This window comes from Streptomyces sp. NPDC048106, from assembly GCF_040706415.1.
GTDB lineage: Bacteria > Actinomycetota > Actinomycetes > Streptomycetales > Streptomycetaceae > Streptomyces.
Genome location: NZ_JBEZND010000005.1, coordinates 57266 through 114936, shown reverse-complemented (window position 1 = coordinate 114936; position 57671 = coordinate 57266). Strand labels below are relative to the sequence as shown.

At 72.2% G+C, this 57671-nt stretch carries 49 protein-coding genes (2 of these 49 running past the window's edge); 9 read left to right on the top strand and 40 right to left on the bottom strand.

The genetic code is table 11. The annotated features are described in order from the left end of the window. Positions 1-551, bottom strand: the beginning of a protein-coding gene (locus tag AB0927_RS06720; RefSeq protein ID WP_366666456.1) for a glycoside hydrolase family 3 N-terminal domain-containing protein. The gene continues 2467 nt to the left of window position 1, outside the view; 551 of the gene's 3018 nt are visible here — the first part of the coding sequence; it begins with the start codon at positions 549-551; the stop codon falls past the left edge of the window. A gap of 147 nt (positions 552-698) precedes the next feature. Here AB0927_RS06720 and AB0927_RS06715 point away from each other — a divergent pair, with 147 nt between their 5' ends. From AB0927_RS06715 to AB0927_RS06705, 3 genes are all read left to right on the top strand, one after another. Then, positions 699-2564, top strand: a complete 1866-nt coding sequence (locus AB0927_RS06715; RefSeq protein WP_366666455.1) for a ricin-type beta-trefoil lectin domain protein — start codon at positions 699-701, stop codon at positions 2562-2564. A gap of 83 nt (positions 2565-2647) precedes the next feature. Continuing rightward, positions 2648-2956: a muconolactone Delta-isomerase family protein gene (locus AB0927_RS06710; RefSeq protein WP_366666454.1), complete on the top strand. Its 309-nt coding sequence runs from the start codon at positions 2648-2650 to the stop codon at positions 2954-2956. Between the two features lie 23 nt (positions 2957-2979). Next, positions 2980-3582, top strand: coding sequence for a GPP34 family phosphoprotein (locus AB0927_RS06705; RefSeq protein WP_366666453.1), 603 nt, complete (start codon positions 2980-2982; stop codon positions 3580-3582). A 37-nt stretch (positions 3583-3619) separates the two neighbouring features. Here AB0927_RS06705 and cimA read toward each other — a convergent pair whose 3' ends face one another. The 12 genes from cimA to AB0927_RS06645 form a co-directional block, all read right to left on the bottom strand. After that, on the bottom strand, positions 3620-5230 hold the full coding sequence (cimA, locus tag AB0927_RS06700; RefSeq protein WP_366666452.1) for a citramalate synthase: 1611 nt from the start codon (positions 5228-5230) through the stop codon (positions 3620-3622). Between the two features lie 285 nt (positions 5231-5515). Further along, positions 5516-6826: an MFS transporter gene (locus AB0927_RS06695; protein WP_366666451.1), complete on the bottom strand. Its 1311-nt coding sequence runs from the start codon at positions 6824-6826 to the stop codon at positions 5516-5518. A gap of 38 nt (positions 6827-6864) precedes the next feature. Continuing rightward, positions 6865-7473: a TetR/AcrR family transcriptional regulator gene (locus AB0927_RS06690; protein ID WP_366666450.1), complete on the bottom strand. Its 609-nt coding sequence runs from the start codon at positions 7471-7473 to the stop codon at positions 6865-6867. Beyond that, the gene (locus tag AB0927_RS06685) at positions 7470-7964 is read right to left on the bottom strand and encodes a hypothetical protein (protein WP_366666449.1); all 495 of its coding nucleotides are present in this window, start codon (positions 7962-7964) and stop codon (positions 7470-7472) included. The genes AB0927_RS06690 and AB0927_RS06685 overlap by 4 nt, the downstream gene beginning before the upstream one ends. Before the next feature lie 9 nt (positions 7965-7973). Further along, a complete protein-coding gene (locus AB0927_RS06680; RefSeq protein ID WP_366666448.1) occupies positions 7974-8432 on the bottom strand; it encodes a nuclear transport factor 2 family protein in 459 nt (152 codons plus the stop codon). 33 nt (positions 8433-8465) lie between these two features. Beyond that, positions 8466-9515, bottom strand: a complete 1050-nt coding sequence (locus AB0927_RS06675; RefSeq protein WP_366666447.1) for an agmatine deiminase family protein — start codon at positions 9513-9515, stop codon at positions 8466-8468. A gap of 20 nt (positions 9516-9535) precedes the next feature. Next, complete coding sequence (locus AB0927_RS06670) at positions 9536-11260, bottom strand: urease subunit alpha (protein WP_366666446.1); 1725 nt, start codon at positions 11258-11260, stop codon at positions 9536-9538. Then, positions 11257-11961, bottom strand: a complete 705-nt coding sequence (ureA, locus tag AB0927_RS06665) for an urease subunit gamma (RefSeq protein ID WP_366666445.1) — start codon at positions 11959-11961, stop codon at positions 11257-11259. Before ureA ends, AB0927_RS06670 begins: the two co-directional genes overlap by 4 nt. Positions 11962-12159: 198 nt before the next feature. Then, a complete protein-coding gene (locus AB0927_RS06660; RefSeq protein WP_366666444.1) occupies positions 12160-13248 on the bottom strand; it encodes a branched-chain amino acid aminotransferase in 1089 nt (362 codons plus the stop codon). 264 nt (positions 13249-13512) lie between these two features. After that, entirely contained in the window at positions 13513-14556 is a 1044-nt protein-coding gene (locus AB0927_RS06655; protein ID WP_366666443.1) for a 3-isopropylmalate dehydrogenase, read from the bottom strand. An 87-nt stretch (positions 14557-14643) separates the two neighbouring features. After that, entirely contained in the window at positions 14644-14775 is a 132-nt protein-coding gene (locus AB0927_RS06650; protein ID WP_285560097.1) for a hypothetical protein, read from the bottom strand. Positions 14776-15021: 246 nt separating this feature from the next. Further along, on the bottom strand, positions 15022-15927 hold the full coding sequence (locus AB0927_RS06645; protein ID WP_366666442.1) for a LysR family transcriptional regulator: 906 nt from the start codon (positions 15925-15927) through the stop codon (positions 15022-15024). Positions 15928-16007: 80 nt separating this feature from the next. Between AB0927_RS06645 and AB0927_RS06640 the strand changes: the two genes are divergently transcribed. Next, complete coding sequence (locus tag AB0927_RS06640; protein ID WP_366666441.1) at positions 16008-17003, top strand: NADP-dependent oxidoreductase; 996 nt, start codon at positions 16008-16010, stop codon at positions 17001-17003. Positions 17004-17090: 87 nt separating this feature from the next. Here the strand turns inward: AB0927_RS06640 and pruA are convergent, their stop codons facing one another. Both pruA and AB0927_RS06630 read right to left on the bottom strand, forming a co-directional pair. Next, complete coding sequence (gene pruA / locus AB0927_RS06635) at positions 17091-18722, bottom strand: L-glutamate gamma-semialdehyde dehydrogenase (RefSeq protein ID WP_366666440.1); 1632 nt, start codon at positions 18720-18722, stop codon at positions 17091-17093. Positions 18723-18760: 38 nt separating this feature from the next. After that, positions 18761-19687, bottom strand: coding sequence for a proline dehydrogenase family protein (locus tag AB0927_RS06630; RefSeq protein ID WP_366666439.1), 927 nt, complete (start codon positions 19685-19687; stop codon positions 18761-18763). A gap of 165 nt (positions 19688-19852) precedes the next feature. On the opposite strand from AB0927_RS06630, the gene AB0927_RS06625 reads away from it, so the two are divergent. Beyond that, positions 19853-21091 (top strand): helix-turn-helix domain-containing protein, encoded by a 1239-nt coding sequence (locus tag AB0927_RS06625; RefSeq protein ID WP_366666438.1) that lies wholly within the window; start codon positions 19853-19855, stop codon positions 21089-21091. Position 21092: 1 nt separating this feature from the next. Here the strand turns inward: AB0927_RS06625 and AB0927_RS06620 are convergent, their stop codons facing one another. Together AB0927_RS06620 and AB0927_RS06615 are read right to left on the bottom strand one after the other, a co-directional pair. Continuing rightward, positions 21093-21299 (bottom strand): DUF397 domain-containing protein, encoded by a 207-nt coding sequence (locus AB0927_RS06620; RefSeq protein WP_366666437.1) that lies wholly within the window; start codon positions 21297-21299, stop codon positions 21093-21095. 3 nt (positions 21300-21302) lie between these two features. Continuing rightward, positions 21303-22184, bottom strand: coding sequence for a DUF5753 domain-containing protein (locus tag AB0927_RS06615; RefSeq protein WP_366666436.1), 882 nt, complete (start codon positions 22182-22184; stop codon positions 21303-21305). A gap of 162 nt (positions 22185-22346) precedes the next feature. Here AB0927_RS06615 and AB0927_RS06610 point away from each other — a divergent pair, with 162 nt between their 5' ends. After that, positions 22347-22760, top strand: coding sequence for an ATP-binding protein (locus AB0927_RS06610; protein ID WP_366666435.1), 414 nt, complete (start codon positions 22347-22349; stop codon positions 22758-22760). Between the two features lie 145 nt (positions 22761-22905). On the opposite strand, the gene AB0927_RS06605 is transcribed toward AB0927_RS06610, so the two are convergent. Continuing rightward, positions 22906-23658, bottom strand: a complete 753-nt coding sequence (locus tag AB0927_RS06605; protein WP_366666434.1) for a hypothetical protein — start codon at positions 23656-23658, stop codon at positions 22906-22908. A gap of 672 nt (positions 23659-24330) precedes the next feature. After that, positions 24331-24903, bottom strand: a complete 573-nt coding sequence (locus AB0927_RS06600) for a TetR/AcrR family transcriptional regulator (RefSeq protein ID WP_366666433.1) — start codon at positions 24901-24903, stop codon at positions 24331-24333. A gap of 99 nt (positions 24904-25002) precedes the next feature. On the opposite strand from AB0927_RS06600, the gene AB0927_RS06595 reads away from it, so the two are divergent. Beyond that, on the top strand, positions 25003-26466 hold the full coding sequence (locus AB0927_RS06595) for an MFS transporter (protein WP_366666432.1): 1464 nt from the start codon (positions 25003-25005) through the stop codon (positions 26464-26466). 73 nt (positions 26467-26539) lie between these two features. Here AB0927_RS06595 and serA read toward each other — a convergent pair whose 3' ends face one another. From serA to AB0927_RS06565, 6 genes are all read right to left on the bottom strand, one after another. Continuing rightward, a complete protein-coding gene (serA, locus tag AB0927_RS06590) occupies positions 26540-28129 on the bottom strand; it encodes a phosphoglycerate dehydrogenase (RefSeq protein WP_366666431.1) in 1590 nt (529 codons plus the stop codon). A gap of 249 nt (positions 28130-28378) precedes the next feature. Next, positions 28379-29377 carry a ketol-acid reductoisomerase gene (ilvC, locus tag AB0927_RS06585; protein ID WP_366666430.1) on the bottom strand — a complete coding sequence of 333 codons (999 nt, stop codon included), beginning with the start codon at positions 29375-29377 and terminating at the stop codon, positions 28379-28381. A 131-nt stretch (positions 29378-29508) separates the two neighbouring features. Next, on the bottom strand, positions 29509-30033 hold the full coding sequence (gene ilvN, locus AB0927_RS06580; RefSeq protein WP_366666429.1) for an acetolactate synthase small subunit: 525 nt from the start codon (positions 30031-30033) through the stop codon (positions 29509-29511). 22 nt (positions 30034-30055) lie between these two features. Beyond that, entirely contained in the window at positions 30056-31906 is a 1851-nt protein-coding gene (locus tag AB0927_RS06575) for an acetolactate synthase large subunit (protein ID WP_366666428.1), read from the bottom strand. A 243-nt stretch (positions 31907-32149) separates the two neighbouring features. Then, complete coding sequence (locus tag AB0927_RS06570; RefSeq protein ID WP_366666427.1) at positions 32150-35503, bottom strand: EAL domain-containing protein; 3354 nt, start codon at positions 35501-35503, stop codon at positions 32150-32152. Positions 35504-35886: 383 nt separating this feature from the next. After that, on the bottom strand, positions 35887-36927 hold the full coding sequence (locus AB0927_RS06565) for a 2-hydroxyacid dehydrogenase (protein WP_366666426.1): 1041 nt from the start codon (positions 36925-36927) through the stop codon (positions 35887-35889). Positions 36928-37003: 76 nt separating this feature from the next. Between AB0927_RS06565 and AB0927_RS06560 the strand changes: the two genes are divergently transcribed. Together AB0927_RS06560 and AB0927_RS06555 are read left to right on the top strand one after the other, a co-directional pair. Further along, positions 37004-38002 carry an aldo/keto reductase gene (locus AB0927_RS06560; protein ID WP_366666425.1) on the top strand — a complete coding sequence of 333 codons (999 nt, stop codon included), beginning with the start codon at positions 37004-37006 and terminating at the stop codon, positions 38000-38002. A gap of 58 nt (positions 38003-38060) precedes the next feature. After that, positions 38061-39230: a PQQ-dependent sugar dehydrogenase gene (locus tag AB0927_RS06555; RefSeq protein WP_366666424.1), complete on the top strand. Its 1170-nt coding sequence runs from the start codon at positions 38061-38063 to the stop codon at positions 39228-39230. Between the two features lie 58 nt (positions 39231-39288). On the opposite strand, the gene AB0927_RS06550 is transcribed toward AB0927_RS06555, so the two are convergent. The 15 genes from AB0927_RS06550 to AB0927_RS06480 form a co-directional block, all read right to left on the bottom strand. Then, on the bottom strand, positions 39289-39537 hold the full coding sequence (locus AB0927_RS06550; RefSeq protein ID WP_366666423.1) for a DUF6191 domain-containing protein: 249 nt from the start codon (positions 39535-39537) through the stop codon (positions 39289-39291). Between the two features lie 33 nt (positions 39538-39570). Beyond that, positions 39571-42612, bottom strand: coding sequence for an AAA family ATPase (locus AB0927_RS06545; protein WP_366666619.1), 3042 nt, complete (start codon positions 42610-42612; stop codon positions 39571-39573). A 154-nt stretch (positions 42613-42766) separates the two neighbouring features. Next, positions 42767-42967: a hypothetical protein gene (locus AB0927_RS06540; RefSeq protein WP_366666422.1), complete on the bottom strand. Its 201-nt coding sequence runs from the start codon at positions 42965-42967 to the stop codon at positions 42767-42769. A 254-nt stretch (positions 42968-43221) separates the two neighbouring features. Continuing rightward, on the bottom strand, positions 43222-43884 hold the full coding sequence (locus tag AB0927_RS06535; protein WP_366666421.1) for a hypothetical protein: 663 nt from the start codon (positions 43882-43884) through the stop codon (positions 43222-43224). A 45-nt stretch (positions 43885-43929) separates the two neighbouring features. Next, positions 43930-44505 (bottom strand): GNAT family protein, encoded by a 576-nt coding sequence (locus AB0927_RS06530; RefSeq protein ID WP_366666420.1) that lies wholly within the window; start codon positions 44503-44505, stop codon positions 43930-43932. After that, positions 44483-46738, bottom strand: coding sequence for an MMPL family transporter (locus AB0927_RS06525; RefSeq protein ID WP_366666419.1), 2256 nt, complete (start codon positions 46736-46738; stop codon positions 44483-44485). Before AB0927_RS06525 ends, AB0927_RS06530 begins: the two co-directional genes overlap by 23 nt. A gap of 238 nt (positions 46739-46976) precedes the next feature. Beyond that, the gene (gene gatB, locus AB0927_RS06520) at positions 46977-48491 is read right to left on the bottom strand and encodes an Asp-tRNA(Asn)/Glu-tRNA(Gln) amidotransferase subunit GatB (protein WP_366666418.1); all 1515 of its coding nucleotides are present in this window, start codon (positions 48489-48491) and stop codon (positions 46977-46979) included. A 16-nt stretch (positions 48492-48507) separates the two neighbouring features. Continuing rightward, positions 48508-48747, bottom strand: a complete 240-nt coding sequence (locus AB0927_RS06515; protein WP_053662973.1) for a hypothetical protein — start codon at positions 48745-48747, stop codon at positions 48508-48510. Continuing rightward, the gene (gene gatA / locus AB0927_RS06510; protein WP_366666417.1) at positions 48744-50240 is read right to left on the bottom strand and encodes an Asp-tRNA(Asn)/Glu-tRNA(Gln) amidotransferase subunit GatA; all 1497 of its coding nucleotides are present in this window, start codon (positions 50238-50240) and stop codon (positions 48744-48746) included. The genes AB0927_RS06515 and gatA overlap by 4 nt, the downstream gene beginning before the upstream one ends. 5 nt (positions 50241-50245) lie before the next feature. After that, positions 50246-50542, bottom strand: a complete 297-nt coding sequence (gene gatC / locus AB0927_RS06505; protein WP_006130840.1) for an Asp-tRNA(Asn)/Glu-tRNA(Gln) amidotransferase subunit GatC — start codon at positions 50540-50542, stop codon at positions 50246-50248. Between the two features lie 95 nt (positions 50543-50637). Then, positions 50638-51132 (bottom strand): cupin domain-containing protein, encoded by a 495-nt coding sequence (locus AB0927_RS06500; RefSeq protein ID WP_366666416.1) that lies wholly within the window; start codon positions 51130-51132, stop codon positions 50638-50640. A gap of 72 nt (positions 51133-51204) precedes the next feature. Beyond that, positions 51205-53571, bottom strand: a complete 2367-nt coding sequence (locus AB0927_RS06495; RefSeq protein ID WP_366666415.1) for a bifunctional diguanylate cyclase/phosphodiesterase — start codon at positions 53569-53571, stop codon at positions 51205-51207. A 260-nt stretch (positions 53572-53831) separates the two neighbouring features. Continuing rightward, the gene (ligA, locus tag AB0927_RS06490; RefSeq protein WP_366666414.1) at positions 53832-56030 is read right to left on the bottom strand and encodes an NAD-dependent DNA ligase LigA; all 2199 of its coding nucleotides are present in this window, start codon (positions 56028-56030) and stop codon (positions 53832-53834) included. A 15-nt stretch (positions 56031-56045) separates the two neighbouring features. Further along, a complete protein-coding gene (locus AB0927_RS06485) occupies positions 56046-57053 on the bottom strand; it encodes a methionine synthase (RefSeq protein ID WP_366666413.1) in 1008 nt (335 codons plus the stop codon). A gap of 200 nt (positions 57054-57253) precedes the next feature. Then, positions 57254-57671, bottom strand: the 3' portion of a protein-coding gene (locus tag AB0927_RS06480) for an SDR family oxidoreductase (protein ID WP_366666412.1). Its footprint extends 272 nt past the window's final position; only the last 418 of its 690 coding nucleotides appear in the window; the start codon falls outside the window, past its right edge; it ends in the stop codon at positions 57254-57256.

The following is a 57671-nucleotide window of genomic DNA, read 5'->3' as shown; positions in this document are numbered from 1 at the left end:
ATCTGCGTGAGGCCGAGGACGTGGTCGATGCCGCCGACGGGCTGGTAGTCGGTGCGATACGCGAAGTCGCTGAAGGGGAGCTGGATCTGCTTCCAGCCGGTGAAGTCGTCGGTGAAGGAGGTCGTCCACAGCTCGGACGCCTCGCCGTTCGCGCCGCCGTCCTTGATCTCGAAGGGGATCTTCTTGCCGTTGTCGTGCCCCTCCCACCAGAAGCGGATGCCCTGGTGGGCGGACCAGTCGTGGGCGGGCTGGTCCGCGGCGAAGTCATGGGTGAAGCCGCCATAGCCGCTGATGTCGTAGGTGCCGGTGAGCACCTTGGCGCCCTCGGGGGCGTCGGCGCGGTCGGCGAGGCTCAGCGTGGGCGGGTCGTCGGTGTCGCCGCCCCAGGTGAAGATGCCGTCGGCGGGCTGGGACGCGAAGGGCACCTCGCCCTCGAAGCGGTCGACGGGCACCGGCGGCGGATCGTCGGCGGCGTGCGCCGCGGCGGACAGGGGCAGCAGGGCGGCGAGCAGGGCCCCGGGGACGAGCAAGGCGGTTCTTGGCCTTCGCATGGACCTTCCCTCGGCTCTCATGTTTCACTCATGGCTTAGCTCACGCCGTGAGTTAACTGACGCCTCACCAACTCGTCAAGACCACGGGCCGGTTGCGCCGGTCCCCGTCAGCCCGCTCTGTCGACCCGAGAGGAAGGGCGACGCACCATGAGGAGATCCCCCCGCGCACTCCGGCTGCTGCTGGCCGGGCTGCTCTCCGCCGCCGGCTTCACCGCGGCCGTACCCCCCGCGCACGCCGCCGGTGAGCAGGTCACCGCCTGGCTCACCACCACCGACGACTCCGCCGGACGCCATGTCGTGCGCGGCCTCGAAGCACAGGCGCCGTTCGCCTTCCAGTCCGGCACGGGCGGTGGCGGCACCGACATCACCGTGGACGAGAACACCCGCTACCAGACCTTCACCGGTGGCGGCGCCTCGTTCACCGACACCGCGGCCTGGCTGCTGAACAGCGGCGGCGCCCTGTCCCAGGCGACCCGGGACGCGACGATGCGCAAGCTGTTCTCGCCGACGGACGGCATCGGCCTGTCCTTCCTGCGCAACCCGATGGGCGCCTCGGACCTGGCCCGTTACGGCTACACGTACGACGACGTCCCCTCCGGGCAGACCGACCCGGACCTCAGCGCCTTCTCGATCGCGCACGACCTCGCGGACGTGGTGCCGCTCACCCGGCAGGCGCTCCAGCTCAACCCCTCGCTGACCGTGATGGCCTCGCCCTGGACCGCCCCGGCCTGGATGAAGGACAGCGGCTCGCTCAACGGCGGCTGGCTGAAGGCGGAGGACTACGCCGCCTACGCGTCCTACTTCGTCAAGTACCTCCAGGCGTACCGGGACCAGGGCGTCGACGTCTCGTACGTGACCCCGCAGAACGAGCCGACCTGCTGCTCCGGCTACCCCTCGATGAGCTGGAACGCGAGCGGGCTGGCCTACTTCCTCAAGAACGACCTGCTGCCCCGGCTCCAGTCGGCGGGCCTGAGCACCAAGGTCCTCGCGCACGACTGGAACTGGGACACCTACGACTCCTACGCCGCCCAGTCCGTGGACGACCCGGCGATCCGCGACCACCCCAACTTCGGCGGCATCGCCTGGCACGGCTACGGCGGCGACGTCTCCGAACAGACGGCCGTCCACGACACGTACCCCTCGCTGGACGCCTTCGGCACCGAGCACTCCGGTGGCACGTGGATCGCCGACCAGCAGCACGAGGACATGGCGAACATCATCGACTACACCCGCAACTGGGCGAAGTCGGTGACCAAGTGGTCGCTGGCCGTGGACCAGGACATGGGCCCGCACAACGGCGGCTGCGGCACCTGCACCGGCCTGGTCACCGTGCACGACGGGGACGCGAGGAGCGGGAGCGTGGACTACACCGTCGAGTACTACGACATGGGCCAGCTGACCAAGTTCGTACGGCCCGGCGCCCAGCGGATCGCCTCCACCGCCTCCACCACCGTGCCCAACGTGGCCTGGCGCAACCCGGACGGCAGCAAGGCGCTGATCGCCTACAACGGCTCCTCCGCCGCGCAGACGGTGACCATCGACTGGGGCTCCCAGCACGCCACTTACTCGCTGCCCGGCAAGACCTCCGCCACCTTCACCTGGTCCGGCACCCAGTCCGGCGGCGGCGCCACCAGCGGCGCCTTCGTGGGCCTCGCCGGCAAGTGCCTGGACGTGGCCGGCGCGTCGAGCGCCAACGGTACGGCCGTACAGCTCTACGACTGCAACGGCACCGCCGCCCAGCAGTGGACCGTCCGGCCCGACGGCTCCGTACAGGCGCTCGGCAAGTGCCTGGACGTCACCTCGGGCTCGACGGCCGACGGGGCCAAGGTGCAGCTCTACGACTGCAACGGCACCGGCGCCCAGCGGTGGTCGTACGACGCCGCCACCCATGACGTGGTGAACCTCGCCGCGGACAAGTGCCTGGACGTCACGGACAACTCCTCGGCCAACGGCGCCCGCGCCCAGATCTGGTCCTGCACCGGGGCGGCCAACCAGAAGTGGCAACTGCGGTGACGAGCGGCCCCGGGGCGGCTGGGGGACGATGAGGGAGTCCGGCGTCCCCCAGCCGGTTCGTCGCTCGCCGAGGGAGCGGGATCATGCGCGAGTTCCTGGTCGACATCACCACCTCGGTGCCCGAGGGCACCACCGAGGAGCAGGTGGCCGAGCGGCGGGCCGCCGAGGCCGTCCGGGCCGGGGAACTGGCGGCCGCCGGTCATCTGTCGCGGCTGTGGCGCCCGGCCGGCGAGCGGCCCGGCCCCGGCAGCTGGCGCAGCCTCGGCGTGTGGCGCGCCGCGGACGAGGCCGAACTGCGTGAGAAGGTGCTCGGTACGCTGCCGTTGCGGCCCTGGATGAGTCTCACCGTCACCCCGCTGGAGTCCCATCCGAGCGACCCGGGCCGCGCCTGACGCCCCGGCGATCTGGAGACCCCATGACCACACCGCAGGACCTGTTCCTCGTCAGCGTGGACGTCCCCGGCGAGCGCCCCGTCGAGCAGGGCGACCTGTCGCTGGCCCTCGCGGGGGCCGAGCTGATCGACCTGCTCGGCACGCGGGCGCTCACCCTGGACGGCGAGCGCGTGGTGCCGGGGCCGGTGCTGACCACCGGTGACCGGATGCTGGACGAGGCGGACGCGGCGCTGGTGCGGGAGGAGCCGTACGAGACGGTCGAGGACTGGCTGTGGCGCCGGGGGCGCGGGCTCGCCGCCGCCTACCACGACACCCTGGACCGCGCGGGTCAGCTCACCGGTGAGCGGCGGCGCTGGCTGCCCCGGCGCGGCGGGGACGAGGCGCGGGCCGACACGCCCGCCCGGCGGCACGCGGCCGACCGCTGGTGGTCCCACGAGCCCGTCCTGGCGGGCCTCGCCGCCCCGCTGGGCATCGGCGAGGACCGCACGGACCGCGCCGAGTACACCGACGACGCGGTCCTCACCGTGCTGGCCGCCGTCGGCGACGCGGTCACCGAACTGACGGCCGTCCGCGAACGCCGCCGGATCGAACACGCCGCCTTCGACAACATCTGGCGGGCCCCCTGACCTCTCCGGACCCCGCTTCGGGGTGGGCCGGTGGGTGCTACGCCGCCGGTTCCACGCCGGCCCGCAGCAGACCGTAGGTGTAGGCGTCCTCCAGTGCCTGCCAGGACGCGGCGATGACGTTCTCCGCGACGCCCACCGTCGACCACTCGCCGGTGCCGTCGGAGGTGGAGATGAGGACCCGGGTGGTGGAGGACGTGCCGTGGCGGCCCTCCAGGATGCGGACGCGGTAGTCGACCAGTTCCAGGCCGGCGAGCTGGGGGTAGATCTTCTCCAGGGCGACGCGCAGGGCGCGGTCGAGGGCGTTGACCGGGCCGTTGCCCTCCGCGGTGGCGACGATGCGCTCGCTCTTGGCCCACAGCTTGACCGTGGCCTCGTTGGCGTGGCTGCCGTCGGGGCGGTCCTCGGCGATCGCCCGCCAGGACTCGACGTCGAAGTACTTCAGCGCCCTGCCCTCGGCCTCGCCGCGCAGCAGCAGCTCGAAGGAGGCGTCGGCGGCCTCGTAGGTGTAGCCCTTGAGCTCGCGCTCCTTGACGCGGGCGACGACCCGGCCGATCAGCTCGCGGTCGCCGCCGAGGTCGACGCCGAGTTCCTTGCCCTTCAGCTCGACGGAGGCGCGGCCCGCCATGTCGGAGACCAGCATCCGCATGGTGTTGCCGACCTGCGCGGGGTCGATGTGCTGGTACAGGTCCGGGTCGACCTTGATCGCCGAGGCGTGCAGCCCGGCCTTGTGCGCGAAGGCGGACACGCCCACGTACGGCTGATGGGTGGAGGGCGTGAGGTTGACGACCTCGGCGATGGCGTGCGAGATCCGGGTCATCTCGCGCAGCCGGCCCTCGGGCAGCACCTTCTTGCCGTACTTCAGCTCCAGGGCGGCGACCACGGGGAACAGGTTGGCGTTGCCGACGCGCTCGCCGTATCCGTTGGCCGTGCACTGCACGTGGGTGGCGCCGCCGTCGACGGCGGCCAGGGTGTTGGCGACCGCGCAGCCGGTGTCGTCCTGGGCGTGGATGCCGAGCCGGGCGCCGGTGTCGGCGAGCACGGTGGCGACGACGGCGTGCACCTGGGCGGGCAGCATGCCGCCGTTGGTGTCGCACAGCACCACCACGTCCGCCCCGGCCTCCGAGGCCGCACGGACGACGGCCTTGGCGTACTCGGGGTTCGCGCGGTAGCCGTCGAAGAAGTGCTCGCAGTCCACGAAGACCCGGCGGCCCTGCTCGCGCAGGTACGACACGGTGTCCCGGACCATCTCCAGGTTCTCGTCCAGCGTGGTGCGCAGCGCCATCTCGACATGCCGGTCGTGCGACTTGGCGACCAGCGTGATCACCGGCGCCCCGGACTCCAGCAGCGCCCTGACCTGGGGGTCCTCGGCGGCCTTGGCGCCGGCGCGGCGGGTGGCGCCGAAGGCGACCAGTCGGGCGTGCCGGAAGTCGATCTCGTTCTTGGCGCGGGCGAAGAACTCGGTGTCACGGGGGTTGGCGCCGGGCCAGCCGCCCTCGATGAAGCCGACGCCGAAGTCGTCCAGGTGCCGGGCGATGGCGAGTTTGTCCGCGACGGTCAGGTTGATGCCCTCGCGCTGCGCGCCGTCGCGCAGCGTCGTGTCGAAGACGTGGAACGAGTCGTCGAGCTCGTTGGTTGCCGTCTCGGTCATGATCTCAAGGCTCCTGTTGTGAATCTTCGGTCTTACCGGAATGACCGGCTCCACCGTCCCCCCAATACTCCCCCGCGCACGATTCACGGCTGAAGGTGGGCCGTAAAACGAAAAAACCCCTCGCGGATGCGAGAGGTCTGCGCGCGGGTCGAGGACGACGGTGGCCACCCGCACGTGGTCGTACGAGATGGTCACTGCGGACCGGCGCGCCTGCTGCCAATAATCGTGGCGAACGTAAGCACGGGGGAAGTCTGGCACAGCGCCGCCCCCGGCTCACCGCCCGTCTCAGGATGCGGTCGTCAGACTGGACTCATCCGCACCGGCGGCCCCCCGCGTTCCGGCCAGGTCCAGGTCCTTCGTCTCCCGCATGGTGACGTACACGACGAGCGACACAGCCGCACATCCCGCCACATACCAGTAGAAACCGGATTCGATCCCGGCCTTCTTGAACCACAGGGCGATGTATTCGGCGGTGCCGCCGAAGAGGGCGTTGGCGAGGGCGTACGGGAGGGCGACGCCCAAGGAGCGGACACCTGTGGGGAACAGCTCCGCCTTCACACAGGCGTTGATCGAGGTGTATCCGGTGACGATCACCAAGGCGAGCAGGGCGAGGCCGAGGGCGGGCCAGTAGCCGCCGGCGTGCTTCAGCAGGGTCATGACCGGCACGGTCAGGACGGTGGAGCCGACCGCGAAGGTGATCAGCAGCGGCCGCCGCCCGATCCGGTCCGACAGCGCCCCGGCGAGCGGCTGGAGCGCGGCGAAGACGATCAGCGCGGTGAAGGAGACGAGGGTGGCGGTGTTCTTGGACAGGCCCGCCGAGTTGGAGAGGTACTTGGTCAGATAGGTGGTGTACGTGTAGTACGCCACCGTGCCGCCCATGGTGAGCGCGATGACGAGGAACGCCTCGCGCCGGTACCGCCACAGGGCGCGCAGGGTGCCGCGCTCCCCGGCGGCCGAGGCGTCCTCGTCGTACACCTCGCTCTCCGGCATGTGCCGGCGCAGATAGAAGACGACGGCCGCGCCGAGGGCGCCGACGACGAACGGGATGCGCCAGCCGTAGCTGTGCAGGGCGGAGTCGGTCATGGTGCGCTGGAGCACGATCTGGAGGCCGAGGCCGATGATCTGGCCGACGGTCATGGAGACGTACTGGAAGCTGGAGGCGAAGCCGCGCCTGCCCGCTTCGGTGGCCTCGGTGAGGTAGGTGGCACTGGCCGCGTACTCGCCGCCCACCGACAGGCCCTGGAGCAGCCGGGCGACCAGCAGCACGAGGGCGCCGCCGTACCCGGCGACGGCGTACGTGGGCGCGACGGCGATCAGCACCGCCGAGGCCGACATCAGGGTGACGGTCAGCGTCAGCGCCGCCTTGCGGCCCCTGCGGTCGCCCACCCGCCCCAGCAGCCACCCGCCGACGGGCCGCATGAAGAACCCGACGGCGAAGATGCCGGCGGTGTTCATCAGCTGCGCGGTGGGGTTCCCGCTCGGGAAGAACGCCCCGGCGAAGTAGGTGGCGAAGCTGGCGTACACGAACCAGTCGAACCACTCGACCATGTTCCCCGCCGAGCCGATCCAGATCCGCTTCCAGTGTTGGAGTCCCATGGGCGAGTACCTGCCCGGCGCCGGAGCGGTCGATTCCTCTACATGGCAAGCCCCTCGTCGATGAACTCCCGCACGTGCGCGAGCACTTGCTCCCGGTCCGTCCCGCGCAGCCCGATGGCGACGTGGATGGAGAACCCGTCGAGCAGCGCACGCGCCCGCGTGGCGAAGCGGTCCGCGTCCACCTGCCGGAACTCCCCGCGCGAGATCCCCTCGGCGATCAGCGCGACGAGGTCCCGGTGCCAGGCCCCCTCGATGGCGGCCTGGCGGGCGCGGGCGTCGTCGTCGGCGTTCTGCGAGCGGTTCCAGACCTCCAGCCACAGGGTCCAGTGCGGATCGCGGTGGCCGTCGGGCACGTACAGGTCGACGTACGCCGCCAGCCGCTCCCGGACCGGGCCCTGGCCCGCGAGCAGCCGGCTCCGCTCGGCCCCGAGCCGTCCCTCGCTCCACTCCAGGGTCTGGAGCAGCAGCTCGTCCTTGGAGCGGAAGTAGTAGAGCAGATGCCCGCTGCTCATCTGGACCTCACGGCCGAGCGCCGCCATGGTGAGCTTCTCCAGGCCGCGCTCGGCGATCATGCCCATGGCCGCGGCGAGCAGTTCCTCGCGGGGCGGGGCGGGGGTGCGCCGGCGCGGCGCGGCACCCTCGCTCATGCGGGCACCAGCCGGACGGCGGCGGGCAGGAAGTGCGTCTCGTACGGCCCGTAGCACTCGGCGTACAGCGTCGCCACCGGCGCCCGGCACCCCGGGCACAGGAAATTGGGCCCCTCTTGACCGGTGGGTCCGCAGCAGCCGGAGTCGTGGCAGTCGTCGTCGGCCAGCAGGTGGCCGCGGGTGTCCTCGGGGTGCACCACCAGGGAGTTCCGGGGCCCGGCCGACATCAGGAAGCCCGGCCCGTCGGGGTCCGAGAAGGCGACGCCGGGGACCGCGTCCCCGACCCACTCGGGGTCGGGGTGCGGCACGAACGGCGTCCCCGACGGCTCGGGGTCCACCGCACAGCTCCCCCGCGGCACGGTGGAGGGGGCCTGCCGGATCCCGTCGGCGTCCTTCCGCCCGGTGTCCACGGGGCGCTCGGGCAGCTCGGGCAACAACCGGACCGGCTCGCAGAGCCGATGACCGCAGCAGACACAGACCAAGAGGTTCACCCGTACGTTCTACCCGACCCGGGTCGCCGACGGCTGCCGGGCGGCCGGTTCCCCGATGCCCAGGGGCGGCTGCCCCTGCGTCCAGATCGCCTGCACGGTCATCCGGCTGAACCGCCAGCCGTCGGCGACCCGCCGGAGCCCAGCCTCGAAGCGCCCGCCCACCATGAACAGCATGCCGTCGTGGTGGACATGGACCATCAAAGCGTTCCACGACACCCGCGCCGTCGAGGCGTCCATGTCGGCGACGATCCCGGACGCCATGTGCTGCGTGCGCTCGTACCGCCTGAGCGCCTCCTCCGTGGCGCGGACGGCATCCGCGCCACGGGCCGCCCCCAGCGGCGTCTGCATGCGTATGTCCTCGGTGAGAAAGCCATCGGCCCAGCCGTCCGTGAACCGCCGTGCGTCCAGCGCCCGGAAGTACCGGTCGACGAGGTCGCTGATCTCCGTCTGTTCAGTCTGCGTGATCACGTGCTCAGCCTCCGACCTCAAGCGGCCTTGAGGTCAAGCCCGGCGGGACCTCGGCTGCTGCTGCGTGATGCAGTGGATGCCGCCGCCGGCCGCGAAGATCCGGCGGGCGTCGACCGGGGTGACGGTCCGATCGGGGAAGAGGCGGCCGAAGATCGCGGCGGCGGTCTCGTCGCGGGGGTCGTCGAAGGCGCACAGGACGACGCCGCCGTTGCAGAGGTAGTGGTTGATGTAGGAGTAGTCGGCCCAGTGGCCGTCGGCCTCCAGGACGGTCGGCGCGGGGACCTCCACGACCTCCAGGGGGCGGCCGTGCGCGTCGGTCTGGGACCTGAGCAGGCCGATGACCTCCTTGGTGACCTCGTGGTCCGGGTGGGCCGGGTCCGGCTGGTGGTGGGCGACGACGACGCCGGGGCGGGCGAAGGCGGCGACGATGTCGACGTGGCCGAGGGTGCCGTAACCGTGCGGGGGATAGTCGGCGGTCAGGCCGCGCGGCAGCCAGATCGCCTTGCGGGTGCCGAGGTGGGCGTGGATCTCCGCCTCGACCCGCTCCCTCGTCCAGTCCGGGTTGCGCTCGGGGCCGAGCTGCACGCTCTCGGTGAGCAGCACGGTGCCCTCGCCGTCGACATGGATCCCGCCGCCCTCGTTGACCAGCCGCGAGGGGTACGTCCGCGCGCCCGCGAGGCCGGACACATAGGCGCCGATCTTCGCGTCGTGCTCCCAGCGCGCCCACTCCTGGGCGCCCCAGCCGTTGAACGTCCAGTCCACGGCGGCGAGTTCGCCCCGGCCGTCGGTGAGGAAGGTCGGGCCGATGTCCCGCATCCAGGCGTCGTCCAGCTCGCGCTCCACGGTGTCGATGCCCGGCCCGAGCAGCGCCCTCGCCTCGGCCGACCGGCCGGGGCCGCAGACCACGGTCACCGGTTCGAAGCGGCGGATCGCGCGGGCGACCGCGGCCCAGGCGCGCCGGGCGGCGGCGAGGTCGTCGCCGTCGTCGAAGGTGGGGTTGGGGCCCGGCCACGCCATCCAGGTGCGCTCGTGCGGGGCCCACTCGGCGGGCATGCGGAAGCCGTCGGCGGCGGGGGTGCTCATCTGGGGGTCCGTTTCGAGGTTCACAGGAAATAGAGGCGGTTGAGGGAGACCGAGTCGGCCGGCGCCGACCGCAGCGGCTCGCCGTCGAGGGTGACCAGGCCGGTGCGCCGGTCGACGTCGACCGTTCCGGTACGGGCGTTCAGCCTCAGGTCGGCGGGGCCGATGCCCCGGGTGCCGCGCACGGCGACCCGGCGGCGGCGCGTCGGCAGGGTGTCGTGGCCCTGGTCCACTGCCGCGCGGGCGACGAACGCGACCGAGAGGTCGGCCGCCGTCGCGCCGTACGCCCCGAACTGCGGTCCCAGGACGAGGGGTTCGCAGGTGTCGGTGGCAGCGTTCGGATCGCCGACGACCCCGTACGCCGGGAAGCCGGACTTGAGGACGAGCTGCGGCTTGGCGCCGAAGTACTCGGGGCGCCAGAGCACGAGGTCGGCGAGCTTGCCGACCTCGATGGAGCCGACCTCGTGCGAAAGGCCGTGCGCGATCGCCGGGTTGATGGTCAGCTTGGCGATGTAGCGCAGCACCCGGGCGTTGTCGTCGCCCTCGCCGTCGCCGTCCAGCGGGCCCAGCTCGGCCTTCATCTTGCCGGCCATGGCGAAGGTGCGCCGTACCGTCTCGCCCGCGCGGCCCATGCCCTGCGCGTCGGAGGAGGTGATGCCGATCGCGCCCAGGTCGTGCAGCACGTCCTCGGCGCCCATGGTGCCGGCCCGGATGCGGTCGCGGGCCATGGCGGCGTCGCCGGGCAGGTCGGGCTTGAGGTCGTGGACGGAGACGATCATGCCGTAGTGCTCGGCGACCGCGTCCCGGCCGAAGGGCAGGGTGGGGTTGGTGGAGGAGCCGATGACGTTCGCGACCCCGGCCATCTTCAGCACGTTGGGGACGTGTCCGCCGCCGCAGCCCTCGATGTGGAAGGCGTGGATGGTGCGGCCCTCCAGCACCCTCAGGGTGTCCTCGACCGACAGGCACTCGTTCAACCCGTCGCTGTGCAGGGCGACTTGGACGTCGTGCTCCTCGGCGACCCGCAGCGCGGTGTCCAGGGCGCGGGTATGGGCGCCCATGTCCTCGTGCACCTTGAAGCCGCTCGCGCCGCCCTCGGCCAGCGCCTCGATGAGCGGCGCCTCGTGCGAGGACGAACCCCGGCCCAGGAAGCCGATGTTGACCGGCCAGGCGTCGAAGGCGCCGAAGGCGTGGCGCAGCGCCCAGGGGGAGTTGACGCCGACGCCCCACACCGGGCCGAACTCCTGCCCGATGATCGTGGTCACGCCGGAGGCCAGCGAGGCCTCCATGATGCGCGGCGACAGCAGGTGGACGTGGGTGTCGACGGCGCCGGCGGTGGCGATCAGGCCCTCGCCGGAGACGATCGAGGTCCCGGTGCCGACGACGACGTCCACCCCGTCGAGGGTGTCCGGGTTGCCCGCCCGGCCGATCGCGCTGATGCGGCCCTCGCGGATGCCGATGGAGACCTTGCGGATGCCCTGCACGGCGTCGATCACCACGACGTTGCTGATCACGACGTCACAGGTCTCGCGCACGGCCGCGGCCTTGAGGTGCAGTCCGTCACGGGCCGTCTTGCCGAACCCGGCGAGGAACTCGTCGCCGTACCGCTGCGCGTCGGACTCCACCCGGATGGTCAGGCCCGAGTCGCCGAGGCGGACCCGGTCGCCCGCGCGGGGGCCGTGGGTGGCGGCGTAGGCGTGCGGGTCGACGTGGATCGCCCGGCTGACCTCGCGGCCCTTGGTGCGGCTCATCGGCCCGACTCCTTCTCCCCGTCGCGCGCGGCCCCCAGATATCCGCAGGCCGCGGCCCTGCGCAGCGCCTCGGCCCGGGCGCCCGGCGCGTCCAGCGGCCCGTCGACCAGTCCGGCGAAGCCGATCGCGATCCGCTCGCCGCCGATCGGCACCAGGCCGACCTCCTCGCTCTCCCCCGGCCCGAAGCGCACCGAGGATCCGGCGGGTACGGCGAGCCGCATGCCGTAGGCGGCCGCGCGGTCGAAGTCGAGGCGCGGGTTGGCCTCGAAGAAGTGGAAGTGGGAGGTGACGGAGACCGGCACGGTCGCGGTGTTGGTGACGGTGAGCCGGAGCACCGGTCCGGGATCGGCGTGCGCGGGGCCGGGCAGCAGCGCGCCGGGGGCGTCCGGGCCCAGGCCGCCCCCGATGGGGTCGGAGACCACCGCGAGCCGGGAGCCGTCGTCGAAGACGGCCTCGACCATCACCTCGCTCACCACGTCGGCGACGCCCGGCAGCACGTCCTCGGGGCCGAGCACCGAGCGGGCCGCCTCGATGGCCTCGGCGAGCCGCCTGCCGTCCCGGGCGGCCTCGCAGACGGTGTCCGCGATCAGCGCGGTCGCCTCCGGCACGTTCAGCCGCAGGCCCCGGGCACGGCGGGCACGGGCCAGCTCGGCGGCGCCGAAGAGCAGCAGCCGGTCGCGTTCCGTGGGGGTCAGTCGCACGGCGCGGCACCTCCTTCTCCGTCAACATTTTAGAGCAGCACTCTAAACACAGAGTTCAGAGAAGAGAAGGCCTGTCCAGGAGCCGGGACCGTGACGGATCGAACACCGCTCGATCGGGATGCGCACGCAGACGCACGAGGGCCGCCGCGGACTCCGTGGGAGTCCGCGGCGGCCCTCGTGCGGTGCCGTTCGGGCGCGTCAGCCGATCCGGTGCATCCAGCCGTGCTTGTCCTCGGTCATGCCCCGCTGGACGCCGAGCAGGGCGTCGCGCAGGCGCAGGGTGACCTCGCCGGGGGTGCCGTCGCCGTGGGTCCACTCGCCGCTCTTGGTCTTGACGTGGCCGATCGGGGTGACCACGGCGGCGGTGCCGCAGGCGAAGACCTCGGTGAGCGCGCCGGAGGCCGCGTCCGCGCGCCACTGCTCCAGGGTGACCACGCCCTCCTCGGCCTGGTAGCCGAGGTCGCGGGCGACCTGGAGGAGGGAGTCGCGGGTGATGCCCTCCAGGATGGAGCCGGTCAGCGAGGGGGTGACGATCTTGTCGCCGTAGACGAAGGCGACGTTCATGCTGCCGCTCTCCTCGACCTTGGTGCGGGTGACCGCGTCGAGGTAGACGACCTGGTCGCAGCCGTGCGCGGCGGCTTCGGCCTGCGGGAGCAGGGAGGCGGCGTAGTTGCCGCCGGTCTTGGCGTCGCCGGTACCGCCGGGGACGGCGCGGACGTGGTCCTCGGCGACCCAGATGGTGACCGGCCGGACGCCGCCGGAGAAGTAGGCGCCGGACGGGGAGGCGATGAGCAGGAACATGTACTCGTTGGCCGGGTGCACGCCGAGCGCGGCCTCGGTGGCGATCATGAACGGGCGCAGGTAGAGCGCCTCCTCGCCGCCGTGCGGCGGAACCCAGTCGGCGTCCTGGAGGAGCAGCGCGTCCAGGGCGGCGATGAACAGGTCCTCGGGCAGCTCGGCCATGGCCATGCGGCGGGCGGAGGTGCGGAAGCGGCGGGCGTTCGCCTCGGGACGGAACAGCGCGATCGAGCCGTCGGGCTGGCGGTAGGCCTTCAGCCCCTCGAAGATCTCCTGGCCGTAGTGCAGCACATGGGTGGAGGGGTCGAGGGAGATCGGGCCGTACGGCACGAGCTGGGCGTCGTGCCAGCCGCGGCCCTCGGTCCACCGGATCGTCACCATGTGGTCGGTGAAGTGGCGGCCGAACCCGGGGCTGGCCAGGATCGCCTCGCGCTCGGCGGCGGCGAGGGGACTGGCGGAGGGCTTGAGCTCGATCGTGGGCGTCGTCATGAGTGATTGTCCTTCACCGGTTGTTGTGACGGGCCGCGCTCACGCCTGACACCGGCTGGCGGCCGGTGCTCGGACGTCCGAGCTTTCCCTCATACCGCGGCTCCGCGTTCGATTATCGCTCGCGGTCCCCGGCGGACGGAACGGGGTGGGTGCGGCCCAGGGGTCGGGGTGGCGGCCCGGGGCGATGGTTTCACCCGGCGCAGACATGCGAAAGCCGCCGGGCGGTCCTGCGACCCGGCGGCTTCCTTCGGATGGAGCGCCGGGTCAGCCGGCTACTCGGGAGGCGAGCGCGTCGCCGATCTCGGCGGTGCTCCGGGCGGGCCGGTCCGTGCGCTCGGTGAGGTCGGCGGCGACGGCCGCGTCGATGCGGTCGGCCTCCGCGTCGTAGCCGAGGTGGCGCAGCAGCAGGGCGACGGAGAGGACCGTGGCCGTGGGGTCGGCCTTGCCCTGGCCGGCGATGTCCGGGGCCGAGCCGTGCACCGGCTCGAACATGGACGGGAACTCGCGGCCGGGGTTGATGTTGCCGGAGGCGGCCACGCCGATGCCGCCGGAGACGGCCGCGGCGAGGTCGGTGATGATGTCGCCGAAGAGGTTGTCGGTGACGATCACGTCGAAGCGCTCGGGCTGGGTGACCAGGAAGATGGTGGCCGCGTCGACGTGCAGGTAGTCGGTGCTGACCTCGGGGAACTCCTGGGCGACCTGGTGGAAGATGTTCGTCCACAGGTGGCCGGCGAAGGTCAGCACGTTGTTCTTGTGGACCAGCGTGAGCTTCTTGCGCGGGCGGGCCTGGGCGCGGGCGAAGGCGTCACGGACGACGCGCTCGACGCCGTAGGCCGTGTTGACGGACACCTCGGTGGCGACCTCGTGCGGGGTGCCCTTGCGGATGGTGCCGCCGTTGCCGGTGTACGGGCCTTCCGTGCCCTCGCGGACGACGATGAAGTCGATCTCCGGCTGTCCGGCGAGCGGGGTCGACACGCCCGGGAGCAGCTTGCTCGGCCGCAGGTTGACGTGGTGGTCGAAGGCGAAGCGGAGCTTGAGCAGGAAACCGCGCTCCAGGACGCCGGAGGGCACCGACGGGTCGCCGATGGCGCCGAGCAGGATCGCGTCGTGCCGCTTGAGCTGCGCGAGGTCCGCGTCGGTGAGGGTCTCACCGGTGGCGTGGTAGCGCTTGGCGCCGAAGTCGTATTCCTGGGTCTCCAGCTTCACATCCTGCGGAAGGACGGCGGAGAGGACCTTCAGACCCTCGGCCACGACCTCCTGGCCGATGCCGTCACCGGGGATCACTGCGAGATTGATGCTGCGAGACATGCGGGCACCCTACTCCTCGTCCCAGTTGATGACACGGGCCGTCCAGTATCCGGACGGCCCGTGTCGGTGCGAGCGGCTCGGGTGGGGTCAGTGGCCGGTCTGGCCGCCGTTGTCGCGGCGGTCGAGGGCGCGCTGGAGGGCGGCTGCGGCGTTCTTGCGGTCGGACTCGCTGGTGCTGGGCACGTGGCGGACGCGGCGGCGGACGGTCGTCTCGGCCATGGGAATCGACTCCTCGGACATGAAGGGAGCGCAGCGACGGGAGGTGTGCGACACGCCGGAGGGGCGGGGAGCGCGGGGCCGCAGGGGTTGCCTGCTCGGGGCCCGGCTCACGACCGCCATTCGCTGGATCGAGCGAGACGTTCGGCTTCTTCCAAGCTAAGGGAGCGGCCCGCGTCTGTCTGCCCAATTACTCGGACTTCCTACTATCTGAGACGGCGCGCCCCCGCACACGTCCCTGAGCTGCGCTTACGCGCGTCCGGGCGCGGGCTTTCCGAGCGAGCGCAGGGCCCGGATCAGGGCGCGTACGGCGCCGGTGGCGGCGAGTTCCGGGGTGGTGACGTAGCCGACGCCGCGGTACGGACGCTCCGGGCCGAGGTCGGTGATCCCCACCGACGGCGGCGCCCCGGTGAGGGAGAGCGCGGGCATGACGGCCATGCCGAACCCGCTGCCCACCATGGCCAGCACCGCCCCGTCGTCCTCGGCGCTGACGGTGGCCGCCGGGAGCCAGTCCTGCGCGGCCCACCAGTCGCGGGTGTGGGAACCGCAGTTCTCGGCCCAGTCCACGAGCGGCAGGCCCCGAGGGTCCGGGTGCCCCGCCGGATGCACCAGGAAGTACGGCTCCTCCAGCAGCACCGCGCCGACCAGCCCGGCGGGCGGCGGCCCATTCAGCGTGGCGATCCCGAGGTCGGCCCGCCCGGCGGCGACCTCGCCCGCGGCGCCGGCCCCCAACTCCCGTACGACGCCGACCCGCACCTCGATGTCCGGGTGCCGGGCGGCGAGCCGCTCCAGGGCGGGCGGCAGCAGGTGCAGGGCCGCGCTGCGGAACGCGGCGACGCGCAGCGGTCCGGCGATTCGTCCACTCTGCGCGCCGCGCACCTCGGCGGCCATCACCGCCAGCATCCGCAGCACCCGCCGGGCGTGGGCCGCGGCCCGCTCCCCGGCGGGGGTGGGCCGGGCACCGAAGCGGCCGCGTTCGAACAGCACGGTGCCCAGCTTGCGTTCGACGCCGCGCACGGCGTGGGACACGGCGGACTGGGTGGCGCCGAGCCGGGCGGCCGCGGCGGAGAAGCCGCCCTCGTCGGCCACGGCGACCAGGATCCGCAGCTCCTGCGGGGCAAGATCCGTCACTCGGGCGCTCCCACCTGCGTCCATGAGCCCGCTTCATGGATCAGCGGCTTCCATGAGCCCAACCCGCTGCCTGCGCGCGGCATTCCTTCCTACCGTCCTCTGCCATGACCGAGACCGCGCTCACCGTGCAGCAGACCGCCCGCCCCACCGGCTTCCCCACCGCCGGCCACTTCCGCTTCGCGGAGTCCCCGGTGCCCGCACCGGCCCCCGGCACCGCCCTGGTGGAGAACCTGCTGTGGTCCGTGGACCCCTACCACCGCGAAATGATGGACGGCGACTTCGCGTTGGACGCCCCGCTGGAGGGCCGCACCCTCGGCCGGATCACCGCCTCGCGCACCCCGGCCCTGCCCGAGGGCGAGATCGTCTTCCACCGCCAGGGCTGGCGCACCCACGCCGTGGTCCGTCCCGAGGAGGTGCGCCGGCTCCCCCATTACCCCGGCGTCCCGCTGACCGCGTACCTGGGCGTGCTGGGCGGCACGGGCCTGACGGCGTACGTCGCCCTGACCCGCGTCGCCCGGCTGCGCCCGGACGAGGACGTGTTCGTCTCGGGCGCGGCGGGCGGGGTCGGCACGGCGGCCGGCCGCTTCGCCCGGCTCCTCGGCGCGGGCCGGCTGATCGGCAGCGCGGGCACCCCGGAGAAGGTCGCCTACCTGACGGAGCAGGTGGGTTACGACGCCGCGTTCGACTACCACGCCGGCCCGGCCGCCGACCTCCTGGCCGCGGCGGCGCCCTCCGGCGTCGACGTCTTCGTGGACAACGTCGGCGGCGCGCAACTCGGCGCGGCGATCGGCGCGTTGCGCACCCGGGGCCGGGTGGCGCGGGTCGGCACGATCAGTCAGTACAACACCCCCGACGCCCCGCCCGTCGCCCTCGACCACGCCGCCGTGGTGGAGCGGGGACTGCGCATCGAGGGCTTCCTGGTGTCCGACCACCGTGACGCGCAGCAGGAGTTGTACGACTTCGCCGTGCCGCATCTGCGCAGTGGCGTGCTGCGGCAGGACGAGACGGTGATCGACGGTTTCGAGCGGATCGTGGAGGCGTTCCTGCTGATGCTGCGGGGCGGGAACACGGGCAAGATCCTGGTGCGCAAGGGCGGTTGACGCCGTCGGCGGCCGGAATTGGAAACGGGCCGGGACGCCTGCCTTCGAGGCAGGCGTCCCGGCCCGTCGTTCGGGTGGGACCGAAGGTCAGCCCATGTGCGGGTAGGTGTAGTCGGTCGGCGGGACCAGGGTCTCCTTGATGGCGCGGGTCAGGGTCCAGCGCATCAGGTTCTGGGGGGCACCGGCCTTGTCGTTGGTGCCGGAGGCGCGGCCGCCGCCGAAGGGCTGCTGGCCGACCACGGCGCCGGTCGACTTGTCGTTGATGTAGAAGTTGCCCGCGGCGTAGCGGAGCTTCTCCATCGTGTAGGCGGCCGCGGCACGGTCGCCCGCGATGACCGAGCCGGTGAGGGCGTAGTCCGAGACCGACTCCATCTGGGTCAGCATCTCGTCGTACTTGTCGTCCTCGTAGACGTACACCGCGAGCACCGGGCCGAAGTACTCGGTCGTGAAGACCTCGTTCTCCGGGTCGGAGCACTCGATGACGGTCGGGCGGACGAAGTAGCCGACCGAGTCGTCGTAGGTGCCGCCCGCGACGATCGTGCAGGTCGGGTCGGCCTTGGCGCGGTCGATCGCGGCCTTGTTCTTGGCGAAGGAGCGGTCGTCGATGACGGCGCCCATGAAGTTGGACAGGTCCGTCACGTCGCCCATCGTGAGGTAGTCGACCTCGGCCGCGAACTCCTCCTTGAAGCCGGCGTTCCACAGGGAGGCCGGGATGTACGCGCGGGAGGTGGCGCTGCACTTCTGGCCCTGGTACTCGAAGGCACCGCGGGTCAGGGCGGTCTTCAGGACCGCGGGGTCGGCGCTCGGGTGGGCGACCAGGAAGTCCTTGCCGCCGGTCTCGCCGACCAGCCGCGGGTACGAGCGGTACTTCTCGATGTTGTTGCCGACCGTCTTCCACAGGTACTGGAAGGTCTTGGTCGAGCCGGTGAAGTGGATGCCCGCGAGGTCCCGGTGCTCCAGGGCGACCTTGGAGACCTCGATGCCGTCGCCGGTGACGAGGTTGATGACGCCCTTGGGCAGACCCGCCTCCTCCAGGAGACGCATGAGCAGCACGGCGGCGTGCGTCTGGGTCGGGGACGGCTTCCAGACCACCACGTTGCCCATCAGGGCGGGCGCGGTGGGAAGGTTGGCGGCGATCGCCGAGAAGTTGAAGGGCGTGATCGCGTAGACGAAGCCCTCCAGCGGGCGATGGTCCATGCGGTTCCACACGCCCGGGGAGTTCGCCGGGGGCTGCTCGGCGAGGATCTGGCGGGCGTAGTGCACGTTGAAGCGCCAGAAGTCGACCAGCTCACAGGGGCTGTCGATCTCCGCCTGCTGGGCCGTCTTGGACTGGCCGAGCATGGTGGAGGCGGCGATCGTCTCGCGCCACGGGCCGGACAGCAGCTCGGCGGCGCGCAGGATGATCGCGGCGCGGTCGTCGAAGGACATCGCGCGCCAGGCCGGGGCGGCGGCCAGGGCCGCGTCGATGGCGTCCTGGGCGTCCTGCTGGGTGGCGTGGCGGCCGGTGCCGATGACGGCCTTGTGGTTGTGCGGCTGCACGACCTCGAACGGCTCGCCGCCGCCCAGCCGCTTCTCGCCGCCGATGGTCATCGGCAGCTCGACCGGGTTCTCGGCCAGCTCCTTGAGCTTGGCCTCCAGGCGGGCGCGCTCGGGCGAGCCGGGGGCGTAGCCGTGCACCGGCTCGTTGACGGGGGTGGGGACCTGGGTCACAGCGTCCATGAGATCCGGACTCCTTGTACGTGAGCGGGTGGTGGGGCTCAGCCCTTGCTGACCATGCTGCGAAGGAAGAAGCGCAGGTTCGCCGGCTTCTCCGCCAGACGGCGCATGAAATAGCCGTACCAGTCGGTGCCGTACGCCGTGTAGACACGCATGCGGTGGCCCTCGGCGGCCAGCCGCAGGTGCTCGTCGCCACGGATGCCGTACAGCATCTGGAACTCGTACTCGTCGAGCTTACGACCGGCCTTGTGGGCGAGCTCCTGCGCGATGGAGATCAGGCGCGGGTCGTGGGACCCGATCATCGGGTAGCCCTCGCCCTCCATCAGCGTCTTCAGGATGCGCACGTAGGCCTTGTCGATCTCGTGCTTCTGCTGGTAGGCGACCTCGGCGGGCTCCTTGTAGGCGCCCTTGACCAGACGGACCCGGCTGCCTGCCTCGGCGAGCCGCTTGGCGTCGCCCTCGGTGCGGAACAGGTAGGCCTGGATGACGCAGCCCGTCTGCGGGAAGTCCTTCCGCAGCTCCTCGTGGATGGCGAACATCGAGTCGAGGGTGGTGTGGTCCTCGGCGTCCAGCGTCACGGTCGTGCCGATGGCGGCGGCGGCCTCGACGACGGGCCGCACGTTGGCGAGCGCCAGCTCGTGGCCGCCCTCCAGCGCCTGTCCGAACATCGACAGCTTGACCGACATCTCGACCTTCTCGCCGAGCTCCAGCTCCTTGAGGTGGTCGACCAGTGCCAGGTAGGCGTCACGGGCGGTGGTGGCCTGCGCGGGAGTGGTGATGTCCTCGCCGACGACGTCCATCGTCAGCTGGAGGCCCTTGCCCGTCAGATCCTTGATGATCGGGACGATGTCGGACACCGTCTCACCCGGGATGAAGCGGTCGACGACCTGCTTGGTCACCGGGGCCGCCGAGATCAGGCGTCGCATCCGGTCGCTGCGCGACGCGGCGAGAATCACGGGACCCAGCACGGGGCACCTCCACAGACAAGCACCAGAAAAGGCCTGCACCCGACGTTTCGGGTACGGCACGGAGAACCACCGTGAAAGCTACGGATCCCTTGGATCGTCGGCCATCGACAGCTGTCACGCATCCGTGCCCGGGATCTCAGACATCTGTATGAAGATGACCGGAAAATGGAGGAGAATGCCTGGGTGGCGGCGGACTACAAGGGTGATTACCAGGACCTGGTGGACGAGATCTCGGAGCTGCTGGGTGTGCCCGCGACTCTGGAGAACCGTGACTTCGAGCTGCTCGCCTTCGGCGCGTACGCCAGCGACGACGAGCTGGACGCCTCGGCGCTGGATCCGGTGCGCACCCGCTCGATCCTGACCCGGCGCTCCACGGCGGGCGTCCGCTCCTGGTTCGAGGGCTTCGGCATCACCCGCGCGAGTGGCCCGGTCCGCATCCCGCCGAGCCCCGAGGCCGGCGTCTACCGCGGCCGGATCTGCCTCCCCGTGCGCCACCGGGGCGTCGTCGTGGGCTACGTCTGGCTCCTCGACGGCGACCCGGGCCCGACGGACGCCCAGCTCACGGCGGCGATGCGGGTGGCCGGCCGGATCGGCGCCCTGCTGGCGGACGAGGCGGAGGCCGGGGCGGGCCTGAGCCGGGAACTGCGGGCGGTCCTCACGGCGGAGGGCGGCTGGCAGCAAGACATGGCGGTGGCCGAGCTGCGCACGGCCCTCGGCCCACGCGCGGACGGCCCCCACACCCTGGTCTGCGTGGCCCCCTGGCCCTCCCCCGACCCGGACGACGCGCCGTCCGCCCGCTCCGTCCCGCACGCGGCGGCCCTGTGCACGATCCCCTGGGGGGCGGCCGAGCAGAGCCTCGCGGTGCTGGTCCGGCTCCGCTCCACGACGCTGGCGGCGCCCGCGCTGGCGGCGGCCACCAGGGTGCTGGAGGAGGCGGAGGGGGTGCGCGGCGCGGACGTCCGGGGGACCGGGAGCGGCCCGGCGGCGGCCCGGGTCACCGCCGCCGGGATCGGGGACCCCCGCACCGGACTGGTCGAGCTGGGCACCGTCTGGCAGGAGGCGCGCGGCGCGGCGCGGGCGGCACTGGCCGAGCCGCGCCTCGGGCCCGTCGCCCAGTGGCTCGCCATCGGCCCGTACCGGCTGCTCACGGCGCTCCCCCCGGAGTCCGCGCACGACCCGGCGGCCGGCCCCCTGCTCTCCCCCGCCCAACGCGAGCTGGCCCGCACCGCCGAGGTCTACCTCGACTGCGCGGGCCAGGCGGGCCGTGCGGCCGCCGCGCTGGGCATCCACCGGCAGACGCTGTACTACCGCCTGTCCCGGGTGGAGCGGCTGACCGGCCTCGACCTGGACGACGGCGAGGACCGGCTGCTGCTGCACATGGCGCTGAAGCGGGCGAGGCTGTGAATCACCCGCGGGCGACGTGCCCGACGAACTCCGCCCAGGCGTAGGAGGGGAGGAGGAGGGCGGGTCCGTGGGGGTTCTTGGAGTCGCGGACGCCGATGTGGGGGGCGAGGGGGGCTACTTCGAGGCAGTTCTGGCCGGGCTCGCTGAATGAGGACTTGAACCAGTCCGATTCCGGGGCGAGTTCGAGGGCAGTGTGACGCTGGTGCATGGTCTAGATCTCTCGTGCTAGTCGGTGCAGGAACTCGGGAGTCTCGTCGGGCGGCAGTGCGGCCGCCATCATGACGTCGAACCGGCGGGTAAACCTATCGACCTCACGAGGCTTGTCCGAGGTGGAGATCGGCCCCCAAGGAGTGTCGATCGACACCCGTGGCGGGAAATCCTTGCCGAAGTCGAGGATGGCGAAGTCGCTGGTCGAACGATAGCCGGGGCGGAAGGGCAGCACTTGGATGCTGACATGATCTAGGCCCGCCAGCGCCTCAAGTGCCGCGTACTGGTCGCGCATGACTTCAACGCCACCCACCGGATACCGCAGCGCCGCCTCACCCAGGACGACGTGCAGTCGCACCGGGTTCTCGCGGGTGAGGACTTCCTGACGTTTCATCCTCACCTCCACGCTGTTCCGGATGAACTCGGACGTGAACTCCTCGACCGCCTTGTGCGCCTCGTGGAGGGCGACGGCGTACTCCTGGGTCTGGACCAGACCATAGATGAGCGTCGGGTGATACGCCTTCACGGACCGCGCTTCCGGCTCAAGCCCGACGAAGCCCGGCATCCCCGTCGGCATCAGCCCCCGGTACTGCGTAAGCCAATCCTGTTGGTTGGACTCCTTGTTGAGGCTGACGAACGACTCGATGACCTCCTCGTCGGTGACCCCGTACTTGTCGAGAAGTTTGCGCAGGTCACCGACGTTGCGGAAGTTGAGGGCGCCGGTCTCGATCCGCAGCAGGCTGGCCTCGGAGATACGCAGCCCCTGTACGGCCTGCTTGCGTGTGAGCCCGCCTCCCCTGTCTCCGCGGCCGCAGCCCTCCCTCAACTGACGAAGCTGCAAGCCAAGTTCAAGCCGTTGTGCCGTGCGTCCACGCTTGGGTGCCATGTGCAGAGTGTGACAGTCCAAGCTCGGTCCGCGCAGGCGAATGTGCAGATGCAGGCATAGTCCACTTTCGACGTCCTTGAAATTTCTGCGGAGTTTCGATTGCAGCTCGATAGGCCCATTCATCACCGTAGGTGGGCAGCCACTCACGGAACGGAGCCCCCCATGCCCCCCACCCTCCTCACCCACGACTGGGCCATGAGCTTCCCCATGACCACCCGCAGCGTCCCCGACGCCCGCGTCCAGGTCCGCCGTCGCCTCACGCTCTGGAACTGGACCGGGGACGTGGACGACGCCGTACTCGTCGCGTCGGAACTGGTCGCCAACGCGGTGGTGCACGGCAAGGTCCCCGGCCACCAGCTCTGGCTGAGGCTGAAGAAGTCGGAGTGCGGCGAGCTGATCGTGGAGGTGTCGGACCCGGTACGGACGCTCCCCAGGCTGAATGGACAGGGCCCCGGGGGCGAGGGGGGCCGGGGGCTGCTGATCGTCTCCGAACTCGCTGAGGAACTGGACTGGTACCTGCGGGCGGAACTCGGCAAGACGGTCCGAGCACGGTTGGGCACCAGGGGCCCGAATTGAACAGGTCGCCGTGGGACCTCTCGCTTTGGCAGTGTCGGGATTCCGCGACCGCGCCAAGTGCGTCGCCTCCGGCGATGAGCCTCGGCGGCGCGTGGGCTGAGGAAGGGGCCGACTCAGGAGAGGTCTCCTGCCGGGCTGGCCCTTGTCAGGCGAGCTTCTTCAGCTGCGCGTCGACGATGTCCTGGGGGATGGTCGGGGGTTGGATGGGGTTGAGGGACAGGAAGGCGGCGATGGTGGAGTCCTGGCGGACGACCAGGATGGTGATGGGGATACTGGGTTCCCCGCTCTTGGTGATCTGGGTGGCGTCGAAGGCGAGGGTCTCGTCGCCGTAGCTGGAAACGGAACGGGATCGGGTACCGGAATACCCCAGCCCAGCACCCGGGTTGGCAGCGGACGGGCGCATCTCGGCGGTGGCGCACTTCGGAAGCGCTGCGCGCAGTTCGGTCATCACCGTGCGGGCGTCGGCAAGGGTGTAGGACGTCAGGCCGACACTCGCGTGCTGCCCGATATCGTCGGAGGCGGACACGATGTCCTGGATGACCTGGGCCGTGAAGTCGTGCAGGCTGCCCAGCTGTGCCGCCGCGAAGACGGGTCGGCAACGTGCGGGTGTGACGGCACGGTAGGTCGTGAGGTCGTCGTGATTCACCGGGCTGCCCTTGCCCGTGACGGTGTCGACGGTATAGCCGGGGACGTCGTGCGCGGTCAGCGCCAGGCGGTCGAGGCCCTTCTGGTTGAGGCCCCTCTGGTTGAGGCCCTTCCCGGCCGCGGAGGCGGGCGATCCGGATGCCTGCTGTGACGCCGAGCTCGCAGGCGAGGCAGCCCCGGCGGTCGCAGACTGCTTACGTCCCCCAGCATCGTCCCCGCTGCCCGCACCGCACGCGCCGGTCAGCGCCAGCACCCACACGGCGCCCGCCGCCGCAACGGCCCGTCTGCCGACCGCAGAAGCATTCATCATTCGCCCACCCCCGGCGCCCCGACTCGGAGCACCCGCACAAGAAGCCCCGGCGTGTGCCGAGGCTGAAGATCACAGGGAGCCTAGCGGGAACAGCCCGTGGTTTCACGGTGAGTGAGCGCGGATGCGGTAGTGGCTGGTGCGGGCTCGGGTCTGGTGCCGGGTGCGCCAGCGGTGCCAGTGCATGACGAGCCAGGTGAGGGCGGTGCGGGCGGGGGCGCACTGAAATTGGCCGACGCCTCCTGCCGGCGCTACGTTGCGGTCCAGCACCCGCGCATCAACCTGATCCGGAGACATCGGATCTGTGCCGTCGCTAGGTTCGGGCGATGCCTCATCCGGCGGCTGCGGCAACAACTCGGACTCGGCTCCGGGCCGGTAGAGGTACTCGGCGCAGGGGCGTCCGAAGCGATCCCCGGGCGCGACTCCCGACATTCCACCGTGGCCTCAACCGCATCCGGCCACGTCGGCTTCGGCAGCGGCTTGCCCGCTTCCTCCGCCTGCTGTGCCGGAACAGTGCCCACAGACTGCGCCGGCACTATCGGCGTCGTATCACCTGACGCCGCAACTGCCTGCTGCGGCACCACTGACGCCGTCGACAACAGCTCGACGGGCCCCGCTTCACCGCTTCCCCGCCGCCTCGATGATCTGCCGCAGCCCCTCCGTCAGCGCCTCCCCGTCCGGTGCGGTCTTCGGGTCGAAGGTCCACTGGGAGATCAGGCCCGTCATCAACGCCAGATAGAAGCGCCCGAGGGTGTCGGCCGTCTCGTCCGACACCTCCTCCTCCGGCACGCCCATCAGCACCGAGACCAGGCCCCGGCCGCCCTCGCGCTGCGCGCGGGACAACTGGTCGCGGACCTCGGGCAGTTGGTCGCCCATCCCGAGGATCTCCACGCTGAGCCGCCAGATCGAGCCCGGCTCGCGCATGCTGTCGACGACGCCCGACCACACTTCCCGGAACCGCTCCAGCGAACCGGGAGCACCGGTGAATCCCGCGCCGCTGCCGAAGGGCACCCCTTCCACCAGCGCGACGTACGCCTGCGCGAGCAGCGCGTCCTTGGAGCCGTAGTGGTAGCCGATGGAGGCCAGGTTCGTCCCCGACGCCTTCACGATGTCGCGCGCCGTCGTCCGCGCGAAGCCCTTCTCCAGCAGGCAGCGCTGCGCGCCTTCGAGCAGATCCTCACGGTGTCCCATGCCGGCCAGCCTACCCCCGGATCCATACGACCGTCCCAGACAGATGACTTATACAAACGTTCTAGACAAGCGTATAAGACGCCCGTACATTCCTCTCCCATGAAGCGTGAATGGACCGCCCTCTACGTGCTGATGCTGCCGCTGCTCCTCGTCTCGATGGATGTCTCGGTGCTCTACTTCGCCGCCCCGGCGATCAGCGCCGACCTGCACCCCACCGGCACCCAGCAGCTCTGGATCTTCGACATCTACGGCTTCGTGCTCGCCGGGCTGCTGATGACCATGGGCTCGCTCGGGGACCGGATCGGCCGCCGCAAGCTGCTGCTCATGGGGGCCGCCGCGTTCGGCGGCGCCTCGCTCCTCGCCGCCTACGCGCACAGCGCCGAGACCCTCATCGCCGCCCGCGCGCTCCTCGGCGTCGGCGGCGCCACCCTGATGCCGTCGACCATGGCCCTGCTGCGCACGATGTTCACCGACCCGGCCGAGCGCGCGAAGGCGATCGGGCTGTGGTCCGGCGTGATGACCGGCGGCATCGCGCTCGGCTCGGTGATGAGCGGCATCCTGGTCGAGCACTTCTGGTGGGGGTCCGTCTTCCTCGTCAACCTCCCCGCGATGGCCCTGCTGCTGGTGCTCGGCCCGGTGCTGCTGCCCGAGTCGAGGAACCCCGCCCCCGGCCCCTTCGACTGGGTGAGCGTGCCGCTGTCGCTGGCCGCCGTGCTCCCCGTGATCTACGGCCTGAAGGAGATCCCCTCCGAGGGCTGGCACCCGCGGTACGTCGTCTCGGTCACCGTCGGCCTGCTCTTCGCCGCCCTGTTCGCGCACCGCCAGCGCACCCACGCCGCCCCGCTGGTCCCGCCCGCCCTGCTGAAGGGCCGCGGCTTCGCCCCCGCGCTGGTGCTCAACCTCGTCTCCGCGCTCGGCATGATGGGCTCGGCCGTCTTCACCACGCAGTACCTTCAGTCGGTGCTCGGCAAGAGCCCCCTCGCGGCGGCGCTGTGGAGCCTGCTGCCCTCGGTGTTCATCGGTCTCGCCGGCCCCCTCACCGCGCGGCTCGTCCAGCGGGGTGTCAACCGGGGGTCCGTCGTCGCGGGCGGCTTCGCGGCCATGGCGGCCGGATACGCGCTGCTCGCCCTCGTCGGCACCGACTCGCTCTGGCTGGTCCTCGCCGGCGCCGGCGTCCTCGCCTGCGGCGTCGTCGCGATCATGTCCCAGCTGACCGACCTGGCCATGAGCACCGCCCCGGTGGAGCGGGCGGGCACCGCCTCCTCGCTCCTGGAGACCAGCTCGGAGTTCGGCGGGGCGCTCGGGATGGCGCTCCTGGGCTCGATCGGTACGGCGGTCTATCGCCACCAGATGCCGGACACCGCTCCGGCGGGGGCGCGCGAGACGCTGGGCGGCGCGCTCGCCACGATCGCTCATCTCCCCGGCGCGACCGGGCAGTCCCTGCTCGCCGCCGCCCGGGACGCGTTCACCAGCGGGATGCGGGACGCCGCGCTGGCGGGAACGGTCCTGCTGGTGCTGGCCGCCGTGGCGGCGGCCGCGACCTTGCGGAAGATCGAGGGCTAGCAGGTGGCAAAACCGGAGAACGCCGGACGGGCCGAGGAGAACCTCGGCCCGTCCGGCGTTCGAGTCGGTCGGTTCAGACCAGGTTGACCGAGCGGGCCGACGCCGCGCCGATCTCCTCGGAGACCTCGGCCAGCACGGCCGCCGTCACGGTGTCGTCCACGGTCAGGACGGCCAGCGCCTCGCCGCCCACCGTCGCGCGGGAGACCTGCATGCCGGCGATGTTGAGGCCGGCCTCGCCGAGGATGCGGCCGACGGTGCCGACGACACCGGGGCGGTCCTCGTAGCGCAGGACGAGCATGTGGTCGGCGAGGGCGAGGTCGACGTCGTACTCGCCGACCGCGACGATCTTCTGGACGTGCTTGGGGCCGGCCAGCGTGCCGGAGACCGACACCTCCTCGCCGGTGCCCAGCGTGCCGCGCACCGTCACCACGTTGCGGTGCTCGGTGGCCTCGGAGCTGGTGGTGAGGCGGACCTCGACGCCGCGCTCCTGGGCGAACAGCGGCGCGTTGACGTACGACACCGTCTCGTCGACGACGTCCTCGAACACGCCCTTGAGCGCGGAGAGTTCGAGCACCTTCACGTCGTGCTGGGTGATCTCGCCGTAGACCTCGACGTCCAGCCGGACGGCCACCTCACCGGCGAGCGCGGTGAAGATGCGGCCGAGGCGCTCGGCGAGCGGCAGGCCCGGCTTGACGTCCTCGGCGATGACACCGCCCTGGACGTTGACCGCGTCCGGGACCAGCTCGCCGGCGAGGGCGAGGCGCACCGACTTGGCGACCGCGATGCCCGCCTTCTCCTGGGCCTCGTCCGTGGAGGCGCCCAGGTGCGGGGTGCACACGACCTGGTCCAGCTCGAAGAGCGGGGAGTCGGTGCACGGCTCCTTGGCGTACACGTCGAGGCCGGCGCCGGCGACGCGGCCCTCCTTCAGCGCCGCGTACAGCGCCGCCTCGTCCACGATGCCGCCGCGCGCGGCGTTGACGATGCGCACGCTCGGCTTGACCTTGCGCAGCGCCTCGTCGCCGATGAGGCCCAGGGTCTCGGGGGTCTTCGGCAGGTGGACGGTGATGAAGTCGGAGACCTCCAGCAGCTCGTCCAGGGAAAGCACCTTCACGCCCATCTGGGCGGCGCGCGCGGGCTGCACGTACGGGTCGTAGGCGACGACCTTCATCCCGAAGGCGGACATGCGCTGGGCGACCAGGGCGCCGATGCGACCGAGGCCGACGACGCCGAGGGTCTTCTCGGCCAGCTCGACGCCCGTGTACTTGCTGCGCTTCCACTCGCCGTTCTTCAGCGCGGCGTTGGCCTGCGGGATGTTGCGGGCGGTGGACAGCAGCAGACCGCAGGCCAGCTCGGCCGCGGTCACGATGTTGGAGGTCGGGGCGTTGACGACCATCACGCCGGCCTTGGTGGCGGCGGACACGTCCACGTTGTCCAGGCCGACGCCCGCGCGGGCGACGACCTTGAGCTTCTTGGCCGCGGCGACCGCCTCGGCGTCGACCTTGGTGGCGGAACGGATCAGGATCGCGTCGACGTCGGCGATGGCGGGCAGCAGCTGCGCCCGGTCGGCTCCGTTGCAGTGCCGGATCTCGAAGTCCGGTCCGAGGGCGTCGACGGTCGCGGGCGAAAGCTCTTCGGCGATGAGTACGACGGGTTTCGAGCTCACGTGGGTCCTCACAAGTCCAATGCGGACGGCCGTCCCGACGGCCGCTGGCGGAGGGGTGCTAGCCGCGTGGAAGACGCACGACGCTGTGGGCCTGACGCGTTTGTTGTACAGCAGTCTAGTGGCGCCGAGGTCGTCGTTTTGCGCCGCTGCGGAAGTATCACCCGGACGAGGAACTCCATTTCGTAGTCCTTCCCGGGTGTGAGGCGAAAGGGGGCCGGAGCAGCGTGCCCCGGCCCCCTGACGCGAGGCTTACGCCTCCTCGTTCACCCAGCTCATCAGCTTGCGGAGCTGCTTGCCGGTGGTCTCCAGGAGGTGCTCGGAGTCCTGCTTCTTGTACTCGTTGTACTTCTTCAGGCCGCCGTGGTACTCCTCCATCCAGTTCTTGGCGAAGGTGCCGTCCTGGATCTCGGTGAGGACCTTCTTCATCTCCGCCTTGGTGGCGTCGGTGATGATCCGCGGGCCGGTGACGTAGTCGCCCCACTCGGCGGTCTCGGAGATGGACCAGCGCATCTTCTCCAGGCCGCCCTCGTACATGAGGTCCACGATCAGCTTCAGCTCGTGCAGGCACTCGAAGTAGGCGATCTCCGGCTGGTAGCCGGCCTCGGTCAGGGTCTCGAAGCCCGCCTTGACCAGGGCGGCCGTGCCACCGCACAGGACGGCCTGCTCGCCGAAGAGGTCGGTCTCCGTCTCCTCGGTGAAGGTGGTCTTGATGACGCCGGCGCGGGTGCCGCCGATGCCCTTGGCGTACGACAGGGCCAGCGCGAAGGCGTTGCCCGAGGCGTCCTGCTCGACGGCGGCGATGCAGGGCACGCCGCGGCCCTCCTCGTACTGGCGGCGGACCAGGTGGCCCGGGCCCTTCGGGGCGACCATGCAGACGTCCACGCCGGCCGGGGGCTTGATGAAGCCGAAGCGGATGTTGAAGCCGTGCCCGAAGAACAGCGCGTCGCCGTCCTTCAGGTTGGCGGCGATGGACTCCTCGTAGACCTGGCCCTGGATCGGGTCCGGGACCAGGATCATGATGACGTCGGCCTCGGCCGCGGCCTCGGCCGGGGTGACCACGCGCAGGCCCTGCTCCTCGGCCTTCTCCTTGGACTTGGAGCCCTCGTGCAGACCGACCCGGACGTCGACACCGGAGTCGCGCAGCGACAGGGCGTGCGCGTGACCCTGGCTGCCGTAGCCGATGACCGCGACCTTGCGGTTCTGGATGATGGACAGGTCGGCGTCAGCGTCGTAGAACAGCTCGGCCACTTTGGGTTCTCTCCCTATGTGTGCAGGTGGTGCGTCCCACCGTATGCCGGTGGGCGATGAGGTAGTTCGGGGGTCTCGGCATACGGGCGGCGGGGTGATCGCCGGCCGCCCGTACGCGTGCGGGTCCGGTATTACGCGGACCGGTCGAGGGCGCGCAGCGAGCGGTCCGTGATCGAACGGGCGCCGCGGCCGATCGCGATGGTGCCGGACTGGACCAGTTCCTTGATGCCGAACGGCTCCAGCATCTTGAGCATGGCGGACAGCTTCTCGCCGGACCCGGTGGCCTCGATGGTCACCGCCTCCGGGGAGACGTCCACGGTCTTGGCGCGGAAGAGCTGGACGATCTCCACGATCTGGGAGCGGGTCTCGTTGTCCGCGCGGACCTTCACCAGAACGAGTTCGCGCTGAACGGCCTGGTGGGGTTCCAGCTCGACGATCTTCAGCACGTTGACGAGCTTGTTGAGCTGCTTGGTCACCTGCTCCAGCGGCAGTTCCTCGACACCGACCACGATGGTGATGCGGGAGATGTCGGGGTGCTCGGTGACGCCCACCGCGAGCGAGTCGATGTTGAAGCCGCGGCGGGAGAACAGGGCGGCGACCCGGGCGAGGAGGCCCGGCGTGTTCTCCGCCAGGACGGAGAGCGTGTGCTTGGACATGGTCTTTTTACGTCTCTCTCGCTCAGTCGTCTTCGCTGTCGCCGAAGTCGGGGCGGACGTCCCGGGCGGCCATGATCTCGTCGTTCGAGGTGCCGGCGGCGACCATCGGCCACACCATCGCGTCCTGGTGGACGATGAAGTCCACGACCACCGGACGGTCGTTGATGGAGTTGGCCTCCTCGATGACCTTGTCCAGGTCCTCGGGGCGCTCGCAGCGCAGGCCCACGCAGCCCATCGCCTCGGCCAGCTTCACGAAGTCCGGCACCCGCGTGCCCCGCGCCTCGGGGTTGACCTCGTCGGGACCGCTGTGCAGGACGGTGTTGGAGTAGCGCTGGTTGTAGAACAGGGTCTGCCACTGGCGGACCATCCCGAGCGCGCCGTTGTTGATCACGGCGACCTTGATGGGGATGTTGTTCAGGGCACAGGTCGTCAGTTCCTGATTGGTCATCTGGAAGCAGCCGTCGCCGTCGATCGCCCAGACCGTCTGCTCGGGCCGGCCGGCCTTGGCGCCCATGGCGGCCGGGACCGAGTAGCCCATGGTTCCGGCGCCGCCGGAGTTCAGCCAGGTGGCGGGCTGGTCGTACTGGATGAAGTGCGCGGACCACATCTGGTGCTGGCCGACGCCCGCCGCGAAGATGGTGCCCTCGGGGGCGAGCTGCCCGACGCGCTCGATGACGGCCTGCGGGGACAGCGAGCCGTCCTCGGGCCGGTCGTAGCCGAGCGGGTAGGTCTCGCGCCAGCGGTTCAGGTCGCTCCACCAGGCGCTGTAGTCGCCCTTGTGGCCCTCGCCGTGCTCCTTCTGCACCGCCTGGACCAGGTCGGCGATGACCTCGCGGGCGTCGCCCACGATCGGCACGTCGGCCTCGCGGTTCTTGCCGATCTCGGCCGGGTCGATGTCGGCGTGGACGATCTTGGCGTACGGCGCGAAGCTGTCCAGCTTGCCGGTGACGCGGTCGTCGAAGCGGGCTCCGAGGGCGACGATCAGGTCGGCCTTCTGCAGCGCGGTGACGGCGGTGACCGCACCGTGCATGCCCGGCATTCCCACGTGCAGCGGGTGGCTGTCGGGGAATGCGCCGAGCGCCATCAGGGTGGTGGTGACGGGCGCTCCGGTGAGTTCGGCGAGGACCTTCAGCTCGGCGGTGGCCCTGGCCTTCAGGACGCCGCCGCCGACGTAGAGGACGGGCCGCTTGGCGGAGGTGATCAGCTTGGCGGCCTCGCGGATCTGCTTGGCGTGCGGCTTGGTGACCGGGCGGTAGCCGGGCAGGTCCATGACCGGCGGCCAGGAGAAGGTGGTCTTCGCCTGGAGGGCGTCCTTCGCGATGTCGACCAGGACCGGACCGGGGCGGCCGGTGGAGGCGATGTGGAAGGCCTGCGCGATGATCCGCGGGATGTCCTCGGCCTTGGTCACCAGGAAGTTGTGCTTCGTGATCGGCATGGTGATGCCGACGATGTCCGCCTCCTGGAAGGCGTCCGTGCCGATCGCCTTCGACGCCACCTGGCCCGTGATCGCCACGAGCGGCACGGAGTCCATGTGGGCGTCGGCGATCGGGGTGACCAGGTTGGTGGCGCCCGGTCCGCTCGTCGCCATGCAGACACCGACCTTGCCGGTGGCCTGGGCGTATCCCTCGGCCGCATGGCCGGCGCCCTGCTCGTGCCGGACCAGGACGTGGCGCACCCGGGTGGAGTCCATCAGCGGGTCGTACGCCGGCAGGATCGCGCCGCCGGGAATCCCGAACACCGTGTCCGCGCCGACCTCCTCAAGGGAGCGAATGAGGGACTGCGCGCCCGTGACGTGCTCGACGGGGGCGGAGTGCTGTCCGCCGGATCGGGGCCGGGGCTGCGGATGGTGGGCCCCGGTGGCCTGCTCGGTCATCGGCTTCTCTTCTCGATGCTGAGGGTTTTTGCGAGGTTCGGGCGGAGTTCGGGTGTCGTACGAGGGGCACTCGTGCAACAAAAAACCCCTCGTGCCGTAAGGCAAGCGAGGGGAGCGCGCCGGTGAGGGTCGCTGGGGATTCCGGAACGCATTCCGGTGGGTCCCAGCTCAGCCGACGCGCTGTCCAAGTACGAGAATTCGGGTGCGCATGGCACTGACCCTCCCCCCGGGGCGCACCAAGTGTCAAGTGGGTGGGACGGGCGTCTCAGAATGTGAGCGAAGGGCACTGCCGCCTCCGAAAACAGCGGGTACTCCTCCGGTGTACACCCCTGCGGCGCCCTTCGCGCCCAAACGGCCCTGCGTGTCTCTCGCCCGCCCCGCGAAGGCCGGTTCGGCCGACGTGTGGGGTCCGGCCGGCGCGTGCGGACCGGCCGGTGTGTGCGGTCCCGTCGGTGTGTGCGGCACCGGGCAGGCGCCGGAGCCGAGCATCCGGCGCAGCCGGTACTCGTCCAGCGGGGCGGAGAACGCCGCGCCGGTGCCGTGGGTGCAGCCCATCGCGCGCAGGGCCACCGCCTGCTCGGGCAGGTCCACGCCCTCGGCGACGGACTGGAGCCCGAGATCGCCCGCGATCCGCAGCAGCCCGCTGGTGATCTTGTGCAGCCGCGCAGACTCGGCCACGCCCTCGACCAGGCCGCGGTCGAGCTTGAGGATGTCCACGGGCAGCCGCCGCAGCGCGGTGATCGCCGCGTGGCCGCTGCCGAAGCCGTCCAGCGCGACGCGCACCCCGAGCCGGCTCAGCGCGGCCAGCCGCCGCTCCAGCTCCTCCAGGCCGAGCCCGGGATCGGTGTCGGACAGCTCGATGACCAGCGCCCCGGGCGGCAGTCCGTACCGGGTCAGCAGCGCCTCCACCGAGCCGGGCGGCAGCGAGCGGTCCAGCAGCCGCCGGGCACTCATCGGCACCGCGACCGGTACGGCGAGCCCGCTCGCCGCCCTCTCGGCCGCCCCCGCCACGGCCTCCTGGAGGATCCAGCGGTCCAGCTCGGCCGTCTTGTCGCCGTCCTCGGCCACCCGCAGGAACTCGGCCGGGGTGAACAGCACCCCTTGCGAGGAGCGCCAGCGGGCCTGCGCGGAGACCGCCGTGATCCGGCCGTCCTCCAGGGCCACCACGGGCTGGTGGAGCAGGGTGAACTCGCCGTCGTGCAGCGCGGCGCGCAGCCGGGTGGCGAGCTCCGCCTTGCGTACGACGTCCTGCTGCATCTGCGGCCGGTACAGCTCGACCCGGCCCTTTCCGGCCGACTTCGCGCGGTACATCGCGAGGTCGGCATTGCGCAGCAACTCGCCCGCGCCGAGGCCGGGTTCGGCGAAGGCGACGCCGATGGAGGCGTTGACCCGGACATCATTGCCGTCGATCGCGTACGGCTGGGAGAGGGTCATCCGGAGGCGGTCGGCCAGGTCCAGGATGTCCCGCTCCCGGGCGGCGCGCTCATGGGTGCCGTCCCCGACGATCAGGGCCGCGAACTCGTCACCGCCCAGCCGGGCCGCGGTGTCGCCCTGGCGGACCGAGTCCTGGAGTCTCCGGGCGGCCTGGACGAGGAGTTCGTCGCCGGCCTGGTGCCCGATGGTGTCGTTGACCGCCTTGAAGCCGTCGAGGTCGATGAAGAGCACCGCGGTGCCGCGCAGGGCGGCGCCCCGGTCGGTGGCCCGGCGGCCGGACAGGGCCTGCTGGACGCGCTTGGTGAACAGCGCGCGGTTGGGCAGGTCGGTCAGCGGGTCGTGCTCCGCGTTGTGCTGCAACTGCGCCTGGAGGCGGACCCGTTCGGTCACGTCCCGGCTGTTGAAGATCAGGCCGCCGTGGTGGCGGTTGACGGTGGACTCGACGTTCAGCCAGCCTCCCCCGCTCCCGGCTTCGCCCGGACGGGCGGTGCCCCCGCCGCCGGAGCGGAAGCGGCACTCGATGCGGGTGGTGGGCTCCTCCAGCGGGCTGGCGGCGAGGAAGCGGCGCACCTCGTGCACCACGCAGCCCAGGTCCTCGGGGTGGATCAGGGCGGCCAGCTCGGTGCCCACGAGGTCCTCGGCGGGGCGGCCGTAGACCCCGGCGGCGGCCGGGGAGACGTAGCGCAGGATGCCGTTGGGCGCGGCGATCATGATGACGTCGCTGGAACCCTGCACCAGGGAGCGGAAGTGGTTCTCCTTCTGGGCCAGTTCCTGGGTGAGGGTGATGTTGTCCAGCAGCATGATGCCCTGCCGGATCACGAGCGCGAGCACGACGCAGCCCGCGGTGATCAGCACGACGTGGTCGGGCCTGCGGCCGTTGAGGACGTTGTACAGGATCCCCAGGGTGCACACGGCGGCGGCGAGGTACGGGGTGAGCGCGGCGAGCGAGCCGGTGATCGGGCGGCCGGCGGGGTAGCGGGCGTGGTCGGCACCGGGGTAGGGCGCGGGCTCGGCGGTCGGGTACGGGCCGTGGTCGGCGGCGGGGTACGGGCCGTGGTCGGCGGTCGGGTGCGGGCCGTCCCCGGTGTCCGGGTGGCGGCTCGGCTCGGTGTCCGGGTGGCGGCTCGGCTCGGTGTCCGAAGACGCGCCGTGCCCGGAGCCCGCGTAGACGTCGGGCCCGAAGCCCGGGTCCCGGCTGTGCTCGGCGGTCGGGGTGGGCGCGAGGTGGGACCGGAGGCCGTCGGCGCGCGGTGCGGGCAGGTGCGCGCAGACCGTGCGGGTGTGCCCGTCCGCCGCCCGTGCCCGGGGCGCGTTCCCCGGCCGGGGTGTGGCCCAGGGGGCGTAGGCGAGCAGCAGCGACCCGGCGAACCAGCCCGCGTCCAGCAACTGCCCCGAGCGGTAACTGCTGTGCAGCAGCGGCGAGGTGAACAGCGCGTCGCACATCACGGTCAGGGCGAGCGCGCCGATTGCGGTGTTCACGGCGGTGCGGTTGCCCGGGGCGCGCCGGAAGTGCAGCGCGAGCACCATGCTGACCAGCGCGATGTCCAGCAGCGGGTACGCCAGCGACAGCGCGGTGTGCGCCACGCTCGGCCCGTCGAACCGGGCCGCCTGGGCGAGCGCGAGGCTCCACGACAGCGTGAGCAGCGAACCGCCGATCAGCCAGGCGTCCAGCCCCAGGCAGATCCAGCCCGCCCTGGTCACCGGGCGGCTGGCGAGCACCAGCAGGCCCACGATCGCGGGCGGCGCGAAGCACAGGAAGAACAGATCGGCGTACGACGGGCTGGGCACGGGCCGGCCGAGCACGACCTCGTACCAGCCCCAGACCGCGTTGCCCAGGGCCGCCATGGCCGAGGAGAGGCCGAACAGCAGCCACGCGGGGCGGAAGCGCACCCGGGACTTGCGGGCGTACAGGAAGCAGGAGACGGAGGCGGCGCCGGCCGCGGCGCTGAGCCCGAAGTCGCCCATGACGAGCGCGAGTTCGTCCGTGCCCCAGTCGAACGCGGCGCCGACGGCGTACGCCGCGCAGACGAGGGCGAGGACGAGCTGCTCGGAGGCGCGGGTGCGCACGAGACGGACCCGTCCGCGCGCCGGCGGGTCCTGGCGCGGGTGCGGCGCGCGCACCTCCGCGTCGGCGGTGGTGGTGACCGGGGTGGGCGCGTTCACCGGGGCCTCCCGGTGAGCGACGCGCCCGTGTCCCGCCGGACCCGGCGCACCGGGCGGGTGTGCCTGCGGGGGCCGGCCGGCCGGCGCGGGTGGTGGGTGTGGTGAGCGGTGTGCCGGCCGCGTCTGCGCGTGGCCGTGCGCCAGGGCCGCCGTCGGCGGCTCCACCGCGTCGGATCGTTCGTCCATAGGCCGTGCATCGCCCGTCGCCCCCCTCGCAAGATCTGAAATGTCATCCCCGGCGCCGATGTAGGCGGCGCTGCCCCAGTCGGGACGATACACCAGGATCGTCACTCAGGGACATAGCTTCTCTACGCTCCGTGACGACCAGCGACGATGCGGGCACGGGCCGCGTCCGAGAGGTCGCGGAGGGTGCCGGAAAGGCCCTATCGCCCGTTCGTTCCCGGGGTGTCCGGGCCCTCCGGATCCGTTCCGGAAGGGGCTTCGGGGGCCGTTCCCACCGGGTCCTTCGGGTCCGGTCCCGTCGTCAGGATCACGTTCCGCAGCGGCTCGTGGTTCACGAACCGGGTGAGCTGGTCGACCAGCAGCCGCTTGGCGCGCGGCAGGAAGGCCGAGGAGGGGCCGCCCATGTGCGGGGTGACGAGTACGCCGGGCGCCTTCCAGAGGGGGTGGCCGGGGGGCAGCGGCTCGGGGTCGGTGACGTCCAGGGCGGCGGTGATCCGGCCCCGCTCCACCTCCGCGAGCAGCGCGTTCGTGTCCACGACCGGCCCGCGCGCGACGTTCACCAGGAGTGCGCCGTCCTTCATCCGCGCCAGGAAGTCGGCGTCCACCAGGCCCCGGGTGGCGTCCGTGAGGGGGGTGGACAGGATCACGACATCGGCGTCCGGAAGCAGAGAGGGCACATCGGCGATCGGATGTACGGGACCGCGCGCCGTGGTGCGCGGGGAGCGTGCGACGCGCGCCACCCGCGCAACCTCGAAGGGCGTGAGCCGGTCCTCGATGGCGGCGCCGATCGCGCCGTAGCCGATGATGAGCACGTTCTTGTCGGCGAGCGAGGGCCGGAACCCGCCCTGCCAGCGCTCCTGCTGCTGGGCCCGCACGAAGTCCGGGATGCCGCGCAGCGACGCGACGGTCAGGGCGAGCGCCAGTTCCGCGGTGCTCGCCTCGTGCACCCCGCGCGCGTTGCACAGCCGCACGCCGGGCACGATGGCCGAAAGCCGCGCGGTGATGTCGTCGACGCCGGCCGTGAGCGTCTGGATCACCCGGACGCCGGTCAGGTGTTCCAGCGGGCGCACCTTGACCGGCCACCGCTTCATGTACGGCACCACGTACATCACGCACCGCGCGGGGTCGCCCGGAAAGTCCTGGTCGCCGTCCTCGCCGCCGTCCCAGAACAGGTACCGGAGCCCCTCGGGCAGCCCCTCGATCTCCTCGGGCGGAAGCGGAAGCCATACATCTGCGCTCATGGTCAGGAGGCTATGTCAGGTGCGCATGGGCGCAGAGGTTAGGTTGGGGGCCGGGCTAAGGGAGGTTCCAGAGCAGGTGGAGCGCAGGACGATCGGCGCGGGGGCGCTCGCGGTGGGGGCCGTCGGACTCGGGTGCATGCCGATGAGCTGGGCGTACAGCACCTCGCGGCAACGGGGGGAGGAGTCGGTGAGATGCGTGCACCGGGCCCTGGACGCGGGGTCGAGCCTGCTGGACACCGCGGACATGTACGGCCCGTTCACCAACGAGCTGCTGCTCGGGCGGGTGCTCAGGGAACGGCGCGCCGAGGCGTTCGTCTCCACGAAGGTGGGACTGCTGGTCGGCGAGCAGCACATCGTGGCCAACGGCCGCCCGGGATACGTGAAGCGGGCCTGCGACGCCTCGCTGCGCCGGCTCCAGACGGATGTGATCGACCTCTACCAGTTGCACCGCCCCGACCCCGAGGTGCCGATCGAGGAGACCTGGGGCGCGATGGCCGAGCTGGTGCGCGCCGGGAAGGTGCGCTCGCTGGGCCTGTGCGCGCTGGGGGCGCGCGGCGGTCGCCGCTCGGGCGCGGGGCTGTACGACGGCACACTGCGCCAGTTGCAGCGGGTGCAGCAGGTGTTCCCGGTGGCCGCGGTCGAGGCGGAGCTGTCGGTGTGGTCGCCGGAGGCGCTGCGGACGCTGCTGCCGTGGTGCGAGGCGCGGGGGGTGGGCTTCCTGGCGGCGATGCCGCTGGGCAACGGCTTCCTGACCGGCACGCTCACCCCGGGCGAAGGCTTCGAACCGGACGACGTGCGCGCCCGGCACCCCCGGTTCACCGCCGAGATGATGGCGGCCAACCAGCCGATCGTGGCCGGGCTGCGCCGCGTGGCCCGGCGGCACGGCCCGGAGGTCACCCCGGCGCAGGTGGCGCTGGCCTGGGTGCTGTCGCGGGGGCGCCATGTGATCGCGCTGCCGGGCACGAAGCGGGAACGTTTTGCCGCGGAGAACGCGGCGGCGGCAGCTCTGCGGCTCACCCCGGCGGACCGGGCGGAGATCGCGCGGCTGCCCGTGGCGCAGGGGTCGTGGGACTGAGGGACCCTGGACAGGGGAAGATCTGCCGCTGGAACGCCGTCCCGAAGGGATCACGATCGTGCGACGCCGAGCTGTCCGGGCCGTGCTGGCCGCGTCCGCCCTCCTGCTGACGGCGGGCTGCTCGTCCGGCTCCTCGTCCGGCTCCGCGGGCGTGGGCTTCCCGGGCGAGGGTCCCCGTACGGCGCCCCCGAGCACCGCGTCCCCCGCCCCGGCCACCGAGTCGGCGGCGCCCGCCAAGGGCTCGGTACGGGTGCTGCGCACGGTGGCCGAGGGCCTGAAGTCACCGTGGGGGCTGGCCGTGCTGCCGGGCGGCGACCTGCTGGTCTCCTCCCGCGACGACGGGACGCTCGTCCGCGTCGACCCGAAAACGGGCCACCAGAGCGAACTGGGCACGGTCTCCGGGGTCTCCCCGGCCGGCGAGGGCGGCCTGCTGGGCATCGCGCTGTCCCCGCACTACACCTCGGACCATCTGATCTACGCCTACTTCACCTCCGCCTCGGACAACCGCATCGTGCGCATGCTGTACGACGAGCGGAAACCGGCCGGTGAACAACTGGGCGCCCCGGACACGGTGTTCAAGGGCATCCCCAAGGGCCCCATCCACAACGGCGGCCGGATCGCCTTCGGCCCGGACGGCATGCTGTACGCCGGCACCGGCGAGAGCGGCCGGCGGGGCCTCGCCCAGGACCGGAACTCCCTGGGCGGCAAGATCCTGCGGCTGACCCCGGACGGCGAACCGGCCCCGGGCAACCCCTTCTCCGGCTCCCCCGTCTACTCCTACGGTCACCGCAACGTCCAGGGCCTGGCCTGGGACGACCGTCAGCGCCTGTTCGCCTCCGAGTTCGGCCAGGACACCTGGGACGAGCTGAACGCCGTCAAACCCGGCGGCAACTACGGCTGGCCCGACGCCGAGGGCAGATCCACCGACCCCCGCTATCAGAACCCCATCGCCCAGTGGCACACCGACGACGCCTCCCCCAGCGGCATCGCCTACGTGGACGGCGTCATCTGGATGGCCGCGCTGAAGGGTGAACGCCTGTGGCGCGTTCCCCTCCACGGCACCCGGGCCGCGGCCGCCCCCCAGCCCTTCCTCACCGGCACCTACGGCCGCCTGCGCACCGTGGCCCCGGCGGGCGGCGGCAAGCTCTGGCTGATCACGAGCAACACGGACGGCCGGGGGCATCCGAAGAAGGGCGATGACCGGATTCTGGAGCTTCAGGTGAGCTAGCGGCCCCTGCTACTCCTGGGGCCCCCTCCCCCCGCCCCCTCCCCTCCCCCGCTCCCGCTTACCCTTCCGGGTCCGCCTCTGCCCGCCCCCGCTCCGGCTCCGGCTCCGGCTCCGGCTCCGGCTCCGCGATGGTCGGGGCCGGGGCCGGGGCCGGCAGGCGTATGACCGCCTTGCCGGAGGTGAGGTCTATCGGGCCGCGGGCGGGGTCGCTGTCACCGACGTCCTCCCGGGTCCGTTCGAGGCGGTTCTGTTCGTCTCGGGTGTGCTTGCGGCCCGGTGTGAACAGTTCGCTGAAGGCGTCGAACACGACTTCTCCCCCTTGCCGGTTGTCCCCCGGTCATTATCCCGCCGCCAGGCGGTCCTGGGCCGGGAAGAGACCGAGCCGGTGGGCCAGGGCGGCCGCCTCGCCGCGGCTGGACACGCCGAGCTTGGCCAGGATGTTGGAGACGTGGACGCTCACGGTCTTCGGCGAGATGAACAGTTCCTCGGCTATCTGGCGGTTGGTACGGCCGGCCGCGAGCAGGCGCAGGACCTCCCGTTCCCTGGCGGTGAGGCCGAGGGCCGTGGCCGGATCGGCCGGGGTGGCGGCGGCACCTGCGGGGCCGGGGGTCAGGGCCAGCCGGGCACGGCGGGCGGACCGGGTGACGGCGGTCATGAGGGGGCGGGCGTCGAGGTGGGTGGCGAGCGCCGAGGACAGCCGGAGGAGCTCCAGCGAGCGGTCGCGCTCCTGTGTGCCGCCCGCTCTCAGGAGGACTCCGGCCAGGCGGAGACGGACCCGGGCGAGGTCGTAGGGGCGGTCCAGGCACTCGAAGGCGGTGACCACCGGGGCCCAGGTGTCCACGGTGTCCCGGCCCTCCGCCCTGCGCAGTTCCGCGCGGGTCCACTGGTCGTAGGCGTCCCACAGGGGTGCCCCGGTGGTCAGGGTGCGCACGGTCTCCGTGAGCCGGTCGAGGACCTCGGCCCGGCCGCTCCGGGCGGTGGGCAAGGTGCGGGTGTCGGCCTCCACGGTGGCGGCGGCCCTCAGCAGCGGCCAGCCATGGCGGTGCGCGCCGGTCGGGAGGCCGGCGTCCAGCGCCCGGAGCAGTTCGGCTCGGGCGTCGGTGAGGCGGCCCTGCCCGGCGGCGATCCCGAGGGCGACGCGGGCCGGCGGCAGGGACTGCCGGGGCATCGGGTCATGGGTGCCGAAACGGTCGCGGGCGGTGGCGAGTTGCCGGGCCGCCTCGGTGAGGTCGCCGCGGGCCAGGGCGAGGTGGGCCAGTTGCAGGGCGCCCGCGCCGCGGGGCTCGGTGCCATGGCCGACCCGGGTGGCCTGCACGGCGGCCTCGGTGGCCCCCGGCCACTGCCCCAGTGCGTACAGCGCCTCGGACAGCGCGGCCCACATCCAGGCCTCGGAGTCCGGCAGTCCGTGCCCGCGGGCGAAGGCGATGCCCTCACGCAGCAGGGGCACGGCCTCGCGGTCCCGGCCGAGGCCCGTCATCGCGGACGGCAGGGCCGCGTAGGCGCGGCCCGCGACCTGGTGCAGGCCCTCGGCGAGGGTGTCCTGGAGGACCTGCCGCATCTGGGTGAGCCCGGCCTCGTGGTCGCCGGATTCGACGAGGAGGCCGCCCAGGGTGAGGCGGGCGTGCAGTTCTATGTCGCGGGCGCCGACCATCCGCGCGTACTGCACGGCCTGTTCGGCGGCGGCGAAGGCCTCGGGGCCGGGCCGGTGCAGCATGGACCAGCCGGCGGCCAGGGTCAGCACCTCGGCGTGCACCTCGGACGGGGGCAGTCCGCGCACCAGTTCCTCGGCCGTGGCCAGTTCCCGCCGGCCGTCGCCGTGGGCCTGGGCCTGGGTCAGTTGGGACCGCTGCACCCAGAACCAGGCGGCGCGCAGGGGATCCGGCTCGTCCTCCAGCAGGCGCAGGGCCCGCTTGGTGATCTGGAGGGCGCGTTCGCGCTCCCCGCCGAAGCGGCCCGCGACGGCGGCCTCGGCCATGAGGTCGAGGAGGCTCAGCGGGGTGGTGGTCCGGTCGCCGCCGCACGGTGTGCGCGCGTCCGTGCAGTCCACGGGGCGCAGGGCGCGGCGCACCTCCTCGGGGGTGCCGTCCCACAGCTCCATCGCCCGTTCCAGCAGGCCGAGTTGTTCGGTGTAGGCGTGCCTGCGGCGGGCGACGACGGAGGCGGCGAGGACGGCGGGCAGGGCCTTGGCGGGGTCGTGGGCGTGGTACCAGTAGCCCGCCAGGCGTGGCACGCGCGCGTCGGCCGGGACGAGTGCGGGGTCGGTTTCCAGGGCCTCGGCGTAGCGGCGGTTGAGGCGGGAGCGCTCGCCGGGCAGCAGGTCGTCGGCGACGGCCTCGCGGCTCAGGGAGTGCCGGAAGCGGTAGCCGGTGCCGTCCGGGGTGGCGGTGAGGATGTTGGCGCCGACGGCGGCCCGCAGCGCCTCGATGAGGTCGTCCTCCGGGAGCCCGGCGACGGCCGCGAGCAGCCGGTACTCCACGGTGGAGCCGCCCTCCGCGATGATCCGGGCGACCCGCTGGGCGGGCTCGGGCAGGGTCTCGACCCGGACCAGGAGGAGGTCGCGCAGGGAGTCGGTGAGGCCGGTGCGGCGGCCCTCCCGGGCGGCCACGGCGAGCTCCTCCACGAAGAAGGCGTTGCCGTCGGAGCGCTCGAAGATGGCGTCGACCTGGGCGGGGCCTGGTTCGGTGGCCAGGATGCCGGCGATCAGGCGGGCGGCCTCCTCGCGGGTGAGGCGGGGCAGGGCGATCCGGCGGACGGTGCGCAGCCGGTCCAGTTCGGCGAGCAGGGGGCGCAGGGGGTGGCGGCGGTGGATGTCGTCGCAGCGGTAGGTGGCGAGGACGAGGAGCCTGCCGGTGCGCGGGGTGCGCAGGAGGTAGGCGAGCAGGTGGCGGGTGGAGGCGTCGGCCCAGTGCAGGTCCTCCAGGACGAGCGCGATGGTGTGGTCGGCGGCGAGCCGCTCCAGCAGCCGGGCGGTGAGTTCGAACAGGCGGGCCATGTCCTGCTCGTCATGGCGGCCCGCGCGGTTCTCGCCCAACTCGGGGAGCAGCCGGGCGAGTCCCTCTTCCTGGCCGGCCGCCGCGGTGGCGAACTCCTCGGGCCGGGCGGCGCGCAGGGCACGCAGCGCGGCGGAGAAGGGGGCGAACGGCAGCCCGTCGGCGCCGGTCTCCACGCAGCCGCCGACGGCGACGACGGTCTCCCGGCTCGCGGCCGCCGCGGTGAACTCCTCGACCAGGCGGGTCTTGCCCACGCCCGCCTCACCGCCGAGCAGCAGTGCCTGCGGCTCGCCCAGGGCGGCACGGGCGAGCGCGTCGTGCAGCACGGCCAGCTCTTCGGCGCGGCCGACGAACACGGGACTGACGGATCTGGTCTCCACGGAGCCGAGCATCGCACGGGCCGCGATGACAGGGTCGCCGGTTTTCCACAGGCTCGGTGTGATCGTCGCACCGGCCCTGCGAGGGGGCGTGCCGACGGCGCGAGGGGTCGCGTCCACGGCGGGAAGCGCCGTAACCGCAGGGGTCAGTGCCGTACCCATGGCGCGGTCACCCGGTCCGCAGCGGGCGACGCCACCGGGGCGGGGTCGGGTGCGGTTCGCCGCCCCTGCCGGCGCCGCCGGCCCAGGCCCGTGCCGTGCGTCGGGCGCGGCGGCGGGCCCGGGCCACCTCGCGGGCCAGGCGATGCCGCTCGGCCTCCGCCATCAGTCGCTCGGCGTGCGTCCGGGCCTGGTTCTCGATCTCGATCACGGCGGGTCCCTTCGCGGGAGGACGGGGCGGGGCTTCGCTCGCTGCGTTGCTCCGCGTGATGTCCCCACCCTCCGCTCCGAGCCGGGCGTGCCGCATCGGGAGGATTCCGCATCTTGGGACGTCCGGTGGGCCGGACCCGCACGCATAAGGGGCCTCAGGGAACCGGTGACATGTGCACGGATTCCCTAAGGCCCCTGGCGCCTGGCCCCTGGCCCCTGGCCCCTGGCCCCTGGCCCCTGCGGGCTACAGGCCGCTCAGCTCGCCGACGGCAGCGCCAGCAGCGCGTCCGAGTACTTCATGACCGCCAGCAGCAGTCCGATGATGCCGAGCGAGACTCCCGCCCAGGCCACGGACTTGATCCAGGGCGCCTGCGGGCGGCCGGGGGTGCCGAAGGCCGGGCGGGCGAGGACCACCACGCCGGTGACCAGCGCGACCAGCGCGAAGAAGCCGGCCCACAGCGCGGTGGTGTGCCAGGCGTCGCCGTAGACCGCCTTGATCTGCGTGGCGACGCCCGCCGTGGAGGACGTCCGCAGCTGGCCGATGAGCTGCTGGCGGGCGCCCGCGATGGTGCCGACCCAGCCGCCGCTGAGCGAGACCAGGCCCAGCGCGACGGAGACGACGGCGCCGGCGCCCTGGCCGACCCCCGAGGGCACCTTGGCGCCCTCCGTCCCGTCCGCCGCCTCGTCCGCTGTCCCGTCCGCCGCCTCGTCCGCCGTCTCTTCGGCGGGTGCGCCGTCGGCCGCCGCCTCAGCGTCCCCGGCGACCGTGTCCCCCGCCGCGGTCCCGGTCTCGGGGCCGGTCTCCGCCTTCCCCGCGGTCTCCGCCTTCCCCGCGGTCTCCGCCCCCTGTGTCGTCTTGTCGTCGTGCCGCGCCGCCGTGGTGCCGGGCGCCGCGTCTTCGGATGTCTTCGTTGCCATGGCAGCAACCGTACGGACGCCGTCTGAGAGGGCGCTTAATGATCGTCAGTGGGCGTGTTGCGCGGCGCCCCCGCGTGCCGTACGCCATTCGGGGGCCAGCACCGACCAGATCTCGGTGCTGGTGCGCTCGCCGCGGTGCGGGTAGTTCTCGCGCAGCACGCCCTCGCGGGTCATGCCGAGCCGCCGGGCGACGTTGATGCTGGGCTGGTTGGAGGTGGACACCCGCCACTCGACCCGGTGCATCCCACGCTCCTCGAACGCCCAGTCGAGCAGGACCCGCATGCCGCGGGTGACCAGTCCGCGTCCGGCCGCTGCGGGCTCCAGCCAGCAGCCGGCCTCGCACACCCCGCTCGGGGTGTCCCAGCCGCGGAAGAGCAGCGCGCCGACGAGCGTCCCGTCCAGCCAGACACCGTGCAGCGCACCGGCGTCGACGGCGCGCCGGTCGGCATAGCCCTTCAGCCAGGCGCGGGCGCTGTCGAGGTCGGTCACCAGGTCCGCCAGTGCGACGTGCAGCCCGATGAACTCGCGCCCGCGGTCGATGGACGCGAGGACCTCCTCGGCGTGCCAGACCTCCAGCGGGCGCAGCTCGGCGCCGTCGTCACCCAGGGATATCGCGTACATCGCGCTGTGCTTCCTTCTGCAGTTCGTTCATCCGGTCCCGGGCCAGGCGGTCGGCCGGGACCCGCGCGAGCCTCTCATGCGCGGCGCGGCACTCCGGCGGCTCGATGCTGATGTGCGGCAGCCGGCGTTCCAGCCAGCCGGGCAGCCACCAGTTGGCGGCGCCGAGCAGGTGCATCAGGGCGGGCACCAGGAGGGTGCGCAGCACGAAGGCGTCGAGGGCGACGGCGGCGGCGAGCGCGATTCCGAACATGGCGATCACGCGGTCGCCGCTGAGGACGAAGGCGAGGAAGACCGAGATCATGATCACGGCCGCGGAGTTGATGACCCGGCTGGTCTCGGCGAGGCCCACCCGGACGGCGCGCCGGTTGTCGCCGGTCGCCAGCCACTCCTCGTACATCCGGCTGACCAGGAAGACCTGGTAGTCCATGGAGAGCCCGAAGAGCACCGAGACCATGATCACGGGCAGGAAGGGCTCGATGGGGCCCGCGCGGCCGAGACCGAGCAGTTCGCTGCCCCAGCCCCACTGGAAGACGACGACGACCACGCCGAACGCGGCGGCCACGGCGGCGATGTTCATCACGGCGGCCTTGAGCGGGATGCCGAGCGAGCGGAAGGCGACGAGCAGCAGCAGGCAGCCGAGCCCGATGACGGTGCCGACGAACAAGGGCAGTTTGCCGACGATCACGTCCGAGAAGTCGTCGTAGCTGGCGGTCACCCCGCCGACCTGGATGTCGAGGGAGGTGCCCTGTTCCGCGCGGGGCAGCACCGTCTCGCGCAGCCGGTCCACGAGGGCGCTGGTGGCCTGGGACTGGGGTGCGGAGCCGGGGACGACGGTGAGGTAGGCGCTCTCGCCGCCGGTGGCGTAGGCGACCGGGGTGGCGGAGGCGACGCCGGGGGTGGCGCGCAGGGTGGTGTCGAGGTTGTCCAGGGCGAGCCGGTCGGCCGCGCCGTCCACCCGGGTGACGAGGGTCAGCGGCCCGTTGACGCCGGGTCCGAAGCCGTCGGCGAGCAGGTCGTAGGCCTTGCGGGTGGTGGAGGTGCGGGGGTCGTTGCCCTGGTCGGAGGTGCCGAGGTGGAGCGAGAGGGTGGGCAGGGCGAGCAGCGCGATCACGGCGACGGCCAGCGAGCCGAGCAGTTTGGGGCGCCGCTCGACCAGCGCGGACCAGCGGGCGGCGAGGCCGGTGGGCACCTCGGGGCGCGGCCCCTGCTCGGCGAGCCGGCGGCGTTCGCGGCGGCTGAGGGCGCGCGGGCCGATGTACGACAGCAGGGCGGGCAGCAGGGTGACGGAGGCGGCGACGGTCAGGATCACGGTCAGGCCGGCGGCCACGGCGACGCCGTTGAGGAAGCTCAGCCGCAGGATCAGCATGCCGAGCAGGGCGATGCACACGGTCGCGCCCGCGAAGACGACGGCGCGTCCTGTGGTCGTCACGGCGCTCACGGCGGCCTCGGTGACGTCCAGGCCGCGTTTCAGTCCGCGCCGGTGTCTGGTGACGATGAACAGGGCGTAGTCGATGCCGACGCCGAGGCCGACGAGCATGCCGAGCATGGGCGCGAAGTCGGCGACGGTCATGGCGTGGCCGAGCAGTCCGATGCAGGCGTGGGCGGTGCCGACGCCGATCAGGGCGGTGGCGATCGGCAGCAGGGAGGCGGCGAGGGAGCCGAAGGCGAGGAAGAGGACGACGGCGGCGACGAGCACGCCGACCACCTCGGCGGTGTGGTCGCTCGGCGCCTCGGTGAGCCCGATGGCGCCGCCGCCCAGCTCGACCTGGAGATCGTCGCCCTCCGCGGCCTTGGCGGCGTGCACGACGGCCTGGGCCTCGGGCGCGCCGATGTCCTCGGCCTGCTGCGCGAAGGTGACGGTGGCGTAGGCGGTGTGGCCGTCGGCGCTGATCTGCCGGGCGCCCTGGCCGCCGTACGGGCCGTCCACGGAGGCGATCCCGGGCAGGGCGGCGATCCGGTCGAGGGCGCGGGTCATGCTCTGTTCGACGTCGGCGGCGCGGACGGTGTCCTTCGCGGTGTGCCAGACGACGGTGTCGCTGTCGCCGCCGAGGCCCGGGAAGCCCGCCTGGAGCAGCTGGGCGGCGCGGCCGGACTCGGTGCCGGGGACCGAGTAGTCGTTCGAGTACGACGTTCCGGCGACGGAGGCGACCGCGGTGGCCCCGCCGAAGGCACACAGCCACAGCAGGACGGCGATCAGTCGGTGCCGGAGGCACCAGCGCGCGAGGGCTGCCACGGACGTGCTCCCAAGGACGATTTGTGGATCTTTGGCCGGGAACGATCGTCCATTTACTGAACAGCCCGCAAAGAACGCATGAGCAATCGTTGGACACTCTTGCAGGCAAAAGTGATCCTTTGCTGTGTTCGTGGGCTTATTCACAGCAAGGGGAGAAAACGCCGTGGGGGGACGCGCCGGTGCGGCGCGTCCCCCCACGGGTTGACGGTGACTCAGCCCTCGGGCTCAGCCCTCGGACTCAGCCCTCGCTGACGCCGAGCCTCTCCAGGATCAGCTCCTTGACGCGGGCCGCGTCGGCCTGGCCGCGGGTGGCCTTCATGACCGCGCCGACCAGGGCGCCGGCCGCGGCCACCTTGCCACCGCGGATCTTGTCCGCGATGCCGGGGTTGCCGGCGATGGCCTCGTCCACGGCCGTGCCCAGCGCCGAGTCGTCGGAGACGACCTTCAGGCCGCGCTTGTCGACGACCTCGTCCGGGGTGCCCTCGCCCGCGAGGACGCCCTCGATGACCTGGCGGGCCAGCTTGTCGTTCAGGTCGCCCTTGGCGACCAGCTCGGCGACCCGGGCCACCTGCTGCGGGGTGATCGCCAGCTCGTCCAGGGACGTGCCGGCCTCGTTGGCGCTGCGCGCCAGCTCGCCCATCCACCACTTGCGGGCGGACGCCGCGTCGGCACCGGCCTCGATGGTGGCGACGATCGGGTCCAGCGCGCCGGCGTTCAGGATCGCCTGCATCTCGGTGGCGGAGATGCCCCACTCGGCGAGCAGCCGGGTACGGCGCACCAGCGGCAGCTCGGGCAGCGCCGCGCGGATCTCCTCGACCCACTCGCGCGAGGGCGCGACGGGGACCAGGTCGGGCTCCGGGAAGTACCGGTAGTCCTCGGCCTCCTCCTTCACGCGGCCCGAGGTCGTGGACCCGGTGTCCTCGTGGAAGTGGCGGGTCTCCTGGACGATGGTGCCGCCGGAGGACAGCACGGCCGCGTGCCGCATGATCTCGAAGCGGGCCGCGCGCTCGACCGAGCGCAGGGAGTTGACGTTCTTCGTCTCCGAGCGGGTGCCGAACTTGTCGGCGTCCTTGGGCATCAGCGACAGGTTCACGTCACAGCGCATCTGGCCCATTTCCATGCGGGCCTCGGACACGCCGAGGGCACGGATGACCTCGCGCAGCTCACGGACGTACGCCTTGGCCACCTCGGGGGCGCGCTCGCCGGCGCCCACGATCGGCTTGGTGACGATCTCGATGAGCGGGATGCCGGCGCGGTTGTAGTCCAGCAGGGAGTGGGACGCGCCGTGGATACGGCCGGTGGCGCCGCCGACGTGCGTCGACTTGCCGGTGTCCTCCTCCATGTGGGCGCGCTCGATCGCCACGCGGAAGGTCTCGCCGTCCTCCAGCTGTACGTCGAGGTAGCCGTCGAAGGCGATCGGCTCGTCGTACTGGGAGGTCTGGAAGTTCTTCGGCATGTCCGGATAGAAGTAGTTCTTCCGGGCGAAGCGGCACCACTCGGCGATCGAGCAGTTCAGCGCGAGGCCGATCCGGACGGCCGACTCGACGCCGGTCGCGTTGACGACCGGGAGCGCGCCGGGCATGCCGAGGCAGACGGGGCAGGTCTGCGAGTTGGGCTCGGCGCCCAGCTCCGTGGAGCACCCGCAGAACATCTTGGTCTTGGTGCCGAGTTCGACATGGACCTCAAGGCCCATGACGGGGTCGTAGGACGACAGCGCGTCCTCGTACGACACCAGGTCGGTCGTGGTGGTCACGGTGAAAACTTCCCTCTCAGCCCAGCAGGACGTCGTCGTCGCCCAGCCGCTTCAGCTCGCGGTAGAGGATCGCGAGGCCGGTCACGATCGCGACGGCGGAGACCGTGGCGTCGATCAGCCGCAGCGTGTCGTGCTCGGCGCGGGCCTTCTTGATCTGCTTGGTGACACCGATCGCGCCGAACGCGGTGGTGGCCATGGACAGGTACGTACCGGACTTGGACTTCTTGAAGTCCTTGGCCTTGGACAGCTTGCTCACAGCGACGGTGCCTCCTCAAGCAGCGGGTGTCCCCACTTTTCCACGAAGGCGGCCTCGACCGCGGCGCCCACCTTGTACAGGCGGTCGTCCTGCATCGCCGGGGCGATGATCTGGAAGCCCACCGGGAGGTTGTCCTCCGGGGCGAGACCGCAGGGCAGCGACATGGCGGCGTTGCCCGCCAGGTTGGTCGGGATGGTGCACAGGTCCGCGAGATACATCGCCATCGGGTCGTCGGCGCGCTCGCCGATCGCGAAGGCGGTGGTCGGGGTCGTCGGGGAGACGATCACGTCCACCTGCTCGAACGCCTTCTCGAAGTCGCGCGTGATGAGGGTGCGGACCTTCTGCGCGGAGCCGTAGTAGGCGTCGTAGTAGCCGCTCGACAGGGCGTAGGTGCCGAGCATGATGCGGCGCTTGACCTCGGGGCCGAAGCCGGCCTCGCGGGTCAGGGAGGTGACCTCCTCGGCCGAGTGGGAGCCGTCGTCACCCGCGCGCAGGCCGTAGCGCAGGCCGTCGAAGCGGGCGAGGTTGGACGAGCACTCGGAGGGGGCGATCAGGTAGTACGCCGACAGCGCGAGGTCGAAGGACGGGCAGTCCAGCTCGACGATCTCGGCGCCGAGCCCCTTCAGCAGCTCGACCGACTCGTCGAAGCGCTGGATGACGCCGGCCTGGTAGCCCTCGCCGCGGAACTGCTTGACGACGCCGACGCGCATGCCCGCCACGCTGCCGTTGCGGGCGGCCTCGACCACCGGCGGGACCGGGGCGTCGATGGAGGTGGAGTCCATCGGGTCGTGGCCCGCGATCACCTCGTGCAGCAGGGCCGCGTCCAGGACCGTACGGGCGCAGGGGCCGCCCTGGTCGAGGGAGGAGGAGAAGGCGACCATGCCGAAGCGGGAGACCGCGCCGTACGTCGGCTTCACGCCGACGGTGCCGGTGACGGCGGCCGGCTGGCGGATGGAACCGCCGGTGTCGGTGCCGATGGCGAGCGGGGCCTCGAAGGAGGCGAGCGCGGCGGAGGAGCCGCCGCCGGAGCCGCCGGGGATCTTGGTGAGGTCCCAGGGGTTGCCGGTCGGGCCGTAGGCGCTGTTCTCGGTGGAGGACCCCATGGCGAACTCGTCCATGTTGGTCTTGCCGAGGATGACGACGTCGGCGGCCTTGAGGCGCTTGGTGAGCGTCGCGTCGTACGGCGGGATCCAGCCCTCCAGGATCTTCGAGCCGACGGTCGTGGGCACGCCCTCGGTGGTGAAGATGTCCTTGAGCGCGAGCGGGACGCCGGCCAGCGGGCCGAGCTTCTCGCCGCGGGCCCGCTTCTCGTCCACGGCGCGGGCCTGGGCGAGGGCGCCCTCGCGGTCGACGTGCAGGAAGGCGTGCACCTTCTCGTCGACGGCGTCGATGCGGGCGAGGTGGGCCTCGGTGACCTCGACCGCCGTCAGTTCGCCGGAGGCGATCTTCCCGGCGATCTGCGCGGCCGTGAGCTTGATGATGTGGTCCGTCATGGTGGTCACTCCTCCCCCAGGATCTGCGGCACCTTGAAACGCTGCTGCTCCTGGGCGGGGGCGCCGGAGAGCGCCTGCTCGGGGGTGAGCGAGGGACGGACCTCGTCCGCCCGCATGACGTTCGTCAGCGGGAGGGGGTGCGAGGTCGGCGGTACGTCTTGGTCGGCGACCTCGCTGACGCGGGCGACCGCGCCGATGATGTCGTCGAGCTGGCCCGCGAAGTGGTCGAGTTCTTCGGGTTTCAGCTCCAGACGCGCCAGCCGGGCGAGGTGGGCGACCTCCTCGCGCGTAATGCCAGGCATGCAGCGATCCTCTGGGGTGAGTGTGTGTGGTTTGGAGCCAATCCTATGGGGCGGGGTGGGGTGGCCGTGAAACGGTTTCCCCGCCGGGCGCGTGCTCAGTGGCGCCGGGCGTCCCAGGTGACGCTGTCCAGGAAGTGATTGTCGTACCGCTCCTGCACCTCCAGCAGGCTCTCCGGGGTGGCCTCGCCGAGGCGGATGCGCTGGAGGTGGCGGAAGTACTCGAAGCGCTCGACGCCCGGGGTGATGACGACCAGGAGATCGGCGGTGGCGCCGGGGACGGCGGCGAAGGCGTGCGGACGGTCCGGCGGTACGACGATCAGATCGCCGCGCTCGGCGGTGACCACGTCGTCGCCGGAGAGCACGTCGGCGGCGCCGTCCAGCAGGTAGAACATCTCGGCGGAGCGGCGGTGCAGATGCGGGCGGGCGCCGTCGGCGCCCTCCGCGAGGGTGACGCGCACGGCGGACAGCGCGCCGCCGGTGGCACTGCTGTCGGCCAGCAGCCGGAAGGCCGCCGGGTCCCCGCCCAGCACCTCGGCCCCGGCCTCCCGCACCAGCGCGGTGTCCTCGAACCTCGGCACGAACAGCGACATCTCGGGCTCCTTCTGGTGCAGGCGATCAGCCCGGTCAGGCCGTTCGGGGCGTACCTCCAGCTCAGCGGGATGCTATACGGACGGCTTGCGGCCGCCCGCCGTCGCCGGCGGGGGGTTGCCGCCGCCGGGCACGGCCACCTGTCCGTCGGCGGGCGCGGGCCGGCGGGTGGGTGAGCCGACACTGTCCTGACGGAAGCGGAGCCACGCCGTCGCCTCATCCGCCGGCATCGCCGCCGCCACCAGCCACCCCTGCACCGCGTCACAGCCGAGGTCCCGCAGCCGCTCCCAGGTCTCGTCGTCCTCCACGCCCTCGGCGACGACGAGCAGCCCCAGGGAGTGCGCGAGGTCGAGGGTGCAGCGCACGATCTCCGCGTCCTCGGCGTCCACCGCGAGCCGCGCCACGAAGGAGCGGTCGATCTTCAGCTCGCTGACCGGCAGCCGCCGCAGGTGCACCAGGGAGGAGTACCCGGTCCCGAAGTCGTCCAGGGACATCTTCACGCCGTGCCCGGTCAGCGCCGCGAGGGTGTCCGCGGCCCGCTGCGGGTCCTCCAGCAGGACGTGCTCGGTGATCTCCAGCTGCAACGCGCCCGCCGGCACCCCGTGCCGGGCCAGCCGCGCGGCGACCGAGCCCGCGAAGCCCGGCGTGTGCACATCACGCGGGGAGACGTTGACCGCGACCGGCACCCGGATCCCCTGGGCCCGCCACCGGGCGACCTGTTCGAGGGCGGTCTCCAGGACGTACTCGGTGAGATGGGGCATCAGCCCGGAGGACTCGGCGATCGCGATGAACTCGTCCGGCGGCACCTTCCCGCGCTCGGGGTGCACCCACCGCACCAGCGCCTCGAGACCCGCCACCTGCCCGTCGAAGCGCACCTTGGGCTGGTAGTGGAGCTGCACCTCGTGCGCGTCCAGCGCCCGGCGCAGATCGCCGAGGAGGCCGAGCCGGTCCGGGGTGTTGGAGTCCCGTTTGGACTCGTACACCTCGACGCCCGTACGGTCCCGTTTCGCCTGGTACATGGCCACGTCGGCCCGCCGCAGCAGGCCCTCCGCGTCCCGCGCGTGGTCCGGGAAGACGGCGACCCCGGCGCTGGCCTCCAGGACGAGGGTGAGGCCGTCGAGGTCGAGCGGGGAGCTGAGGGCGGTCACGAGGCCCCGGGCGACCCGCATGGCCGACGTGATGGAGTCGACGGCGGGCAGTAAGACCGCGAACTCGTCGCCGCCGAGCCGGGCCGCCTCCGCGCCGCGCGGCAGGGCGAGCCGCAGCCGCTCGGCGATCTGCAACAGCAGCCGGTCCCCGGCGAGATGGCCGAGGGTGTCGTTGACCGAACGGAACCGGTCGAGGTCGATCAGCATCAGCGCGGAACGGGCGCCGACGCGGTCCGCGTCGTCCAACGCGGTCCAGATCCGCTCCTGAAGCCACTGCCGGTTGGGCAGCCCGGTCAGCGGATCGCGAAGCTGTTCCTCGGCCCGGGCGCGGGCCATCCACAGGGCGGAGTCGAGGGCGATGAGCGGGATCGCGAACAGCGGCAGCAGGACCGGCTGGGCGTCGGCGACCACGCACAGCAGCGGCGCGATGCCGAGCAGCGCCACCGCCACCAGGCCCTGTCTGACCAGGGCGGGGCGGGGCACGGCCGGCAGGCCGTGGTCCCGCGGCGCGGTCAGGTACCACAGCAGGCCGCGGCCGACGGCGAGATAGGCGACGGCGGCGAGCACCACCTCGGGCGCCGTCGCGGGGCTCCAACTGCCGGTCCGCCAGGGCTGCTCCACGCTGGGCACCCGGCCCAGCGCGCCGAGCAGCAGGGCGGCCACGCCGATGCCGAGGATGTCCACCGCGCCGTGCAGCACCCCCTGCCGCCAGCGGTGCCGGCGGGCGATGCCGACCAGGACGACGACGGTCAGGCTGACCATGCCGGCGGGCACCCAGCCGTAGCGCAGCAGCACGGCGAGGGTGAGCGCGGCGCCCGAGCCGGTGCCGCCCCACCAGCGGGCGCGGCCCAGCATGACGAGGTGGCCGACGATGATCCCGGTGAGCAGGGCCAGCGACCAGCCGGCGGTGCCGCACGGGAAGAGGGCGTGGCCGCCGCCGAAGGCGCGCAGGAAACCGGCGGCCAGGACGAGCGCGGCGGCCGCCGTGACGGCCGCGGGCAGCGCGGGCCAGGGCAGTTGCCTGCCGCCCTCCTGGCCACCGCCGACGCCGACCCCGGCCCCGACGCCCGCGCCCGCCAGGCCGGGCGCGGGTTCGATGGCGAGGGGCAGCCGGGCGCGCGGCCCGGTCACGGGACCGGTCACGGGACCGCCTGCGGGGCCGGTCGCGGCCGGGCGGACGCGCGGCCGGATACGGCCGTCACCGCGGCCGGGCCGCAGGTTCTCCCGCCAGCCGAGCGCGCGGCGGCGCAGGCGCAGCCATGAGTCCGGGGCGACGCTCTCGGTCGGTTCCATTCCCGTCCCTCTCACAGCCGGCGGTGCCCACGCCGCGCGGCCCGATGTCCGACACCGTCGACGGCTCGCGCTGAAGAAAACCCTTGCCGCGCCAGCGGCGGGCAGGGAAATGCCCCCGACCGCCGCCGGGCGCGGCAGGTGCACAACTCAACACTAGGCCGCGCGGGGCTGCCACGGGCACCGGTCGTCGGCGGTTGCCCGAATGCGCCCGGGGCCACCCGTATGCAACTGGTATGCGCCGAACGGGTGGCCTTCAACCGCTACTCCTCGGTCGGAAGCGCGGCCTCCGCGGCGGCGTCGGGGCCCTGTTCCAACAGGACGCCGAATCCGTCCTCGTCGAGCACCGGCACCTTCAATTGCATGGCCTTGTCGTACTTCGAGCCCGGGTTGTCACCCACGACGACGAACGAGGTCTTCTTCGACACCGAGCCGGTCACCTTGGCGCCCCGGCTCTGCAACGCCTCCTTGGCGCCGTCCCGGGTGAAGTTCTCCAGGGTGCCGGTGACCACGACGGTGAGCCCCGCCAGCGGACGCGGACCCTCCGCCTCCCCGCTGACCTGGTCCTCCAGCGGGACCCCGGCGGCCTTCCACTTGCGGACGATCTCGCGGTGCCACTCCTCGGTGAACCACTCCTTGACCGCGGCCGCGATGATGGGGCCGACGCCGTCAGTGGCCGCCAGCTCCTCCTCGGTGGCCTGTTCGATTCGGTCGACGGAGCGGAACTCGCGGGCGAGGGCCTGGGCGGCGACCGGGCCGACGTGCCGGATGGACAGTCCGTTCAGGAAACGGGCGAGCGGACGGGACTTGGCCGCCTCGATGTTCTCCAGCAGCGCGAGGGTGTTCTTCTTCGGCTCGCCCTTCTGGTTGGCGAAGACCGTGACGACCTTCTCCTCGCCGGTCTTGGGGTCGCGCTTGGGCAGACCGCTGTCCTGGTCCAGCACGTACGCCTTGATGGGCAGCAGCTTCTCCACCGTCAGGTCGAACAGGTCGCCCTCGTCCACCAGCGGCGGGTCGGCCGGCTCCAGCGGGCGGGTGAGCGCGGCGGCGGCCACCTCGCCGAAGTGCTCGATGTCCAGGCACGCGCGGCCCGCGAGGTAGGAGACGCGCTCGCGCAACTGGGCCGGGCAGGTACGGGCGTTGGGGCAGCGGAGGTCGATGTCGCCCTCCTTCATGGGCCGCAGCGGGGTGCCGCACTCGGGGCACTCGCCGGGCATCACGAACTCCCGCTCGCCGCCGTCGCGCAGGTCGACCACCGGGCCGAGGATCTCCGGGATGACGTCGCCGGCCTTGCGGATGACGACCGTGTCGCCGATCAGCACGCCCTTGGCCTTGACGACCTCCTGGTTGTGCAGGGTCGCGAACTCGACCTCGCTGCCCGCGACCGTGACCGGCTCGACCTGGGCGTAGGGCGTGACGCGGCCGGTGCGGCCGACGCCCACCTTGATGTCGATGAGCTTGGTGTTGACCTCCTCCGGCGCGTACTTGTAGGCGATGGCCCAGCGGGGGGCGCGCGCGGTGGAGCCGAGGCGGCCCTGGAGGCGGATCTCGTCCAGCTTGATGACGGCGCCGTCGATCTCGTGCTCCACCGAGTGGCGGTTCTCGCCGTCGTAGTGCGCGATGAACCGCCGTACGCCGTCGAGGCCGTCGACCACCCGGTTGTGCGGGGAGGTGGGCAGGCCCCAGGCGCCGAGGAGGTCGTAGGCCTGGGAGAGGCGGGTCATGCCGCTGAAGCCCTCCAGGGCGCCGATGCCGTGGACCACCATGTGCAGGGGGCGGGTGGCGGTGACGCGGGGGTCCTTCTGGCGCAGCGAACCGGCCGCGGCGTTGCGGGGGTTGGCGAAGGGCTTCTCGCCGGCCGCGACCAGGCGCTCGTTGAGTTCGAGGAACCTCTTCATCGGGATGTAGACCTCGCCGCGGATCTCGACCAGGTCGGGCACGTCGTCGGCGGCCAGCCGGTCGGGGATGTCGGCGATGGTGCGGACGTTGGGCGTGATGTCCTCGCCAGCGACGCCGTCACCGCGGGTCGCGGCGCGGGTGAGGCGGCCGTGCTCGTACGTGAGGTTGACGGCGAGGCCGTCGACCTTCAGCTCGCACAGGAAGTGGTAGGTCTGGTCGCCGAGTTCGCGGGCGACGCGGTCGGCCCAGGCGGCCAGTTCGTCGTCGTTGAACGTGTTGTCCAGGGAGAGCATGCGCTCGCGGTGCTCCACGGAGGTGAACTCCGTCGCGTACGACCCCGCCACCTTCTGGGTGGGCGAGTCGGGGGTGCGCAGCTCGGGGTACCGCTCCTCCATGGCCTCCAGGGACTTCAGGAGCTGGTCGAACTCCGCGTCGCTGATGACGGGAGCGTCCTTCACGTAGTACCGGAAGCGGTGCTCCTCGATCTGCTCCGCCAGCTGCGCGTGCCTGTCGCGGGCCTCGGCGGGCACCGCCGTGGTCTCCGCCTGCTTGTCGCCGGCCACCGTGTTGTCCTCCCGTTACTCTGGGTTGTCCGCGAGGGATCTCGCCGCCCGGACGCAGTGGGCGAGCACCTGGCGCGTGTACCCCGGGGAAGCGCCCGCGAGACCGCACGCCGGGGTCACCGTGACCGCCTCGGCGAGCAGGCCCGGGGCCAGCCCCAGCCTGCGCCACAACGTCCTGACACCCATGACGCTACCGGCAGGGTCCGACAACGGGCCGTCCGTGCCCGGCACGACACCGGCGAACAGGCGGGTGCCGGCCTCGACGGCCTCGCCGATCGCGTCGTCGTCACGTTCGGTGAGGAGCGCGAAGTCGAAGGACACGGCGGCGGCGCCGGCCCGGCGCAGCAGCGCGAACGGGACGTCGGGGGCGCAGGAGTGGACGGCGACGGGGCCGTCCTGGTGGGCGCCGACGACGTCGCGCAGGGTCTGTTCCACGAGCTGGCGGTCCACGGCGCGGTGGGTGCGGTAGCCGCTGGCGGTGCGGACCTGACCGCGCAGCACGGCGGTGAGGGAGGGCTCGTCGAGCTGGAGCAGGACGCGGGCGCCGGGGACGCGGCGCCGGACCTCGGCGAGGTGCAGGCGCAGCCCCTCGGCGAGGGAGGCGGCGAGGTCGCGGCAGGCGCCGGGGTCGGAGAGGGCGGCCTCGCCGTTCCTCAGCTCCAGGGCGGCGGCGAGCGTCCACGGCCCGACCGCCTGCACCTTCAGGTCCCCCTCGTACCCCTGGGTGAACTCCTCCAGGGCGTCCAGGTCCTGCCCCAGCCAGGCCCGGGCCCGCCGGGTGTCCCGCCCCGGCCGGTCCCCGATCCGCCACCCGCTGGGCTCCACGCGCGCGTACAGCTCGACCAGCATGCCCGCGGTACGGCCGATCATGTCGGCGCCGGGGCCCCGCGCGGGCAGTTCCGGCAGGTAGGGGAAGTCCTCGAACGACCCGGTGACGGTCTTCACGGCCTCTCGCGCGTCCCCACCGGGCATGGAACCGATGCCGGTGGCCCCCGCGAACCTGAACCCACTCATCTCACTCACCCCGGCAGCGTAAGCGGTCCGGGCCCCCGCCCCTCGACCCCCCGGGTGCGCGCGGACGTCAGGGGTGAAGGTGTTCGTGCAGGAAGGCGGCCAGGGCCCCGGGGTCCGCCACCGTCAGGTTGTCGCCGAAGCGGTGGCGTTCCCGTCCCAGGCCCATGCCGGCCACTCCCGGACCGTGCCGGCGTCCGCCGCCCACGAGCTCACCGCCCCGGCCGTACCGTCAGGTCGTTGACCTCGGCGTCCCTCGGGAGGTCCAGGGCCATCACGATCGTGGTGGCCACCGACTCGGGGTCGATCCACCGGGCCTCGTCGTACTCCTTGCCCTCCTGCTGGTGGACCTTGGCCTGCATCGGGCTGGCCGTGCGGCCGGGGTAGACGGAGGTGACGCGGACGCCGGCGGCGTGCTCCTCCTGGCGCAGCGCGTCGGCGAGGGCCTTGAGGCCGTGCTTGGAGGCGGCGTAGGCGGCCCAGCCGGCGTTGGCGTTGAGGCCCGCGCCGGAGTTGACGAAGAGGACGTGGCCGCGGGCCGCGCGCACCTGGGGCAGCAGGAGGCGGGTCAGCTCGGCGGGGGCGAGGAGGTTGACGTCGAGCTGGTGGCGCCAGGACTTCGGGGTCAGC

Bases quoted from the DNA above. Each gene is read 5' to 3' on its own strand.
- AB0927_RS06670 (WP_366666446.1), bottom strand. From the start codon at position 11,260: ATGAGCCGCACCAAGGGCCGCGAGGTCAGCCGGGCGATCCACGTCGAC.
- pruA (WP_366666440.1), bottom strand. From the start codon at position 18,722: ATGGACGCTGTGACCCAGGTCCCCACCCCCGTCAACGAGCCGGTGCAC.
- AB0927_RS06500 (WP_366666416.1), bottom strand. From the start codon at position 51,132: ATGTCGCTGTTCGTGCCGAGGTTCGAGGACACCGCGCTGGTGCGGGAG.
- AB0927_RS06575 (WP_366666428.1), bottom strand. From the start codon at position 31,906: ATGACCGAGCAGGCCACCGGGGCCCACCATCCGCAGCCCCGGCCCCGA.
- AB0927_RS06610 (WP_366666435.1), top strand. From the start codon at position 22,347: ATGCCCCCCACCCTCCTCACCCACGACTGGGCCATGAGCTTCCCCATG.
- AB0927_RS06695 (WP_366666451.1), bottom strand. From the start codon at position 6,826: ATGGGACTCCAACACTGGAAGCGGATCTGGATCGGCTCGGCGGGGAAC.
- AB0927_RS06655 (WP_366666443.1), bottom strand. From the start codon at position 14,556: ATGTCTCGCAGCATCAATCTCGCAGTGATCCCCGGTGACGGCATCGGC.
- ilvN (WP_366666429.1), bottom strand. From the start codon at position 30,033: ATGTCCAAGCACACGCTCTCCGTCCTGGCGGAGAACACGCCGGGCCTC.
- AB0927_RS06660 (WP_366666444.1), bottom strand. From the start codon at position 13,248: ATGACGACGCCCACGATCGAGCTCAAGCCCTCCGCCAGTCCCCTCGCC.
- AB0927_RS06650 (WP_285560097.1), bottom strand. From the start codon at position 14,775: ATGGCCGAGACGACCGTCCGCCGCCGCGTCCGCCACGTGCCCAGCACC.
- AB0927_RS06640 (WP_366666441.1), top strand. From the start codon at position 16,008: ATGACCGAGACCGCGCTCACCGTGCAGCAGACCGCCCGCCCCACCGGC.
- AB0927_RS06495 (WP_366666415.1), bottom strand. From the start codon at position 53,571: ATGGAACCGACCGAGAGCGTCGCCCCGGACTCATGGCTGCGCCTGCGC.
- gatC (WP_006130840.1), bottom strand. From the start codon at position 50,542: ATGCCTGGCATTACGCGCGAGGAGGTCGCCCACCTCGCCCGGCTGGCG.
- AB0927_RS06595 (WP_366666432.1), top strand. From the start codon at position 25,003: ATGAAGCGTGAATGGACCGCCCTCTACGTGCTGATGCTGCCGCTGCTC.
- AB0927_RS06710 (WP_366666454.1), top strand. From the start codon at position 2,648: ATGCGCGAGTTCCTGGTCGACATCACCACCTCGGTGCCCGAGGGCACC.
- AB0927_RS06530 (WP_366666420.1), bottom strand. From the start codon at position 44,505: ATGTACGCGATATCCCTGGGTGACGACGGCGCCGAGCTGCGCCCGCTG.
- AB0927_RS06620 (WP_366666437.1), bottom strand. From the start codon at position 21,299: ATGCACCAGCGTCACACTGCCCTCGAACTCGCCCCGGAATCGGACTGG.
- AB0927_RS06675 (WP_366666447.1), bottom strand. From the start codon at position 9,515: ATGAGCACCCCCGCCGCCGACGGCTTCCGCATGCCCGCCGAGTGGGCC.
- AB0927_RS06690 (WP_366666450.1), bottom strand. From the start codon at position 7,473: ATGAGCGAGGGTGCCGCGCCGCGCCGGCGCACCCCCGCCCCGCCCCGC.
- AB0927_RS06705 (WP_366666453.1), top strand. From the start codon at position 2,980: ATGACCACACCGCAGGACCTGTTCCTCGTCAGCGTGGACGTCCCCGGC.
- gatA (WP_366666417.1), bottom strand. From the start codon at position 50,240: ATGACGGACCACATCATCAAGCTCACGGCCGCGCAGATCGCCGGGAAG.
- cimA (WP_366666452.1), bottom strand. From the start codon at position 5,230: ATGACCGAGACGGCAACCAACGAGCTCGACGACTCGTTCCACGTCTTC.
- AB0927_RS06615 (WP_366666436.1), bottom strand. From the start codon at position 22,184: ATGGCACCCAAGCGTGGACGCACGGCACAACGGCTTGAACTTGGCTTG.
- AB0927_RS06565 (WP_366666426.1), bottom strand. From the start codon at position 36,927: ATGAGCGCAGATGTATGGCTTCCGCTTCCGCCCGAGGAGATCGAGGGG.
- AB0927_RS06625 (WP_366666438.1), top strand. From the start codon at position 19,853: ATGGAGGAGAATGCCTGGGTGGCGGCGGACTACAAGGGTGATTACCAG.
- AB0927_RS06645 (WP_366666442.1), bottom strand. From the start codon at position 15,927: ATGGACGCAGGTGGGAGCGCCCGAGTGACGGATCTTGCCCCGCAGGAG.
- AB0927_RS06715 (WP_366666455.1), top strand. From the start codon at position 699: ATGAGGAGATCCCCCCGCGCACTCCGGCTGCTGCTGGCCGGGCTGCTC.
- AB0927_RS06545 (WP_366666619.1), bottom strand. From the start codon at position 42,612: ATGCTCGGCTCCGTGGAGACCAGATCCGTCAGTCCCGTGTTCGTCGGC.
- AB0927_RS06535 (WP_366666421.1), bottom strand. From the start codon at position 43,884: ATGGCAACGAAGACATCCGAAGACGCGGCGCCCGGCACCACGGCGGCG.
- AB0927_RS06600 (WP_366666433.1), bottom strand. From the start codon at position 24,903: ATGGGACACCGTGAGGATCTGCTCGAAGGCGCGCAGCGCTGCCTGCTG.